Annotated in this window: 15 protein-coding genes and 1 CRISPR repeat array (2 of these 16 only partly in view); of the genes, 13 read left to right on the top strand and 2 right to left on the bottom strand. The window is 58.3% G+C overall.

Annotated features, from left to right (window positions below; translation table 11 throughout):
* Window positions 1-601, top strand: partial view of a CHAT domain-containing protein gene (locus H6F46_RS10150; RefSeq protein WP_190354661.1) — the 3' portion only. The gene continues 2,177 nt to the left of window position 1, outside the view; the window shows 601 of its 2,778 coding nt (coding positions 2,178-2,778); its start codon lies off the left edge, out of view; it ends in the stop codon at window positions 599-601.
* Between the two features lie 20 nt (window positions 602-621).
* Here the strand turns inward: H6F46_RS10150 and H6F46_RS10145 are convergent, their stop codons facing one another.
* Both H6F46_RS10145 and lepA read right to left on the bottom strand, forming a co-directional pair.
* Window positions 622-4,053: a response regulator gene (locus tag H6F46_RS10145; protein ID WP_190354660.1), complete on the bottom strand. Its 3,432-nt coding sequence runs from the start codon at window positions 4,051-4,053 to the stop codon at window positions 622-624.
* Between the two features lie 612 nt (window positions 4,054-4,665).
* Window positions 4,666-6,477, bottom strand: a complete 1,812-nt coding sequence (gene lepA / locus H6F46_RS10140; RefSeq protein WP_099532124.1) for a translation elongation factor 4 — start codon at window positions 6,475-6,477, stop codon at window positions 4,666-4,668.
* A gap of 420 nt (window positions 6,478-6,897) precedes the next feature.
* Window positions 6,898-8,021: a CRISPR direct-repeat array (repeat unit 36 nt; unit sequence GTGATCAAACCTCTGATGCCGTAAGGCGTTGAGCAC).
* A gap of 776 nt (window positions 8,022-8,797) precedes the next feature.
* Here lepA and H6F46_RS10135 point away from each other — a divergent pair.
* From H6F46_RS10135 to H6F46_RS10080, 12 genes are all read left to right on the top strand, one after another.
* Window positions 8,798-9,004, top strand: a complete 207-nt coding sequence (locus H6F46_RS10135) for a hypothetical protein (RefSeq protein WP_099532229.1) — start codon at window positions 8,798-8,800, stop codon at window positions 9,002-9,004.
* A 116-nt stretch (window positions 9,005-9,120) separates the two neighbouring features.
* Complete coding sequence (locus H6F46_RS10130; RefSeq protein WP_099532230.1) at window positions 9,121-10,845, top strand: AarF/ABC1/UbiB kinase family protein; 1,725 nt, start codon at window positions 9,121-9,123, stop codon at window positions 10,843-10,845.
* Between the two features lie 254 nt (window positions 10,846-11,099).
* Window positions 11,100-12,038 (top strand): LamG domain-containing protein, encoded by a 939-nt coding sequence (locus H6F46_RS10125; RefSeq protein ID WP_190354659.1) that lies wholly within the window; start codon window positions 11,100-11,102, stop codon window positions 12,036-12,038.
* 166 nt (window positions 12,039-12,204) lie between these two features.
* Entirely contained in the window at window positions 12,205-13,101 is an 897-nt protein-coding gene (locus H6F46_RS10120) for a patatin-like phospholipase family protein (protein ID WP_099532232.1), read from the top strand.
* A gap of 855 nt (window positions 13,102-13,956) precedes the next feature.
* The gene (locus H6F46_RS10115; RefSeq protein WP_099532233.1) at window positions 13,957-14,262 is read left to right on the top strand and encodes a hypothetical protein; all 306 of its coding nucleotides are present in this window, start codon (window positions 13,957-13,959) and stop codon (window positions 14,260-14,262) included.
* A 348-nt stretch (window positions 14,263-14,610) separates the two neighbouring features.
* A complete protein-coding gene (locus H6F46_RS10110; protein ID WP_190354658.1) occupies window positions 14,611-15,909 on the top strand; it encodes a condensation domain-containing protein in 1,299 nt (432 codons plus the stop codon).
* Window positions 15,910-16,180: 271 nt separating this feature from the next.
* Complete coding sequence (gene fabD, locus H6F46_RS10105) at window positions 16,181-17,050, top strand: ACP S-malonyltransferase (RefSeq protein ID WP_190354657.1); 870 nt, start codon at window positions 16,181-16,183, stop codon at window positions 17,048-17,050.
* A 54-nt stretch (window positions 17,051-17,104) separates the two neighbouring features.
* Complete coding sequence (locus H6F46_RS10100; RefSeq protein ID WP_190354656.1) at window positions 17,105-18,094, top strand: acyltransferase domain-containing protein; 990 nt, start codon at window positions 17,105-17,107, stop codon at window positions 18,092-18,094.
* A gap of 294 nt (window positions 18,095-18,388) precedes the next feature.
* Entirely contained in the window at window positions 18,389-19,147 is a 759-nt protein-coding gene (locus H6F46_RS10095; protein WP_190354655.1) for a 4'-phosphopantetheinyl transferase superfamily protein, read from the top strand.
* 93 nt (window positions 19,148-19,240) lie between these two features.
* Entirely contained in the window at window positions 19,241-27,838 is an 8,598-nt protein-coding gene (locus tag H6F46_RS10090; protein ID WP_190354654.1) for an SDR family NAD(P)-dependent oxidoreductase, read from the top strand.
* Window positions 27,839-29,337: 1,499 nt separating this feature from the next.
* Window positions 29,338-43,296: an SDR family NAD(P)-dependent oxidoreductase gene (locus tag H6F46_RS10085; protein WP_347278307.1), complete on the top strand. Its 13,959-nt coding sequence runs from the start codon at window positions 29,338-29,340 to the stop codon at window positions 43,294-43,296.
* 2 nt (window positions 43,297-43,298) lie between these two features.
* Window positions 43,299-57,671: the 5' end (the start) of an SAM-dependent methyltransferase gene (locus tag H6F46_RS10080; RefSeq protein WP_190354652.1), read on the top strand. 14,637 nt of this gene lie beyond the right edge of the window; 14,373 of the gene's 29,010 nt are visible here — the first part of the coding sequence; it begins with the start codon at window positions 43,299-43,301; its stop codon lies off the right edge, out of view.

Here is a 57,671-nt window from a genome sequence, read left to right as displayed (position 1 = left end):
CAATCCGGTGATGCCGGCCGTGCCTCCCGTTTGGGGAGCCGCCCCCAGTCCCCTGAGCAACTTACCCGGGGCCGAATCGGAAGCGCGCCAAGTGGCCCAACTGCTTCAGGTCAAGCCGCTATTGGGGGCCCAGGCCACCAAGGGCGAAATTCTGAATCGGATTACCCAAGCGCGCCGGATTCATCTGGCCACCCATGGTTTATTAGATGACTTGGGTAATTCGGGAATGCCGGGGGCGATTGCCCTTGCACCGGCTGCCGGTGATGACGGTCTTCTCAGTGCCGGTGAAATTATGGAATTGCGGTTGGCGGCGGAACTGGTGGTGCTCAGTGCCTGTGATACGGGGCGCGGCCGGATTACCGGCGATGGGGTGTTGGGGTTGTCTCGTTCTTTTTTGGCGGCGGGGGCCGATCGGGTGGTGGTGACCCTTTGGAAAATTCCCGATGAACCCACCGCGATCCTGATGGGCCATTTTTACGCAGCGCTTCAGCAGGGTAGTTCGCCTGTGGCGGCCCTGCGCCAAGCCATGATCCAAGCCCGCGATCGCTACCCCAACCCGTTCCAATGGGCTGCTTTCACGGCCGTGGGTCGGCCCGACTGAAGATTGAGAATGGGCCAGTCCTAGTCTTCTAGGTTGAGATTGACCGAGAAGGTCAACACCGTTTCATCAACGCCCTTCAGTTCCAAGGGCCCCACTTTTTCGATGTCGTTTTCATCCAAATAGTCCGCTACGGCCGCCGACACCAAAACCGTGCCCGGCCGGGCCGCCTGCTGAATCCGAGAGGCGATGTTCACGCAGGGGCCAATGGCCGTGTAGTCCGATCGCTCCGCACTGCCAAACATGCCCACCACAGCCGTACCCTGATGAATGCCGCAGCGGAACCGGACGGGGGGAATGGCCTGCTCGCCCCAGACCTGATTCAGTTGGTGCAGTCGTTCGGACATTTGACGCGCGGTGCGCACGGCCCGCTGCACCTGCTCGTTGGGGGTGGCTTCCTCGGGCGCACCGAACAGCACCAAAATCGCATCGCCCATGAACTTATCGATCGTGCCGCCGTTGGCAAAGGCAATGTGGGTCATTTCCGACAGGTATTCATTCAGTAGCTCGGCCACCTTGCGTGATCGCACCGTGTTCGAGAGCTGCGTGAAGCCCACAATATCGCTGAACAACACCGTAATCAGCCGAGGCTCCGGTTGTAAGTCCAACATCAACTCGCCTGCGGCCGCCTTGTTGACCAATGATCCCGGCAAAAAGCGCCGCAACACCGATTCGGTCAGGTAGGCGTTGAGTTCCGAAACCTTGCGTTCATTGGCCTTGAGGGCAATCAGGTTATGAACTTCCGCCAGCAATTCCCGATCGTCAAAGGGCTTGGCCAGATAAGCATCTGCGCCAATTTCTACCCCTTCAACCCGGGTGTCGGCATCGGCCTTGGCCGTCAGCAAGATAATTGGCGTGCCCTGGAGGGCTTTGTCTTGGCGCACCTGCCGAATCAGGTCTAACCCGGAAACCCCCGGCATCATCAAATCGGTCAAGATCAGATGGGGTTGGTATTGCTCGGCGGCGGCGATGCCTTCGGCCCCGTTGCGGGCCACAATCACCCCGTATTGATTCCGACGCAAAATGCTGCTGACATAGCTCCGCAGGTCGGGGTTGTCGTCCACCACCAGCACCAATGGTCGATCGCCCAAGTCCTGCGGTTCCGGATCCGGCAATGGATCGTTGGCGCGGGTGGCGGCATCATGCTCCAGCAATTCGGCGGCCAGGTCTGCCAGCTCGATCGCGGCGCGGCTGCCTTCGATCGCCACCGGTTGCTCGATCGTTCGATCGGGCGGCAGGTGGGTGGAACCCCGGTCTAACCAAACGGAGAAAGTTGCCCCCTGGCCATAGTCCGACTCCACCGTCACCCGCCCGCCATGGAGTTCCACCAACTCCTTCACCAGGGCCAGGCCCAGACCCGTGCCCTCGTAACCCCGACTCACGGAACCTTCGGCCTGGCGGAACCGTTCAAAGAGGTGGGGAATTTGGTCGGCCCGAATCCCGATCCCCGTATCGCTCACTTGCAACAGATAATGCTGCCCCGTGGCTTCCACCGTGACCGTGATTGTTCCGCCGCGCGGCGTGAACTTCATGGCATTGGAGAGCAGGTTATAGAGCACCTTATCGAAGCGCTCGCTGTCCAGATAGGTATCGGGGCAGGGGGTGAGGTTGGCCACCAGGGCGATCTCCTTGCGATCGCAGTAGGGGCGGAAGGATTCCAAAATATAGCGGGCAAACTCCGCCAAATCGCAGGGGCGGAAGGTGGGCTGCATTCGGCCCGCATCCACCCGCTGCAAGTCCAGCAGTTGATTCACCAACCGCAACAGCCGCCGCGAGTTCCGCAAGGCCACGTCGGCCTGCTCGTAGGGCAAGCCTTGCTTTTGATTCACCGCCGCTTCCAGGGGCCCAATCATCAGGGTCAGGGGCGTGCGGAACTCGTGGGAAATGTTTTGGAAAAATTCGGTCTTTTGCCGATCGAGCGCCAGCAGTTGTTCCGCCTGTTGGCGAGTGGTTTGGTAGAGGCGCGACTGTTGCACTGCGATCGCCGCTTGGACGGCCACCGCTTGCACCAGCTTGATTTCCGTGCGCTTCCAGGGGCGGGGGTTGGCCTGGCGCAGGGAAATGCTGCCGATGATTTTTCCCTCCGAAAGCAGGGGAACCACCAACAGGGCCCGGGCCTGCTGCTTCAGGGGCAAGCTGGCGGAGAGGCTGCTTTCGTGTAGGTCATCGAGGGCGATCGGCTGTTGGGTGTCGATCAGTTGTTGCAAAACGGGGTTGCTGACGATCGGGGCGATCGAGCGGGGCAGGGGTTCATGTTGCCGGGCCGCCGCCACCGGATCCACCTGCTGGGGACTCCAAGACCAATCGTGATGATCGCCGCCCAAGGGCGGAACCTCATCAAACCCCACACATTGCACATACTCATCGTCCTTGGTCCAAAGGGAGAGGGCGCAACCGTCGGACTTCAGGGCCTGGCGTAACTGCTGGGTGATCGTGGCAAAGATGGTTTTGGGTTCCAGGCTCGATCGAATGGCCGTGGCGATCGCGTTCACCAGGGCTTCTTGATCGGCCAGGGCCCGCACCCGATCGTAGGCCCGCGCTTGGGCCAGGGCCAAAGCCGCCTGATCGGCCACTGCCACGGCCAACTGTAGATCTTCCTCGCTCCAGGGCTGCACCGTCTCGCAGCGATGGAGCGCCATCACGGCCATGGCTTCCCCGCGATAGACCATCGGTACGATCGCGCTCGATCGAATGCCCAACCGCTCAAAGGCCGATTGCCGCCCTTGCCAAACCGGTTCCGAGGTTTGCAGCCGCTGATCCGTGGCCGCATCATCCACCGACGTGGCCGACTCCACCAGCCAAACCGTTTCCCGCAAACTTTCAAAGATCGTTTCGATCGACTGCTGAGTCACCGCCGTGGGATCGCTCGACCAATGGACAAACTGCTCATTGGTCAGGTGGCCATCTTCCACGGGCCGCAACAAACAGCAGTTTGACTGCAAGGCCTGGCCCACCGCCTCCACGATCGTTTGCAGCATCGTGCGCGAGTCCATGACACTGCGCACCGTGGTGGAAACCTCGTTGAGCAATGACTCTCGCCGCAGGGCTTGGCGCAACTCCCAAGTGCGCGATCGCAACACATTGTGGGTTTCCACCGCCTTGCGCACCGAGGCCTTCAGATCCTCGTCATCCCAAGGCTTCGTGACGTACTTAAATACCTTGCCGGAGTTGATGGCCTCCACCAGGTCATCCACATCCGTGTAGCCAGTGACAATAATCCGCATCACGTCCGGATATTGCTCGGCCGTCAAACTCAAAAATTCCGTCCCACTCATCAGCGGCATTCGCTGATCCGAGATGATGACGGCCACGTTGGGGTCTTTGGCCAAAATGTCCAAGGCTTCTGGGCCATTGTTGGCCCGCAAAACCTGGAACTCTCGATGCAGCGTTCGGTAGAGCAAATCGAGAATATCGGCTTCGTCGTCAATGACCAGGACTGTGGGCTTGGTCATCATGGGGCTTGCCCCCCAGCCCCGATCGGGTTGCAACCCAGGCTGTGGTGCTGGAGAAACTGCGGGCCAAGTTGCCGTTGGGAGTGAAGAAGCATCCATTGTGGGAGCAAAGAGCCGGCCATAGCGCCCTAGCGCGGGATGATGGGGAGTTGAAATGCCAAAGGGCAACGAACAACTGGTCGATCGCTTCAGCCAACGAATGGTAAGGGTTTAGGGCATTGGCGACTGCGAGTTTTCAGAACAGGTTACCCAGGGACTGATGCCGGATGGAGTAGGACTCAGACCACCGATCAGGCTCTTGGCGAATTTTGATGACCTATTGTAGTTCGGAGCGCCGCTGACTGGCTTCCTTCCCACTCGGCCTCGATCGGCTTTGTTCCGTGACCCAGTAAGGACTCAATGTTCCTTACGCCCTTTGCGGAACGAACTCCGGATGCGACTGTGGGAGGTTCACCGGGTGCATGGGGATGGTGAGTCCCGATCGCCCTGCAAAAGTCCCTGAAAACAGCCCTTGACCCCCACTGATCCGAAAGTTACGCCGGAATGCACCCTAAATTCTCAAGCTTTGAACCATCTTGCAAGGGGTTGGCTCCCATGGGCCCCAGGTCGATCGCCCTATTCCCGATCGATTTTTAACACGGCCATGAACGCAGATTGGGGCACATCCACCGTGCCGATCGCCTTCATCCGCTTTTTCCCTTCCGCTTGCTTCTTCAGCAATTTCTTCTTCCGGGAAATATCACCGCCATAGCACTTGGCCAACACATCCTTGCGCAGGGCGGGGATCGCTTCACTGGCCACGACTCGCGAGCCGATCGTGGCCTGGATTGGCACTTTGAACTGATGGCGCGGGATCAGCTCCTTCAGCTTTTCCACCAGGGCCCGGCCCACGTAGTAGGCCTTATCCCGGTGGACGATCGCGGAGAGGGAATCCACCCGATCGCCATTAATCAGCACATCCAGCCGCACCAGCGGATTTTCCCGGTAGCCAATCAGAGAATATTCCATGCTGGCATAACCGCGCGATCGCGACTTCATTTGATCAAAAAAGTCCGTTACCACCTCCGCCAGCGGAATTTCATAGATCAACGTTGTCCGGCCCTGGGTCAGGTAGCGCATATCCACAAACACCCCGCGCCGCGTTTGCGATAGCTCCATCAACGTCCCGACAAAGCTTTCGGGCGTGATCATTTCCACCTTCACGTAGGGTTCTTCGATTGTTTCGCGATATTGCGGCTCCGGCAGCTCGCTGGGATTGTCAATCATCACCACTTCACCATCAATCTTGGTGACGCGGTAAACCACCGAAGGCGCGGTGGCGATCAAATCCAGGTTATATTCCCGCTCCAGCCGCTCTTGCACAATTTCCATATGCAGCAGCCCTAGGAAGCCGCAACGGAAGCCAAACCCCATGGCGCTGGAGGTTTCTGGCTCGTAGCTGAGGGCCGCATCGTTCAAACGCAGGCGATCGAGTGCTTCCCGCAGCTCGCCAAACTGATCGGAATCCGTCGGAAACAGCCCACAAAACACCATCGGCTTGGCTTCCGTGTAACCGGGCCAAGGTTCCGTCGCCGGTTTGCTGACCAGGGTGATGGTGTCGCCCACCCGCGCATCGCCCACGGCCTTAATCGAAGCGGCTAAGTAGCCCACTTCTCCCGCGTGCAGCTCATCGATCGGGCATTGATTCGGGGCCAACACGCCCAATTCATCAATTTCGTATTCCTTGCCGGAGGCCATCAGGCGCACTTTGTCGCCCTTTTTCACCCGGCCATCCATGACGCGGAAATAAACAATCACACCCCGATAGCTGTCGTAATAGCTATCAAAAATCAGGGCCCGCAGGGGTTTGTCTACGGTGTCCGCTGGCGGGGGCACTTTTTGGACGATCGCTTCCAAAATCTCGCGGATCCCGATCCCTTCCTTGGCCGAGGCGTGAATGGCCTCGCTGCAATCCAGGCCGATCGTGTCTTCAATTTCGCCAGCCACCCGATCGGGTTCTGCGCCGGGCAGGTCGATCTTGTTCAAGACCGGCACAATTTCCAAATTATTTTCCAAGGCCAAATAAACGTTAGCCAGGGTTTGGGCTTCCACCCCTTGGGACGCATCCACCACCAGCAGGGCCCCTTCGCAAGCGGCCAAGCTGCGGGACACTTCGTAGGAAAAGTCCACGTGACCGGGCGTATCAATCAGGTTGATCACGTAGTCGTTGCCGTCTTTGGCCCGGTAGTCCATCCGCGCCGCTTGCAATTTAATGGTGATTCCCCGTTCCCGTTCCAGTTCCATGTTGTCGAGGAACTGTTCTTTCATGTCGCGCGCGGCCACTGTGCCTGTATCTTGCAGCAGGCGATCGGCCAGGGTCGATTTACCGTGGTCAATGTGCGCCACGATCGAGAAGTTACGGATGCGCGAAACGGGAACGTCGGTCATAGGAGCGGAACGGTAGGGCAAACGGGGAAAGGAAGCCAACCGCATTGTAACGAATTCCATAGCGTCTAATTCGCCTTGGCGCTCTGGATTGTTTGGGGCCAATGGAGCGATCGGGCTTTCGGCATGGATCGCGATCGGGCGGGGGCGATCGGGCGGGCTTGTTGCCCAAAAACAAGCACCTGGGGCGGTGGCGGCGGAGCGAGGGGCTGGAAGGGCGCAGAATGTTGATGGGGGTTGGGTTTGGCGATTTTTGGGATCTTTGGAGATGCTTGTAAATGGCTGAAAGGGAGATGGGGCAAGGGTTGGGCGATCGGCAAAAGGGCGATCGGGGGTGATGTTTTGGCAGATGCGGGGCGATCGGCTAAGATGCTTGTAAGGTTCCATTTCGGCGCTTGTCCCGTAAGGGTTTCAAGCGGCGGGGTGATCAAACCTCTGATGCCGTAAGGCGTTGAGCACTCCCATCCCGATTGCAACGCCCCGGTGGCCCCAACGTGATCAAACCTCTGATGCCGTAAGGCGTTGAGCACCCGTGCCGACAACTCCGTTGGTTGTGAGCGAAAACAGTGATCAAACCTCTGATGCCGTAAGGCGTTGAGCACATAACCCGATCGTCCAAATCCTGTTCACGCAACAACGTGATCAAACCTCTGATGCCGTAAGGCGTTGAGCACGATTTGGCTCTGCGGTTTGGGATTGAGGATGTGGATCGTGATCAAACCTCTGATGCCGTAAGGCGTTGAGCACTAAATTACGCCTTTCTACGCGGGCGTTTCGATGGTTGGTGATCAAACCTCTGATGCCGTAAGGCGTTGAGCACCCATAGCCAATTTCCCGGGCCAGCGCTTGCAACTCCGTGATCAAACCTCTGATGCCGTAAGGCGTTGAGCACGATCAGGACATCCAGCAACGGGTTGGGGCGATCGCGTGATCAAACCTCTGATGCCGTAAGGCGTTGAGCACCCATTTGCACTTGCGTCTGCTTCTCGAAGGATGGGCAGTGATCAAACCTCTGATGCCGTAAGGCGTTGAGCACTATGTCAAGGGCATGGAGTCGGGTGTTCTATCACCGGAGTGATCAAACCTCTGATGCCGTAAGGCGTTGAGCACGCCATGCCCTGACCATCACCGACGGCAGCAGCACGACCGTGATCAAACCTCTGATGCTGTAAGGCGTTGAGCACTCGGTGAACCGGGCGATTTTGATCGTGTCGAAACGTGATCAAACCTCTGATGCCGTAAGGCGTTGAGCACCAATCCAAGGTTCAGATCATCGAAGCTCGGATGTCGCGGTGATCAAACCTCTGATGCCGTAAGGCGTTGAGCACTACACACTGTCAAACCCTTTGGCGATCACAAAGTCCGTGATCAAACCTCTGATGCTGTAAGGCGTTGAGCACCAAACGACGGGGCCGTCAGAGTCACAGCCGGTAATCGTGATCAAACCTCTGATGCCGTAAGGCGTTGAGCACCCTTCTCGTAGCTCAGCGGGCGTAATGGGCGGGGATTTTGTGATCAAACCTCTGATGCCGTAAGGCGTTGAGCACAGCACCGCACAGCGCAGCACCGCAAAACACTCGTTTCAGCCCTGTTCTAAACTTTCCAATCCCGTGAGGTGGTGAGTCTGTCGTCAGATTCGCCACCTCACCTTTTTGATCGCCTCCACCTCCTTCAAATCCTTTCGCATCAGTAGAAACCCGTACTCCCCAAAATCAGAGCTTTAACCCGCTGATTCATACCTGGCTTACTCTCCGCCGCTCTTCGCCTCCGCTTCGTCACCCCCTGATCGCCTGTGATCTGTCACCACACCACCAATTGATTCAGAAAACGCCCATCTTTCGTGTTCATTAGAGAGCGAAAATCAGCCGAAAGATAATCTTTGCATTTTCGTCTACTCCTCAATTCTGAAGCCTATTCCGTAACCTTCGTCTGGAAAGTCTTGTCCCAATCGATCGACTGCGGTTGGCTGTCTCTTAGGTTTAATGAAACTAATCAGGAAAGCTTGCGGCGATCATAGGTTGCTGAAATATTTGATCGCTTTGCATTCATGCTGTTTTTATGTGCTTAACGATACCTAAAGGCAGCAAAATCGAGATTTTTCAAGTATAAAAACATTCATCAAACGCCAAGATCGATCAAAGGTGCAAAGACTGAAAAATTGTATATTTGAATACGGTTTAAGATAAAATTAAAGAATTTCAAAAACTTGTAAAAAAATAATTCACGGTGACTTTTCCAAAAAAATTGGAGTACACTACCTGGGGAGTGCAGGCGTGCAAATACAGAGCGTCGCCGACCGTTAGCAACGTAAACAGTGACAGTCATGGGAAATAGCACAAAGTCCTCGAAATTTCCGATTGTTATTGAAATGGAGCCACAGGCAAACTCTGACATCGAAGAATTGGTGAACTCCGGCAAAGGTCTCATTTGTGACAACGTGTCCGTTGCCCTAGAACAACTGAAAGCCCAAGGAATTTTGCCCGAAAGCGTCATCCCCGTATTTGTTGTTGTTGCATCCTCCGACGACTAGTGAAGAACTGATGTGCAATCATCCCCAAAGGCTGCTGAGCTGAAGCTTAAGCTGAAGTTTTGGGGACAGATTTCGCAAGTGTCCGATCGTCCCGTGTAAGCATCAGCGCAAATTTAATGATTCAGCCCGATCTGATCCCGATCCCACTGGAATTGCCGCCAGAGCAAAGGCTGCTCCCGGTCAACAACTTAAGCTTCCTGAAGAACCGAATCGTTTTGGTGCTGTACGAGGTTTCTCGGCTGACCCTCAAGTACTCCCTCAAGAATGCGATGGGTGCAGCCAACCTCAAAACAGAGCTGGCTCGGGATATTCGGTTCTCCATCGAAAAGCTGGGGGGATTGCTGATTAAGGTGGGTCAGCTCCTGTCGCTTCGCTTGGATCTCTTCCCCGCCGAAATTTGCCAAGAACTCTCCAAGCTTCAGGATCGATCCTATGGGTTTTCCCTGGACTATGTTCGGCAAATTATCCAAGAGGAATTAGGCCTCCCTCTGGAAAGGATCTTCATTGAGTTTGAAGAGCGGCCCTTTGCGGCTGCGTCAATCTCGCAAGTCCACAGGGCCCGAATCCCATCCTTTCCTGGTGTGGTTGCTGTAAAGGTTCAGCGCCCAGATGTTGAAGAAAAGTTTGGTCAAGATCTACAACTCATCCGCTTCTTGCTCTCCCTGATCAAGAAGCTGAAGCTACAGAGCTATGTGGATTGGGACAACATCAGCCTAGAGCTTGATCAAATGATTCAGGAGGAAATTGATTATCGCTACGAAGCATCCAACCTGGAACGGATGACGGTGACGCTCAGGGAACACAACATCTATGTTCCCGCTGTGATTGGTGATTACAGCACCAAGAAAGTCCTGACCATGGAATATATTCCCGGCATCTTGATGTCAGATTATATCCGTGCCGCCAGTACTGATCCCGAATATCTGGAAAAGATTCTTCGACTCAATAATATTGACCCGAAGTTGGTGGGAAAGCGCCTCTTTGAAAGTTTCTTCCGTCAAATGCTGGAAGATAACTTGTTCCATGGGGACTTGCATCCTGGCAACGTCATGCTGTTGCGAGATAGCCACATTTGCCTCATTGATTTGGGGGCGATCGGCAGTCTCGATTCCCACTTCCTGCGCTACTACCGACGCAGTATGCAGGCTCTCGGAGAACGGGACTACGATCGAGCACTGGATTACAGTTTGATGTTGTGCGATTCCCTGCCCACAGGAGACATTGAAAACGTCAAAGCGCAACTGATCCAGTGCTATCGCCAGTGGGATGCCAAAATGAACATCCGCAGCCTCTCATACCATGAGAAGTCGATCAGCTCGATCGGGGTTCAAATTGGGTCGGTCATGCGCAGGAACCGCGTTTCCTCCAGTTGGCAACTGCTGCGAGTCTTCCGCACCTGGGGATTGATGGATGCATCCTTGAATTACCTAGTTCCCAACGCAGATTATATGAGTCTCGTTGGTGGATATTTTCGAGGGGCCGTTAAGCGCAGTCAGCTTCAGCTTAAGCAACTGGGCATCACGGAAATTGTGATGCAACTCACGGAGAAAGTTGCCGAATTTTCCGATCTGACAACGATCGAGCTTCGTGGCAAGGCAGTTCGCAAAAGAATAGTCGCTGAGCAAAAAACCTCGTCAAAGCTCGCTGACAAAGCCAGGAAATTACTCTGGCTTGGGATCATCGTTCTGGCTTGGATTTTTCTGCATCAACACCTCGAAACAGCCGTGAGCTGGTTACCACCGAATCAATACTCAGCTTGGGCTAAAAGTGTTCCCAATCTTGCTATTGAAGTTTGGGCTGGGATCCTAATTATCTGGATCTACTTACTCAAAATTCTCTAGCTTTGATGACATTTTTTCTGGAGGTTAATTGGGTTCATGTAGAATATTAAGAAAGCCGAATATGCCTGTTCGGTTATCAAGAAATATTCTAGAATTTGCGAGAGATGGTTGTTTTGTGAATTAAATTCAGACGAATGTTGATACTTCAGTATTAGATACTTCAGTGTTAAATACTCCAGTGTTAATAAACATGTCTGTTTTTGTTCAATAGTTTGGTTTGGAAATGACACCAATCATCCAAGGTTCTAATCACCATGACTTCAGTACTTCATTTTGATGGTCAGTCGAATTACATCCGAATTCCCCATCAAGAGTCCCTCTCCCCTGCTAATAACTTCACCTTCGAAGCTTGGGTGAACGTTGCGCAAATTGGTGGCTACCTACGCTTATTTTCTAAATTTCCAGGCTTTGGCTTTGGCCTCATCAACGAAGCGCTACTTTTTACGGAATATTGGATTGTTGACTATGCAGCCTCTGTTTCGATCGAAGCGGGATCTTGGTATCACGTTGCCATCGTCTTCAATGCTGACAACGATGTGTTTTTCTACCTCGATGGAGAGCTAGTTCAAACCATCCTGGGCGACACCCCCGCCTCCATCACCCAAGGCCCCCTCGAAATTGGCCGCAAAGCAGAGGGCCATGGCGAATATTTCCAAGGCGATTTGACCGAAGTTCGGTTCTGGGGCACTGCACGCACTCAAGAGCAAATTCAAGCCTACAAGTCCTATCGACTGCTCGGATCCGAAGAGAATCTGTTGGGCTATTGGCCTTTGAACGAAGGCAGCGGAGATGTCATCAACGACAAGAGCGCCGCTGCCAACCATGGAACCTTGCAAGGCTCCCCCATTTGGAAGAGCGCTGCACTGGAACTCCCAGAAATTCTCCCCAACATCCCGCTGCCCGCTGAAGTTCAGGAAGCCGAAGCCGCTGCCGCCGAAGCCGCTGCCGCCAGCGAGACCATCCCCAGCCCTGGTTCCTTCCCCATCATTGTTGAACTGGAATCCGATGAAGCAACCCCCGATCGTTGCTTCGAAGAGTTATTGACCAGGGGAGATGGCGCGATTTACGACGGAGTCACCCAAACCCTTTTTGCTATGCGGGAACAGGGGCAAATCACCCAAGCAACAACCCCCGTTTTTGTCATTGTTCGGCGCACTCCTGAATCTAAGAGCTTGCTGCCATTTGCTCTGTAGCATCCCCGAGCGCCAAGGCTAGTGGTTTAAGCAAAGGGCTGAACCGTTCAAGCGCCCTGAGTCTACGTTTCTATGCCGCTCATTGCCTCGCCTCAGAGCTTTTCGGAACGAGTTTCACAGGTCAACCCATTCCAGTCACGAGTTTTACCTACAAGGAGTTTGATTCATGAGCAGCGGTAACTACAAAAACCTGGCACTGCAAGCAGGGGGCGTGTTAGGAACAGCCTACGTAGGGGTTGTGCAATCCCTGAACGAGCGCGGCCTCCTCTCCAAATTTGAGCGCGTTGCTGGGTCTTCTGCGGGAGCCATCATGGGAACCTTAATTGCCCTGAGGTTTTCAGCAGCAGAGATCGAAGACATCATGATGAACCTGAACATGGGGGAGTTCACCGATCCCACCAGCCCGATTAACCTCGTCCAGAATTATGGTTATTATGCCGGGGATGTTTTCTATCAGTGGATTCAAGACATCATTGCGCGCAAACTAACGAAGAAGGCCACCTTTGAAGATCTCGTAGATGCTGGATTTGCAGATCTTTATGTCTTCGGCACAGATTTGACCGCTCGAGGATTGCGGGAGTTCTCCTACCGTGCGACTCCTGACACGCCAATTGCAGGCGCAGTGCGCGCTTCCATGTCCATTCCCTTCTTCTTCCAAGCTTGGCGATTCCCCGGCGGCATTCCCGACAATCACTACTATGTTGATGGTGGCTTGATCTTGCCCTATCCCCTGTGGACTTTTGATTACGCGCCCTTCACTAGTGAAGAGGGCTACAACGAAGAAACCTTGGGAGTGAGCTTAAGAACCGGCTTCAGCCCCTCTGGTCTAGAGAAAGGCTTTGACCTGAAGGAGTATTTCGAAAGCCTATTTGAGGCTACGTCCTCTATTCGGATCAGCGCCCGAAACAAGGCACGGACGATCAGCATTGACACCTTGAAGCTCTCGCCCACTGATTTCAACATGAGCCACGAGGACAAGCTGCGGCTGGTGAAGAGTGGTTATGAGGCGACGGCGGAGTTCTTTAAACTCAAGGACGAATTGGCAACGATTGCTGCTGCCTAAGCGAATCATGAATTCATGGGAGCAACATCATTTCCCTCTCTGAGTTGGCCATGGCACGGTGTTGACTAATTTGCACATCCATTCCCAACGCAGATAAGCATAATCAGTGCTAACAAGAGCGCTCTATGCTGAACCTTTTTTTAATTGGTCAGTTGGCTCTTCTCTGGCTTGCGAAAAAGAAATGACTGCTCCCGTGAAGTTTGGAATTACCTGCCCTTTTGTCCCAAAATACCTCTACGGGATGACGAGCATTGGCAGGAGCTAGAAAGGCCTAGCCACTCCGTTTATCCCTTAGGAATCGGATACATTGAACCCTACGCTCAAACAGGAGGGAGTGGTCTAATTCAGATTGGAAAAGAGTAGTTTTCCACTAGACCTTGAGACCAATATCGCGACCTCATTCACAATGTGGCAGCGTTAATATACTCGAATCAGTCTTTAACCTCGCCCTAATTTCTGCTTTTCGTTAATCAGAGATAAACTGAAGCAATAAGCTCAATTAACTAGTAGAAAATAATTCAGTTGGGCTAAACCGACTGATAATTGCAGACCAATTTCTTCGCTATGGTTTTCTCGACATCACTATCTTTTAATTACTTCAAATTATTCATTAATCAGTTGTTTTCGAGAAAAATTTTCGAGAAAAATAACTCTATTTAAAGTCATTGTTCAAATAATTTCTGCCTTGAAAAGGCAATCTTTTGATGGCTAAATTTGGTCTTTGATTTTTCAAAAAATGACCTTTTAAAAGATTTTTAGAAAATCATTTAATGCTTCAATTTGACTTGACATTTAATAAGAGAATACATTAATCTGAATGAGGATTGAGTTTGATTTTGAGGAATACCAAAAGCCATGCGAACCCCTATCCAGGTTGGATCAGAAATCAAGCGAATCATCACATTTGAGGCTAACTCAATTGGTGAAGCCATGCCGGTTGTGATTTACAAGAAGAAGGTTGTTGACCCTGCTGCTCAACCAGGCGCGATCGAGGCTGCTCCAGTTTCTGCCAAGGGAATTTTGGAAAAGATTGTCGATTCGCAAATCCAGGCTGCCAGTGAATTCAAGACTCTCAATGAGCAATCAGGGGAGAAGTGGCTCAAAGACCTGGCCAAGAATATCTCACTTGCCCTTGTTAAAGGCGGAGATGCACTTACTTAAACAGCGATCTTCGGGGTTGGATTAAGCAAGGGTGCTGGCTTGTTTGGCATCCTTGTTTGACCATAACTTCAACCTGTAGAAAACTCAAATTGACAAAAAACTTAGACATCACGCCAAACTACTTCGGCCTTTTGTCTTAAGAGAGAGTCTTTTTGAAAAATTTTCCTGAGAGGTTTTGATTGAAAACCTAGCTCAGGAACTAAGAGTATTTTTGTCAAAAATTTGTCGAAGTTTGTCAAAAAAAGATTGTTGACAAAATTGTTGATTAGTCAATTCAAAAAATTCCTAAGGCTAGCAATAGCTGTGATTGACTCTTGAAGCGGCGAAGGACAAAGTAAGGATAAAGCTATGTTTTCATCTCCAGAATTTCCTGCCTCGGCCCAAGACAAAATCCAATACATTAGCCTCGCAACCTGTAATGGCGTTGTTCAATGCGTTTTTACGCTAGATAGTTGCCTGAATGAAGATCTATTTTTCAAGAGCTTCGATTTGGTTTTAGATTCAGAGGTGATCCTGCAATGCCAGTGGGTGAACAACAGTGTATCGCCCTACTGGCTGCGATCTGAAGAAAAACATAAAGACCGATTCAAGCTGCTTGAAGTCGTCGATGTGCAACAAGCTGTTGAAGAGTTTAGATCTCGATCGATCGATCCAACAACCGATAGCTTGGTGCAACTGAGAATTTTCCGGCACCAAGGCGAAAACACACTTCAAGATACGTTTTGCCTCAAGATGTCCCACGTTGTTTCTGATGGCAGTGGACTGCGGTGTTTGCTTCAGTCCCTTGCTGAAACCTATGGGGTGCTGCAAAACGGTCAGGAACATACCCCGAGTTCTGTAACCGTTCGGCGTGATGGATGGCAAGTTCTTGACAAGGTTCCTGCCAAAAAGAGATGGCAATTGCTGAAAAAGGGCAAGAAGAACTTCTTGAAGCCAGGTCAATTAAAAGTGCCATTTAGCAATTGCACCCATGAAAATCAAATATACATAACCTACAAATTGGATCGGGGGCAGATTGAGAATCTAATTCAGTATGCGAAAGATCGTGGAGCAACCCTAAATCAAGTGATGTTGACAGGGTTTGCGCGTGCTCTGCGTCGGTTCACCAATGCAGGGCCCGATGCATCACTTCCGATTATCAACACCCTCGATCTTCGCCATTATCTCCGGCATGGAGATATGCCTAAAATTTGTAATCTCGCGGTTCCATTGATTTCTAACATTCATGTCAACCAAGCAGACTCCTTTGCAGACACCTTGTCTTTCATAAAATCTGACTTAATCAGCCAAAAAAGAGCCATGCCTGGCGTTTTGCCAGCAATCGCCATGGAAATTCTTTTTCTCATTCCTTTTGCATGGGTAGACTGGCTACTGAACCAAGCTTTTGACCAAGCTACTGAATCAGGAATTGGCACACCCCTATTTTCGGATGTTGGCAACACTGACATCCCCATCCCAGGACATCAAGTGGTTTATTCCTACGGCTTGGGTCCCGTTGCCTATGCCCCAGCTTTTATGATGACGGCTTCTACCTTTAGAAACACTGTCACGCTTGGTGTGGGCTTCTGCGAGTCTTCAATTAGCCGTGGCGATATGGGCAAAATCTTTGATCTGATGGTTGAGGAATTTGCAAGCTGCACTGCCTGATTACAACCTCCGATTTTAAAAACTTGGCTTGAAGAATCAGTGCTTTCGACGCTTGGTCTAGGTTTCAATCCTATGGATTGGACAAGACGAAAACTGCCAGGTTCTTTAATTTTCAATCTTAGGGCCCTGTTGTTAAAGACCTGTTTCTCGAAGCTGATGACTACGAGCTTGCTTTGAAATTCGCTTTGAAGTTTGTGCTGTCTAGTTGGCTTCGCTGAACTTCCTCCATGTTACCTAAATGTCCTGATTGACGCACTGAAGGAGCGGCATGATGAATTTAAATGTTGTTCTCTTTCCGGGTCAAGGATCCCAATTTTGTGGAATGGGGAGTGAACTATTTCCTCATTATCCGCAGCTTTTGCAGCAAGCAGATAATATTCTTGGCTTTTCTGTAAAAGAGCTGTGTTTGCACGATCCCAATGGTGATTTGAGCCGGACAGAATTCACTCAAATTGCTTTATTTGTGGTGAATGCTTTGGCTTGGCAGTCCCATATTGATTCAGGCGGGTTTTGGCCTAATGCGGCTTGCGGGCACTCTTTGGGCGAATATAATGCGTTGTTTGCGGCGGGAGTGTTTGATTTTGAAACGGGATTGAATTTAATTCGATACCGAGGGCAATTGATGGGCCGTCAGCAGGGTGGTGGAATGGCGGCAGTGATTGGTAGCAATGTGGAGAAAATTCGCAAAATCTTAGATGATTTTGCGTTTGATACGGTTGATATTGCGAACTATAATTCGCCTCGGCAAGTGGTCATTTCAGGGCCCAAGCGCGATATTGATGATTTAGCGGCTGTGTTTGAGGAAATTCCAGACACGAGATATGTGGTGTTGAATGTTAGCGGGGCGTTTCACTCGCGCTACATGCAAGAAGCAGCGCGAGAGTTTGGGGAATTTATTCGGACAATGAATTTTCGTGCTCCGCGATTTTCAGTGATTGCTAACACTTCAGCGCAGCCTTATACGCTGGAGAATGTGGTTGAGAATTTAACGCAGCAAATTGCGAGTCCGGTGCGCTGGACAGAAACGATCGCCCATTTGTGCGATCGGGGAAAATGCACGTTTCAAGAATTGGGAGTGGGCAACACGCTAACCCGACTGCTATATCAAATCTCTCCAGATTTGGTTCCCGAAAAGGTTTAAGGGAAATTTGAAAGCGCAAGTTGCAAGCTCAGTTGAAGACTAGGAGTTGAAGCCATGGCTGCGAAAGTTGTCTTCATGTTTCCTGGTCAAGGATCGCAGTATATGGAAATGGGGCAGGAGCTATATCGCTGCCATCCTGTTTTTCGGAACTGCATGAATGAATTTTCTGAGGTGGCGTTGCCGCTTTTAGGTATTCATTTGGCCACTGAGCTGTTTGCTGACTCGCAAACGGCACTGGCAGAAGATTCAAAACTACTTTTGTATACGCGATACAGTAATCCGCTGTTATTTACGTTTAACTATGCGGTGGCGGCCACGATCGAGTCGATGGGTATTATTCCTGACTTGGTTTTGGGATATAGCCTCGGAGAGTTGACAGCGGCGGCCTACAGCGGTGTGGTGGATCGCTTTCAACTGCTGGTTGCTTTAATTCGCGCATCCTTTGCCTTTGAATCCTACACACCGGTTGGGGGAATGCTAGCCATTTTGGATGGCTTAAGCCTCTGGCATCAACATCCTGATTGGTTTCAAGACACTGCTTTGGCCAGTATTAATTGCAGCCAAAGTTTTGTGGTCAGTGGCCGATCGAGCAGTCTCGATCGGCTAGAGCAAATCTTACAGAGTCAATCGGTGTTGTTTCAGCGCTTACCGGTGATCCAAGCGTTTCATTCCCCTTGGATTGATTCAGCCCAAGAGATTATTGCTCGAGAGTTCGATCGCTTACCTCAGTTCCAAACCGGTCGTTTTTGGCGTTATGGATGTGGCGATCGCGCCGATGACCAGCAACCAACTCAGGCGGTGCGTACTTTCTGGGAAGCATTTCGCAATCCCATTAACTTTGAAAAGGCGTTGCGAGGCTTGGAATCAATGGGAACCAATCTTTATCTAGATGTGGGATCAAATGGCACTTTGTCTGGATTTGTGCGAGTAATTTTGGATGTATCTTCCTCATCAAAAGGTATGGCAGTGATGGATCGTTTTGGACAGAATGTGCAATCGCTGGAGCGAGCCGTAAATTTAGCAAAAAAATGGCGTTCAGAGTAATCGCTTAATTGGGTTTTAGGTAGGCGCTGAAATTCAGAATTCTAAATTCAACATCCAATTCAGCTCTTTGATTCAGTGGTTCAGTGAAATTCTCAAATTGATTGTTTAAGTTAAGCTCCTACGCTGAATTACTAAATTAGGTTTCTAGTTTTAGGTCAAGTTAATGAACAAATGGAACCTAAAAATTAGATTAGATCATCGAAATAATTTAATGAAAATTCTGAATAAGTAAAATGCTGAATCAAAGCCAGATTAAAGCCAAGTCAAAGCCAAATTAAAACAGGGGCTGGCATCATGCGATCGATTACTTGCCGATTTGAATGTGTGAACATTGCTAACTACGTTGACGTTGCACCCTATCGATCGCAACTGCTCTCACCTGCGGAGTTGGACTATTTTGAAAAGTTGCCCGTTTTGAGGCGGCGGATGTCGTACTTGATGGGGCGAATGGCGGCCAAAGGGGCTTTGGTTCAGTTAATTGGCGATTGTGACTATCGATCGATCTCCATTGAACCGGGTAGCTTTGGGCAGCCAGTGGTGCGGTATGGAGGGCAGGAGCCGTTTGAGGTGAGCATCGCCCATGATTCGGGTCAGGCAGTTGCAGTTGCTTTTGAGGCGGGCTACCCCGTGGGTATTGATGTGGAAACCTTTAATCCCACGCTTTATCAAACCTTGATTGATGCGGTTCCAGATTCCGAAAAAAGCTGGTGTGACGGAACCTTTGATTACTATTTTCAATATTCTCAATACCCTCAGCGGCTATTGGCTCTTTGGACATTAAAAGAAGCCCTGTCAAAAGTGTTGCGCTGCGGCATGACTGTGCCGATGGAGCTGTTGTCGATCGCGGATTTGCAATGCGTTTTTCCAAATTACTATCGAGCCAGCTTTCGGCACTTTTCTCAATATCAAGCGCGTCTTTGGATTGCCGATCAAACTGTGCTTTCAGTGGTCTTCCCGCGACAAACGGAAATCAACTTTGATCCTTTTCAAAAATCATGGTTTAGCCAAAATGCTCTCCATCCAATGGTTGACTCATTCGACTTGGCGGGATGAGTTGAAAGCCTCATCCTAATCGCTCTAGTCGCTTCCATCGCCTCAGTAATGACTGCCCCACGAAAAATTAAAGCCGGTTTGAGATACCCCACCATGACTCAAGATATCGCTGTAATTGGTTTGGCTGGTCGCTTTCCTGGGGCGGCGGATATTGATGAATTTTGGGGCAATTTGGCGGCGGGCGTGAACGCGATCGGGGAAATTCCTCCCGATCGCTGGGATCACCAAGCCTACCGCGAACAAACGGGGAATAAATGGGGCGGTTTCCTAAAGGATTGGCGATCGTTTGATGCGGGATTTTTTGCCATTTCTCCCCGAGAAGCCAAGTATATGGATCCTCAGCAGCGGTTGCTATTGGAAGTGGCTTGGCATTGCGTGGAAGAAGCTGGCCTGTCCTTAGCCTCGCTCCGTCAGCAGCCAACGGGGGTCTACTTGGGCGCAATGACCATGGACTATTGGCAAGTCACGACGGATCCCCAGGTGGAAATTGATGGATTTTCGGGGTTAGGCAGCTACAGTTGCATTCTGTCGAATCGGTTGTCCCATGTGTTGGGTCTCAGCGGCCCGAGCTTGACCCTGGACACGGCCTGCTCTTCGTCTTTGGTGGCCATCCATTTGGCTCGACAGGCGTTGCTATCGGGCGAGTGTGAATTAGCCTTTGCGGGTGGCGTAACCCTCAACCATCGCCCTTGGAAGCATCTGTCATTTTCCCGAGCAAGGATGCTGAGTCCAACGGGTCAATGCCGCACGTTTGATGCTCAGGCCGATGGCTATGTGCCCGGCGAGGGCTGTGGGGTGCTGTTGCTCCAGCCCCTGGAACGGGCGATCGCCCAGAATCGGCGGATTTTTGGGGTGATTCGGGGCAGCGCGGTGAACCATTCGGCGGTGGGCGAGTCCATCACAGCCCCCAGCGTGGGACGACAGGCCCAACTGTTGAAGGCGGCCTACGCCGATGCCCAAGTGGATCCGGCCACGGTGACCTATGTGGAGGCCCATGGCACGGGGACTTCCCTGGGCGACCCGATCGAGATGGAGGCCCTTTCCCAGGCTTTCCGCACCACGGCCCAGGCGATCGGCTATTGCCAGGTGGGTTCCGTGAAAACCAACATCGGCCACTTGGAAGCGGCGGCGGGAATTGCCGGGGTGATCAAGGTCTTGATGATGTTGCAGCATCGTCAGATTCCCGCCAGCTTGAACTTAACGACTCCCAACCCGCTCATTGACTTCACCACTTCTCCCTTTGTGCCAGCGGTGGCCCTTGGTTCCTGGGAACCGGCGGCGGCGGATTTGCCGTTGCGAGCGGGGGTGAGTTCCTTTGGCTTTGGGGGCAGCAATGCCCATTTGGTGTTGGAAGAGCCGCCCCGGTTGCCTGCTGTGGCTGAGGAAGCCGGATCGCCGTTGGCGTTGGCGACAGGGAACGCGATCGCGGGTCAAGGGGCCTCGGAGACGGGCGATCGGGCAACTGCCGTGATTCCCTTCCTGTTGTCTGCCAAATCAGCACGTAGCTTGGCCGCCTTGGTTGCCCAGTGGGGCCAGGAAGGGGCGCAACGGGTGGCTGCAGCCGACTTGGGGACGATCGCGGCGAACCTGGCCCTGGGGCGCGAAAGCTTTCCTTGGCGATTTGGTTGTTTGGCCAGCAGTTGGGCCGATGTGCAGCGGGCGTTGGCGCAATTTGAGCTGCCGTCTCAGCCCGTGGCGGCAACGGTGGAAACGCCTTCGGAGGCGCGATCGACATTGGGCCGGTTGGTGCAGGATGCCGAAGCGCTCAAGACCCTTTGGGCATCGGTGGCGTTGCCGGAGGCAGATTGGGAATCGGTTTTGCAGGTGGCCTGCACCCTGTGGCGACGGCAAATGACCTTTACGCGCTTTGTGGAAACCTGGCGGCAACCGTTGGAGCAGGTGGGCATTGACCTTGATTCAGTGTTGCAAGCTCCATTGCAGTCCCCATTGCGATCGAACGCACCTCGCCCAGAGCATCGAATTTTGATGTTTGTGGCCATTCGCAGCAGCCTGGCTCGCTTGTGCCAAAAGTGGGACTTGACCGATCGCTATCCCACGGGTTCGGCGGCCTTGGCGGAACTGGTGCGGGCCTTCACCATGGGCGTGCTGGATCCGGGCATGGATTGGCCGGTTCTGCTGTCGGGATTGCTGCCCGATCGCCCGCGCTCGCTGGCCGAACTGCCCGAGGTGCTGGCTTCCGAGGATGTGGGAAATTCGGTGCAGTCGGCCTTGGCGGCCTGGCTGGCGGGCAGTCCGGTGGATTGGTCAGCCCATTTCCCGGCCACCTATCCCAAATTGTCCTTGCCGCGCTATCCCTTCGATCGCCAGTTGTATTGGCTCTTTTCCAAGGCATCCGAGGGCGATCGGCTGGCTCCGTTGCCCGCTGTCCCGGTGGCCCGGGAGGTGCTGCCCCCCTCCGGGGCCCTGCCGGAGCGCTGGGAACAGGTGTTTCCCGAAACCGATTTGGTGCTCCGATCGCACTTTTTAAATGGGCGCTGGATTGTGCCCGCCGCCAGCTTCATTGGCTTGGCCTGGGATGCGGTGACCCAATCGCTGGGTCGATCGCCCGGATTGCTGACAGAGATTACCTTGCACCAGGCCGTGGCCTTGGGGGTGGGGGATGCGGAGGCCGTGACCCTGGGGGCCCAGGTGGAGTTGCCAAATCGGGTTCAGGTTTGGCAGCGCGATCGACTGATTTTGAGTGCCACCTTTGCGGAGTCATCCTCAGGGCCGCCCCTCGATCCAGTGGCCGGGCGAGCATCAGGTGATCGCCCGGTTGGCCATGATCGGGTGGGCGAGATTCCGGGAACGGCCATTTATGCCGCCTTGCGATCGCGCGGCTATCAGTACGGCAGGGCCTTGCAGGTGATCCATCAGGCCCAAATCACCGACGAAGCAGCCCTCTTCCAATTGCAAGCCCCCAATCGTACCGCCTTTTTGGATGGGATTTTGCAAGCGGCCGTGTATTTACACCGGCAATGGTCTGCGGAACGGAGCGGCGATGCTCGAGATTTTGGAGATTTCGTTGTGCCGGGGCAAGTGGCGGGCTGTTGGTGGGGATCCCAGTTGCAAGCCCAGTGGGAATCGTCATCCGCTGCCGCAATTGCCCCCACAGCATCGCCCGATCGATCCGACGATCTGGCGGCTGGTGAGCCTGCATCCTGGGTCACTGTCCGGTTTGAGCGCCAACAATGCCGAGTCCAGGCTACCGAAAGCCAGTTTTCAGCGATCGCGATCGGGACGGATGGCCGCCCCCTGGCCGTGATTCGGGAGTTAACCCTGGCGGCGGCTCCCTTGCTTGCGCCGGAGGTGTCCTACTTTGAAACCGACTGGACTGTTTTGCCCGCCGCCACTGCATCCCCAACTCAGGCCACCGCCGCGCCGACGATCATTTTTGCCCAGGGGGCTGCTTGGGGTTTGGCCTTGCGCCAGCGGCTGCGATCGCAGGGGATTGAGGCTCAGTTGTGCCTAGCCGGTTCAACCTTTGAGGTTTTGGGCGATCGGGTTTGCCAGTGGGATTGGACTGACCCAGACCAAGTGCGCCAGGGTCTGACGCATCTGTTGGCTCCCGAGCAATTCCGGGCGATCGCAGGGGCCGACGCGATCGACTCGCCCCTTTCCCCAGCCCTGGTCTATTGGGTCACGGCTCCCCCGGCAGCGGGGTCAGGTCATGGGCCCCAGGGCGATCGGGATTGGGTCACCCAAGCCGAGGCCGATTTGAACCAGGGCGTGCGCGGTTGTTTTCTGTTCCTGCAACAGTGGGCGAAAGTGCGCCCCGCCGATCCGCTCCAGCTTTTGGCCGTGACCTTTGATGCCCAAGCCGTGACCCCGAGCGATCGGGTTTTGGGGTTTGCCACGGCGGGGATTGATGCCCTGGGGCGCACGGTGGCCCTGGAGTTGCCCCAAATCCGCCTGAAATCCCTGGACTTGGAGTTGGGACTAACCGTTGGAGAAGCCAGCGCCACGATCGCGGCGGAAGCGGCAACCCCTTGGGAGCACGATCGCGTGGCCTATCGTGGGGGCGATCGCTATGGGGCCGAGTTGCGGGAAGTGGCCCCCGGATCTGCGCCTCCCTTGCCGGTTTCCGTCCTGGAACCGGGATCTTGCATTTTAATTACGGGTGGGAGCGGGGCCTTGGCCGCAGAAGTGGCCGAGGCGATCGCGCTGCAAACGGCCGTTCACTTTCTGTTGGTGGGTCGATCGCCCCGCCGGGCCCAAACCGACCAACTGATCGCCCTGCTGGAATCCTTGGGATCCACGGCGGATTATCTACAAGCAGACCTTTGCCAAGAAGCCGACCTCGATCGCCTCACAGGGCTTCTGAAAACCACCCACCGCACCATTCACGGCGTGATTCATACGGCCGGGCAGTTAGACGATCGGCTGTTCCATGCCCAAACCCTCGCCTCCCTCGATCGGCTGATTGCTCCCAAATTTCTTGGGGCCTTGCGTTTGGAACAACGGTTGCAGGATCAACCCGTGGCCTTTTGGTTGGGATTTTCCTCAATCACCGTGGCGGCCGGCAACCCTGGGCAGGCGAACTACGTGGTGGCGAATCGACTGCTGGAAGCCTTTTGTGCTTACCGCAATCGCCATTGGCCCGGACGCGCTGGGGCGATTCAGTGGGGTCTGTGGCGATCGCGCGGCATGGGAGCCACCGACATGCTGGCCGAGCGGTTCCAGCGATCGGGCATGGAACCCTTTAGCGCGGCGGCCGGTCGGTTTGCCTTCCTTGATCTGTTGACCAGCGATCGCCCTCAGCCCGTTCTGGTCACCGGTAAAGGTACGGATGCAACCATCTTTGAGCGCTTCTCCCGATCGCGCCCCGCCCCGAATGTACCCCCAGCATTGCCTGCCCCCTTGACCCCGGCGGCGATCGCCCCAGCCGCCCCGCCGTCCCTGCCCACCCCCTCGATCGCCACCATCGAGCAAGAATTGGCCGCTCTGGTTGCCCGCACCCTGAACACCGATCCCCAATCCGTACCCCGTCAGGAAGGGTTTTTCAGCCTGGGTCTGGAGTCATTGATGATTGAGGAAATTGTGGCAACCCTCGAAAAGCAATATTCCGGCCTGCGACCCACCGTCCTGTTTGACTATCCAAACATCAAAGTGCTAGCCAACCACTTGGCCCAGCTAACCGCGCCTGCTGGAGCGACCACTGCGCCGGCCACGCCATCTCCGGCGGCTCCAGTTCCTAGCTCGATCGCGCCAGCCCCAACCCAGGTCACCCGATCGCCCAATTCTGCATCCTCCCTGGAGCCGCAAGCTTTGGCCCCCAAAGCTCCTGAAGTGAAGGCTCCTGAGGTAAAGGCTCCTGAAGTGAAGGCTCCCAACACCGGAGCCGCCAATCCTCAGGCCCCCATCCCCCAAACCCAGCCCCTAGAGTTGCCCGATCGGCAGCGGCCCCCCGGTGGCTATGACATCGCGATTATTGGCCTGGATGGTTGCTATCCCCAGTCTCCTGACCTGGAAACCTTTTGGCAAAACCTGTATCAAGGGCGATCGTGCATCACGGAAGTGCCCGCCAACCGTTGGGATTACCAGCAGTACTTTGCGGAAACCAAACAACCCAATCGCACCTATGGCAAGTGGGGTGGTTTTATCCCGGGGGTTGAAGAATTTGACCCGCTGTTTTTTAACATTGCGCCCAAGGAAGCCAAGCAAATTGACCCCCAAGCGCGGCTGTTTCTCCAGTCGGTTTGGCACACGATGGAAAACGCGGGCTATGGCAGCCGTCAATCGCGACAGGGGGAACGGGTTGGCCTCTTTGTTGGGGCCATGTGGCACGACTATTCCCACGTGGCGCGGGATTTAAGTTGGAGTGCCGATCAGCCCAGTGGTGCCGGGGCCTTGTTTTGGATCATTGCCAATCGGGTTTCCCATTTCCTGGATTTGACCGGGCCCAGTTTGGCGATCGATACCGCTTGTTCTTCGTCCCTGACGGCGATTCACCTGGCTTGCCAAAGCCTGCTGGCCGGTGACTGCACCATGGCGGTGGCCGGGGGCGTGAGCCTTACCTTGCACCCATTCCGCTATCTCTACCTCAGTCAATGGGGCTTTTTATCTCGCGATGGCCGTTGCCGCAGTTTTGGTGAAGGGGGCGATGGCTATGTGCCGGGTGAGGGCGTGGGGGCTGTGTTGCTCAAGCCCTTGGCCCGGGCCCGGGCGGATGGTGACTTCATTTGGGGCGTAATCCGGGGCAGTGGCATTAACCACGGAGGCCGGGTGAATGGCTTTACGGTTCCCAGCGGGCCAGCCCAAACGGAGTCGATCGAGCGATCGCTGGCGGCGGCAGGGATCCAGTTTGGGGACTTGCAGTATGTGGAATGTCACGGCACGGGCACGGCCCTGGGCGATCCGATCGAAGTGGGCGGGCTGGCCACTGTGGCCCAACGGCAGGGATATCAGGGCGATCGAATTCCCTTGGGTTCCGTCAAGTCCAACATTGGGCATTTGGAAGCCGCGTCGGGCATCGCTGGCCTGACCAAGGTTTTGCTGGCCATGCGCCATGACACGATTCCCGGCACACTGCACTGCAACCCGCCGAATCCCAATATTGCCTTTTCGGAACTGCCTTTTCAGGTTCTAGCCCAAGCGCAACCTTGGCCTAAGGGCGATCGCCCCCGGTTGGCCTGTGTGAACAACTTTGGAGCCGGTGGATCCAATGCCCATTTAATTTTGGAAGATTGGCCAACCCAGCAGCCAAAACCCAGCAGCGCCGGCCCTTGGTTAATTGTCCTGAGTGCCCGCACGGCCAATCAACTCACGCAACAGGCCAGCCAATTGCATCGCCATCTGCGAACCGAGCGGCCGAGTCTCGATGATCTGGCTTGGACGCTGCAAGGGGGGCGCGAACCCCTCGCGGAACGCCTGGCTCTGGTGACCGATCGGCTAGACACCCTGTTGGAGCAGCTTGCAACGTTTCGCCAAGGCCAGCTCCCCACTGGCGGATGGCGAGGCCAGGTACTGGCGGGGGCTGACCCGATGCCCGCGCCCGCCCTACCCGAATCTGGGATGCCCACGGCTGCCACGCTGGCATTGCTCGCCCAGGCCTGGACTCAGGGGGCCGAAATTGACTGGAAACGGTTGCGATCGCCCGGGAGTCAACGGATTCCCCTGCCGGGTTACCCCTTTGCGAAGGATGCCTATTGGCTCACCAGCGCCGCGCCGCCGCCGTTCCCCCCGCAAGGGTCATCCCCAGTTCAGGCTCAAACTCAAGCTCCAGCTCAGGCCCAAACTGCGTCCCCAACCAGCTCGCCGCCCACACCCCCATCGGCAGCGCCTTTGCCGACCGGGCGATCGACCGTTTCCGGTGAGGGCGAGGCGATCGCAATCGTTGGTATGGGCTGCCACTTGCCCAACGCCCAAAACCCCGCCGAATTTTGGGCCAACCTGCTAGCGGGCCGCAGCAGCATTGAGGAATTGCCGCCCGATTTTTGGCATCGGCCTGCATCGCCGGGAATGTCACCGTTTTCTGACTTGCAAGGCGCGATCGATCCCAACGTCCCCAGCACCCCCCCGAGTTGGGCCGGTCGAATTACCCCCCGTTCCTCTTCTCAGTTTTCGGATCTCTGGCCCGATGGTATGACCCAGACCTTGGATCCGGGCAGCGTGGAACTGCTCAGTATTTTTGCGGAGACGCTCCAGGATGCTGGCTATGGCGTGGGAGATTGGCGGGGCGAGTCCGTGGGCTTATTTGTGAGCACAGGGGTCACATTTGCCCCCGGATTGGCCGCCCAATTGTTTGGTTGGCGCGGCCCCAGTTTGGTATTGAATGCTACGGATTCCGCCTCCCTCGGCGCTTTGCATCTCGCCTGTCAAAGCCTGCGCAGTGGAGAATGCCGCGCTGCTCTGGTGGCCGGTTTGCATTTGCTGGAGGCGGGCCAGCTCCCTGCCAGTTGGGCGGCGGCCAAGCTCCTGTCCCCCGATGGCCAGCACCGGGCCTTTGATGCAGCGGCCAAGGGTGCAGTACTCGGAGAAGGATGTGGGGCCCTGTTGCTCCGGCCCCTGAGCCAGGCGATCGCGCAGGGCGATCGAATCTATGCCGTCATTGAAAGTTCCGCGATCGCCCAAGATAGCTCTCCCTTTGGGCTACCCCTGCCCACCGTCACCGGCCAGCAACGAGTGATTGAACAGGCCTGGGCCCGATCAGGGCTGGATCCGGCCGCCTTGGGCTACCTCGAAGCGCACGGCTTGGCCACCCCCCTGAGCGACCCTGTGGAACTGAAGGCCCTTTCCCAGGCCATTCGCCAACACACCACTGCCAGGCAGTTCTGTGCGATCGGCTGCGTGAAAAGCAACATTGGCCATCTGTTCAGTGCGGCGGGCATTGCCAGCCTGATCAAAACCGCCCTGATTTTGCATCACGGCCAAATTCCACCCACCTTGCACTGTGACCACCCCCACCCGCGCCTGAACCTGGAACAATCGCCGTTCTTTTTGGCGCGTCAGGCCCAGCCCTGGCCATCCCAGCACCCCATCCGCCGAGCCGCCGTCAGCTCCTTTGGCCTGGATGGCAGCAATAGCCATGCGATCCTGCGGGACTTTTCTCCCATGGCCGCCGTGGCTCCCGAATTGCAGATTCCCCAGGAACCCCAGTCCCGATCGGCCCCAGTGGCCGCCGGGCGATCGATCGCCTCGTCCTATCCCGCCCTGCTGAGTTTTCGGGAGTTGACGTTCAGCAAGATTTGAGCGATCGGGACAGCAGCTAGCGGCCTTGGTTCGATCATGGGGCGATGTTTAACCGCAAATCGCTAGGCAGTCAGAATTCGCCAGCAACGGGCCCGCATCTCCAGCAATGCCGATCTGATCGGGCCCGACAGGCCACAGTTATGCGAGTTGGGGCTTGGAGGATGGCTATTCAGACCCTCCAACCGTCTCAATTCAAACAGGATCACAAATAGCCCTCTAATTTTTCCTCCTTTAAAAGTCCTTGGCGATCGCAAAATTAGGCCCAAAGAAATCCGGTGAGCCTCCCTTGAACCTCCTTGCAATCTTGGAGTCATCCAGATTCTGAAGGAGATTGTATTGAAATTAACAAATCAAGGAACCCCAATGCCCAACGAAAATATTTGAGACTCATCCTGTGTAACTTTCAATACTTGCTATTTCATGAGAGTTGCTCTTGAAAAATTCAAGTTAAGAACCGTAAACAAAACTAAGTTTTAGAGATGCCGGAATCCTGTAAAGCGAGCAATGCTTAGGTTTTGTCCTTTACTTCCGCATGATCAGCCAAGGAGTATCATCTCCATAAACCGATCCATAAACATAATTTTATTATTGGATATTTTGTTGCCAGGATTTCCTTGGCAACCCTATCATCGGAATTAGGGGCTGATGATATACTCGACAAAGGGGGTAACCACAGGTTAACGTTTGAAGTGCCACCAAGCTTTCATCGAAATTTCGTCCGATAGGTTCCTCATCGAAAACTTCGGTTATAGAACGTCTTAACGTCTTGTGGAAAATGCCTTTTGGTTCTCAGGTGAACTAATTTGGTATTCACTACTAATGACTAATCAAGGACAATCAACCTTGATCCAGAAAAGTTTGCTGCCGAAAAACTGTATAACACTGAACCAAATTCAGAAATTTTACCCAAAGAATCAAAATTGCTTTTGCTTATCTATCAAAAGCTAACGTCAATCAAGTCTTGACTAGTTTGTTCTTTTTCTCAAAAACTCATAGTTTTTTATCTTTTTCAGGCATTTTCTGTGCTTTCAAGCTCTGCTTTCGGAAGAATGAACTTGTTTTAACCTAACTTTGACTAGCGAATTGATCTCGAATTGGCACAATTTTCGCTATTTACACAATTGCCGATCAATTGTGACCCGGTTGTTAAAACCAGTCGATGTCAGAGCTTCTATAAAGATCTTGAGCCTGGTCAATATTCCTGAAAGATTGAGATTCAAAATCCTTCATGACCAATGAATGACCTTAATCAAAGTGCTGAACAAAGTTATCAAGTTGATGTTCAGCTCCAAGACCCTGTTATTCGTGACTATTGTGTTTTTGAGCAGCCAACGCTGCCGTTTAGTTGCTTACTAGATCTGATCCTGCGGATTGCACTGAGTCGCGATGCAAAACTAAACGAGGATCAAACAGAATTAGTCATTAATCATTTGCACTATATTCGTCCAATCGTTTTCAGGGGGTCTCAGAAGCATCATTTACGAGTGGTATTTCAGCCCATGGAATCGGAGGCACGAATTACCAAAACTCGAATTACGGTGGCCAGCGCTGAGGCGGCTCAAGGTTCGGAAGACCAAGGCCACTGGCAAATTTATTTGCATTGCCAGCTTGAAACAAAAAAGCTAGCAATGGAGGGGTCTGCTCGATCGCCTCTGCCCCAATCTTTGCTGCGTGATTTAGACAGTCATAAGCCTAGTGATGTTTGGCCACGTCGGATCGCAGAATTGCAAGAATTGGGCTTGCAGTTAGGCGAGTTTTATCAAGGCCAAGGTGCTTTGTGGCGAACTGAAGAATGGCTTGTGACCCGGTGGCAACTTAGCTCACTGGCTGCGGGATATGGTCACAGTTTTCTGCTGCATCCGGCTTGGCTCACGGCGGCGCTGCTGATGCCGCTGGGCGAGGCGGCGATGGTGCGGCGGGGGATTCCGCTGGTGTCGGAGGTGGCTTCCTGTCGAGTTTGGCGGCCGGGGGTGGCGATCGACTACGCGGCAATACCGTTGCCCTGGTCGCAAGACCGCTTCGATCTGCTGTTGTTGTCGGCTGATGGTCAATTGGTGGCATCGCTGGGGGGGTGTGCTGTGTCTTGGGTGCAGAATGGGGCTGATTTCCTGGGCCGATCGGGGCCGGCGGCGGTGGGGCCTGGCCTCGATCGCCCATCTGACTCGCTGGGGGCTGGCTGGTCTCGGCCGGTCACCTTCACCTCGGCAGATCCGATGCTGCGAGATCATCGGGTGCGATCGCTCGGGGTGGTTCCGGGGGGCTATTTCTTAACGATGTTGTTGGCGGCTGGGGCCGCCGGAGCGCCTGCTGCATCCCGATCGCAGTGGCGCGATGTGCGGTTTTTGGCCCCAGCGGTGGTCGATCGCGACCCGTTGACCGTGGTGTTGCAAACCGGCGGCCAAGGGGCCGAAGGAGAAATTTTCCAGATTGTGGACTCGGCGGGCCAGGTGTTTTGTCGGGCCACCCATGGCGGGCCGGCCAAGTCAGCCCCAGCCCTGTGGGAGCAAGCACCGGAGTTAACCGCCCAGACCATGGCGGCGGCAACGGTTTACGACGCGATCGCCCTGCGGCAATTTTTCTTGGGTCGAGGGTTGGACTATGGCTTCAGTTGCCAATGCCTAACCCAAGTGACGGTTTTGCAGGACTGGGCTTGGGGAGAGGTTCGGGAAACGGGGGGCGAAGATTGGGCGATCGTGGATGCGGCGTTTCAGGTGGCGGCCACGTTGCTGGCGAATGGGGCTAACCCAGTGGGTGCATTACCCCAGCCGACCGGTTTCTTGAATTCCCATGCTCCGCAACGGGAACCGAAACCAGAGCCGCCCTTGGAGCCGTTATTAGTGCCCTACGGCATCGATGCCTGCTGGCTAGATGGCTCGCTGGTGGATGTGCGGCGGATTGGGGTGCGCTGTACCCATCGCCGATCGCGCGGTGGGCAATTTGATTTGATGGGCTTGGATCGCCACGGCAATCAAGTGTTTCTAATTCAAGGGGGGCGGTTGCAAATGGCCCAATGGCAACCCGCGCAAGGGCAGCAACCGGCTGCACCCCATTCCGCCCCGCCCGATCGGGAACCCCCCTCAGAGCCGATCGACCCAGAGCCGTTGCGATGGTTCCAGCCCCAATGGCGACCTTGCCCCGTCCCGAACCTTGCCAGCGGAACGGTGTTGGAGGAAACGGGCTGGGGGTTGCTTTGCTCCGCTCAGGGGCCGGTTCCGGCGGTGATTCGCGAGGCGGTGAGCCTGGCCCACCGGGGACAGGTGCTGGAGCAATGGCCCGATCGCTCCGATTCCGCCCCGACCATCACCACGGTTTGGTATTGGCCCGCGATCGGGGAGGAAGGGCCAATCTTGCTATGGCGGTTCCTGAAAACGCTGCAGGAGCGATTCCCCTCCCCAACGCCCTTAGCGCTACGGGTGATTACAACGGGGGCGGCGGCGGTGGAACCCACCGCAACCCCGCAGCCGGATGCGGCGGCGATCGTGGGCTTGCTGCACAGTTTGGCGGCGGAGTCTCCCCATTGGCAGGTGGGCCGTGTGGATGTGGATGAGACGTGGCTGGCTAACGGCCAAGCGTCCTCCCTGCTGGCAGCTTTGGCGATTAATCTGTCGGCGGCTTCCCAGCGTTGTGAGCTGGCGCTGCGATCGAGCGGTCTCTATCGACGCGACCTGGTTGCTATCCCAGCCCCTCCCACGTCTGCAACCCCATCGCCCTTGCCCCTCAGACCCGGCGGGGTTTACGTGATTGCGGGTGGCGCAGGGGGGATTGGAGCGGCCCTGGCCCAGCGATGGGCCGCCAAGATCCCAGGGCTGCGGCTGGTGTTGTTGGGGCGGCGGCCGTTGGATGCAGCGATTCAAGAACTCCTGCAAGCCTTGACCACCGCTGGAGCCACGGTCACCTATGAGGCGGTGGATATTACGGATGCGGCCGCGATCGAGTTCCTGTTTGCCACCTTGCGATCACGCTATGGCGCAATCCATGGCGTGATTCATTCCGCCCTGGTGTTGCGGGATGGCCTGTTGGCACAAATGAGCGAGACCGACTTTCAGGTGGCTTTTGGGGTCAAATCCGCAGGCATCCGGGCCTTGGCCCAGGCCACGGTTCTCGATCGGCTGGACTTTTTCGCCTGTTTTTCGTCCTTGAATTCCTTCCTTGGCAATGCGGGCCAGGGGAATTACGTGGCTGGCTGTGCCTACCAAGATGCCTACATGACCCAGATGCAGCGGCAACGCCCGGCGGTTCACTGGGTGGTCTGTAACTGGGGCTATTGGGGCGAAAGCGGCCGAGTCACTGCGCCCATGTATCGCAAGCGGCTTCAGCGGCTAGGGATTGGGGCCATTGGCACGGAGGAAGGCCTGGCCGCCTTTGAACAACTTCTGGCCAGCGATGCGACCCAAGTGGCCATCTTTCGGGGCACTGATGCCCTTTGCGATCGGCTCGGTTGTGTTGCCCGATCGCCTGAGGCCAGCGAGTCAGACCCGATCGTCACCATGGGAGCACCCCCAGCTCCCGATCGCCCGCAGATTGCTAGCGCCTTGAGTTCCCCGATCGCACCATCCACCGCCAATCCCATCACCCAACCCACGGTCAACATCAGCGCTTTGGAAGTCCAAATTCGCGGCTTGGTGGCGGATTGTTTGGAAGTTGCCCCTGAGGAAATTGAGGCGGAGGGGCGGTTTGCGGACTATGGCTTGGACTCGATCAGCGCTGTGGATCTGATTCGATCGGTCAATCAAGCCTTTGGGTTAGAGCTGCGCACCACCGTGCTGTTTGACTATCCCACGGCCCGCAGCTTGGCCCAGCACTTGCAAACCCTGCCCAACTTGCAGGCTCCGTTGGAGTCGGTTCCCGCCGCCGTTGCGCCACCGAATTGGGCAACCCCCAATCCCCTCGCTGCCCCCGTTGCCTCGGTTTCCCCTGCGGCCCCTGCTCTCCCCAGCTTGGATGGGTTGGAAACCCAGGTACGGGGCTTGGTGGCGGATTGTTTGGAAATTGCCCCCGAGGAAATTGAAGCGGAGGGGCGATTTGCAGACTATGGACTGGACTCGATCAGTGCTGTGGATCTGATTCGATCGGTCAATCAAGCCTTTGGGTTAGAGTTGCGCACCACCGTGCTGTTTGACTATCCCACGGTGCGCAGCTTGGCCCAGCACTTGCAAACGTTGCTGCCGGCGTTACTGCCAATGGCTGTCGCGCCAATGGCTGTTGCGCCAACGGCTGATCCGGTTGCCAGTCAGCCTAATTTCACTCAGCCCAATTTCACTCAGCCCAATTTTACGCGGCCCAACCCAGAGACCCGCCCGGCCGCTGGTTCCCCGATCGCCCCGCCCATCCCCGACAACAGCCCGCCGGTCAGCGTTCCCAGTCCGACCCCCGATCGGCCCCGAGCCGCCCGATCGACCGCAGCAGCCATCCCCGAAGTGGACTTCTCATCCCTGACCTTCCCCAGAGCCGTTTGGTTAACGCAACCCGGCTCCGTGGCCCAAGTGCAGTGGCGATCGCAGCCCATCACTCCTCCGGCGGCGGATCAGGTGCAAATTGCCGTGCGCGCCGCTGCCCTCAACTTTGGCGACCTGCTTTGCATCAAAGGTCTCTATCCCACCATGCCGTCCTATCCCATGACTCCGGGGTTTGAGGTGTCGGGGGAAATCATTGCCCTGGGGGCCAATGTCCAAAACTTCCAAGTGGGCGACCAGGTGATGGCGCTGCTGGGGGAATCCTTGGGCGGGCTGGCGGAAATTGTGAACGCTGATGCGGTGCTGGCGGTGCGCAAACCCGCCACCGTCAGCCACGAAACCGCTGCGGCCTTCCCCGTCACTTGGCTGACGGCCCACCAAGCCATTGAGCGGGCCCGGCTGCAACCGGGAGAGCGCATTTTGATCCAAACGGCGGCGGGAGCCACGGGGCTTCATGCGGTGCGTATGGCCTTGGCGATCGGGGCGGAAGTATTTGCCACCGCTGGTAGTGCTCATAAGCTGGACTATTTGCGCCAAATCGGGGTGCATCACGTCATTGCCTATCGAGACCTAGACTTTCAGACGGAAGTGATGCGCCTGAGCGAGGGGCGCGGGGTGGATGTGGTGATTAACACCCTGGCAGGGGATGCAATTCCCAAGGGCTTGCGGTGTTTGGCTCCCGGTGGGCGCTATGTGGAACTGGCCATGACGGCCTGGAAAACGTCGGCCGCCCTGGATCTGTCCACGTTGGTGGATAACCAATCGGTTTTGAGCTTGGATTTGCGGCGGTGGTTCCTGCGCCGATCGCCCGAAGTGCCCCTGGCGCTGGAGGAAATGGCCCAGGCCTTGGCCCAAGGGGCCGGCGAAGGCATGGTCGATCGCACCTTTTCGCTGGCGGAGGTGCGATCGGCCCTCGCTTACCTGGAAAGTCGGCAAAGCATCGGCAAAGTGGTGATTACGATGCCAACGCCCCCTGCCCCCAGCGCTCGCAACCTGCGCCGAGGTTCCGACAGTACTCCCCTGGAAGGGGTGATGGAGGGGGCCGATCACGCGGCTGATCGCGCCATGCCCGAGCCGATCGCGATCGTGGGCATGAGCGGCCGTTTTCCCGATGCGCCGACCCTCAACGACTTTTGGCAAAACCTGCAACGGGGGTTTGGATCCTGTGGCCCGGTTCCCCCCGATCGCTGGGATCCCGAAGCCTTGGCCACCCAAACGGGCGATCCGGACTACCGCCACTATTGCCGGGTCGGAGCTTTCTTAGATCGGGTTCACGATTGGGATCCGCTCTTTTTCCGGATCACCGGGGCAGAAGCGCAACTCATGAGTCCCGAGCAGCGGTTGTTCTTGACCGAAGCTTGGCAAGCCTTGGAGGATGCGGGCATTCCCGATCGACAGCTCAACGGCAGTGATTGCGGCATCTTTGTGGCCGCCGGAACCGGGGATTATGACCGCTGGTTGGAACAGGGGGGCGTGAACCCCGATGGCCATGTGTTGATTGGCAACAATGTGGCCATTTTGGGCGCTCGACTCGCCTACTTCCTGAACTTACAGGGGCCCTGCTTAACGGTGAATACGGCCTGCTCCTCATCCTTGGTGGCGATCGACCTAGCCTGTCAGTCCCTGCGATCGGGCCGCTGCCAAACCGCGATCGCCGGGGGAACCTTCCTCATGCACACCCCCCAAATCCATTTGCTGTGCGGCAAGGCGGGAATGGTGTCGCCCTCGGGGCAGTTGCGGGCCTTCGCGGCCGGAGCCGATGGCTTTGTGCCCGGCGAAGGAATTGCCGTGGTGGTGCTGAAACGTTTGCGAGATGCCTTGGCCGAGGGCGATCGAATTCATGGGGTGATTCGGAGCATTAGTGTCAACCAAGATGGCTTAAGCAATGGCATCACCGCCCCCAACAGCCAAAGCCAAAGCGCTTTGCTACGTCGGGTCTATGCGGAAGCCGACATTGACCCGGCCACCATTACCTATGTGGAAGCCCATGGCACGGGCACAGCGCTGGGGGATTCCATTGAGTTTGAAGCGATCACGCGCGTTTTTCGAGACAAGACGGCAGCCAACGAGTTTTGCGCCCTTGGCTTCGGCAAAACCAACATCGGTCACACCATCTATACCGCTGGTCTCGCGAGCTTGCTGAAAGTGCTGTTGGCCTTTAAACACCAGCAAATTCCCCCATCCGCGAACTTCGAGACCCCCAACCCGGACATTCGCTGGGCGGACAGTCCGTTCTATGTGAACCGGGAACTGCGGCCCTGGCAACCGCCGGCCGGAATTCCGCGCCGAGCCGCAGTGAGTTCCTTTGGCTTCAGTGGCACGAATTGCCATCTGGTGTTGGATGAGCCACCGGCCGTGGCTCCGGCCCGCCTCAATCCGGCCGGTCATGCCCCGATCGCGGAGTTGTTTGTGGTTTCGGCCAAGTCAGAAGCCGCCCTGCAACGGCGGTGTCAGGATTTGGCAGATTTCCTGACAGCTAATCCGCAATTGTCGCTGCGGCGGTTGGCGGCCAACTTGGCCACCCGTCGCAGTCACTTCCGTTACCGTGTGGCTTGGGTGGCCGATCAACCGGCCACGCTCCAGGCTTATCTTCTGGCCCAGGCAACGGCCCCTTGCCCGGGAGTGGAACCGTCGGCGGCCCCGATCGCGGCGGCGGGTCTGTTGGCGGGAGCCGCGATCGCCACGGGAGCCGGCCGCTGGCAAGTGTTGGAGTCCTTGGGCGAACTCTATCGAGCGGGCCATGACCTGGATTGGGAACGGCTCTATTCCAAGGCGGTGGCCTATCCCCTGGATTTGCCGGCCTATCCCTGGTTGCCGGTGCGCTGTTCGCCGCAATTTGCCCAGGCCAGTTCCTTGCCGGTGGTCTCTGGGGCTGAGGATGGAGCAAGCGATCGAGCGCTCGATCGCCCCGTTGATCCGCCAGTCGCTCCGCCAATTGATCCACCAGTCGCTCCAGTCGCTCATCAGTCAGCCGATCTGCCAATTGATCCGCCAGCCGCCCATCAGTCAGTCGATCGCTCATCCCCAGAACAAGACACCGCCTACATTGCAGCCCTGGCCCAAGTGCGGCAACTGCTCGCCACAACCTTGGCCATTCCCCCCGATCTTCTCACCCGCTTTGAGCCTTGGAATCGCTTTGGTCTGGACTCGCTGCTGATCAAAAAACTGAATACCCGGTTGAGTCAAACCTTTGGCCCAGTGCCCCCGAGTCTGTTCTTTGAGCGGCGAAATCTGCATGAACTCACCCTGTTTTTGCAACAGACCTATCCGGAACACTTTGCCGAATCCTTGGCCGGGTCTGAGTTACCCGATCTAGCTGAATCGTCAGAGCTGCCCAAGAATCAGGAACCCCCGAACCCGCCCCAGGCGACCCAAGACATAGGAATGCAGACCAATGGGGCCCATGAGGTTAACGGGATTCAAGCCAACGGCATCCATGAAACCAATGGGACTCACGCCAATGGAACCCACGCCCAGGCGATCGCACCCACCGGAACAAACCCCCAGGCGGAACCCCGATCGCTAGAGATTGCCGTGATTGGCATGGCGGGGCGCTATCCCGGTGCGCCAACGCTCCAGGATTTTTGGCAACAGTTGGCGGCGGGCCAGGAAGCGATCCAGGAAGTGCCGCCCGATCGCTGGAACCATGACCTAATCTACGACCCGGATCCCCACAACCCCACCACCAGCTACACCCGTTGGGGCAGTTTTTTGGATCAGGTCGATCGCTTCGATGCCCTGTTCTTCGGCATTTCCCCCAAGGAAGCCGAGGCCATGGATCCCCAAGAGCGGCTGTTCCTGGAAGTCTGTTGGCACGCCTTGGAGGATGCGGCCTACGCGCCCTCTCGGTTAATGGACAGCCAAGGCCAAGGGCCCAAGGGCGGGGTCTTTGCGGGCGTAATTTGGGGCAGCTATCAACTGCTGGCCGCCGAAGCTTGGGCCCAAGGGCGGGTAGTTTCCGTTGGCCCTTCCCATTGGGGCGTGGCCAATCGTGTTTCCCATGTGCTGAATTGGCACGGCCCGAGCTTGACCGTGGACACGGCTTGTTCGTCGTCCTTGGTGGCGGTGCATTTGGCCTGTGAAGCCATCCGGCGCGGGGAATGCGACTTGGCCTTGGCGGGGGGCGTGAATCTTTATTTGCACCCTTCCAAGTTTGTGACCATGAGCCAGCTACAGTTTGCCTCCCGGGATGGCCGTTGCCGCAGCTTTGGAGCCGGGGGGGATGGCTATGGGGCCGGCGAAGGAGTCGGGGCGGTGGTTTTGAAGCCGCTGGCCCAGGCGCGAGCGGATGGCGATCGAATCTACGGCATTATTCAGGGTTCCAGCGTCACCCACGGGGGGCGCACCCATGGCTACACCGTGCCCAACCCGCTGGCCCAGTCAGCGGCGATCGCCCAAGCGCTGGATCAATCGGGGTTTGCTCCCGAAACCGTCAGCTACATCGAGGCCCACGGCACGGGCACAGAGTTAGGCGATCCGGTGGAAATGGCGGCCCTCAGCCGTGTGTTGGGGGGCAACCGACCCACCCCCTGCGCGATCGGCTCCGTGAAATCCAACATCGGCCATTCGGAATCCGCTGCGGGCGTTGCGGGCCTGATCAAAGTGCTGTTGCAGATGCAGCATGGGCAGTTGGTTCCGTCCCTCCATGCGGATCCTCCCAATCCCGCGATCGCCTTTGCGGAAATGGGTTTTCGGGTGCAGCGACAGCTTGCGCCCTGGGTTCCCGTGGCCGGCTTGCGGCGGGCGGGCGTGAGTTCCTTTGGCGCAGGTGGCGTGAATGCCCATCTGCTCTTGGAATCGGTGACGGATGCCCAAGGCCAGCCCTCGGGCCCAGCCCCGACGGATCAGACTGCCCAAGTGCTGATTCCCCTGTCGGCGGCTAATCCCGATCGATTGCGAGTTTTGGTGGCGGATCTGGAAGCGGACTTGGCGGCCCATCCCGATCGACCCTTGGGGGCGATCGCGGCCACCCTGCAACGGGGTCGTGAACCCTTGGGAACGCGCTTGGCCGTTGTCACTCAGTCCGTGGAACAGTTGCGGCAATCCCTACGATCGTGGTTAGCCGGCCAACCCGATCGATGGACATTTAGCGGACAACTGCCCAGTCAACGGATTCAGGCCCCTCCCGCTTTGATGCACGACTGCTGTTCCGTGACGCAAACGTTACTGGAACAAGGGGATTGGTTGGCCGTTGCGCCCCGGTGGGTGGCCGGAAACGAGGTGTCCTGGCCGGCCGTGGGTGAAATCATTTCCTTGCCTGGTTACCCATTCGCGCCGGAGCGGCACTGGTTGTCTGCCGGGGAGCCAATGCGCCGCCCCCAACACCCGGAATTGTCCGTTGTGGAAGGGGTTGTCCTGGCCCAACGGGTTTGGCGGAATGATGTTGATGCTCTAGGGATTGCTGGCCGAGGGGCGATCGTCACTCCCGAGCCGATGACCTTGGTGCTGAGTTGCCCCGAGGGACAGGCGGCGGCTTGGGCCGAAACCTTACGGCATCGCTATCCCGCCGCCACCGTCATCCAAAATCCAGCGCCCAGCCAGCCCTTGCCCCCGGGCCCCCTCCAGGGCTGGTATGTGGGGAGTGGTGATGAAATCGAGAGCCTGTTGGGCCTCCTGCGATTCAGCCAGATCTTCAGCCAAGGACTTGTAGACGATCGCCCCTTGACCCTGGTGGCGATCGCCCCTAACCCCACCGCCGCCATGCAGGCCGCCTTCTTGCGCACCCTGGTGGCGGAATATCCCCACTGGGCCGCGGTCTCCCTGGCGATCGGGGAACTGCCCACCGAACCGACCTTGGCTTGGCCCCCGGAAGTTCCCCTACCCCATCCCGGCCAGGCCCGAGAACTGGCTTTGCACAACGGTCACTGGCAAGAATGCCGGCTGGTGGAAATTGCCCTTGACCCTTCGGCCCCATCAGACGGCCGATCGCCCGGGCCCGGTTGGCGCAAAGGGGGTGTTTATCTGATCACCGGGGGCTTTGGTGGCCTGGGTCAGCTCCTGGCGCGGTATTTGGCCCGGGAGTTTCAAGCCCGCTTGATCCTGCTGGGTCGTCATCGGCTCGATCGGGAACGGGTGCGCTTCATCCAAGAGATCCAATCCTTGGGGGGCGAGGCCATTTATCTGAGTGCTGACCTCACCTGCTCTGAGTCTCTGGATGAGGCCCTGCGCCGGGCCCGCCAACGCTTTGGCCCCCTCCAAGGAGTGATTCATGGAGCCGGAGTCTTGGCCGATCAGGCCGTTGCCCTGAAGGATGAAGCCTCGTTCCGGCAGGTGTTGGCTCCGAAGGTGACGGGAACGCGCCGGTTGGCGGCGGCCACGGCCACGGATCCCCTGGACTTTTTCTTGCTGTTCTCATCGTTGGTCAGCGTCTTGGGCAACCCCGGCCAGGGAGACTACGCGGCGGCGAATGCATTTTTGAATGAGTTTGCGGCTCAGGATCCTCGGCGCTGGGTGATTGGGTTGCCCCTGTGGCAGGACGGCGGAATGCAGATTCCTGCCGAACACTTGCACCACCTGCGGCAAACCATAGGGCTGGCTCCGATGCCGACGGAGGCGGGGTTGGCGCTGTTGACGGCCTGGCTGGCTGCGGGCCCAGCGGCGTTGGTTGCGGCCTGGGGCGATCGGGCGTTGTTGCGCCGGTTTTTGGGCCTGGAATCGCAACCGAAATTGCAACCGGAATTGCAACCGAAATTGCCATCAGCACTGCAATCCACTGCTCGATCGGGTCTGGTATCCAACCCTCAGCCAGCCCAAACCCCAAACCATGCCCCAAATCATGACTGGGGATCCCACCCGGCGGCGGCGGCCCAGGAGTCATTGCAAACGGAGCTACGAACCCTGTTTGGGCGGGAGCTGAAAATTGCCCCCGAACGGCTGGATCCGGAAGCGGGGTTTGATATCTACGGGCTGGATTCCGTGGCGGTGCGGCGATTAACGGCGCAGCTTGAAACGCGGTTTGGCCCCTTGCCCAAAACCTTACTCTTTCATCACAGAACTCTCCGATCGCTGGCGGAACACCTCCAAGCGCGATCGCCCCAACTCGCGATCGCCCCAGTGGCCGCCAATGTCAACCCCGACCCGCTGCCCTTGGCGGCCGCTCCCGTCGATCGGGAAGCCACCCCGGAGCCGATCGCCATCATTGGCTGCCATGGCCGTTTTCCCGGCGCAGAAACCCTCGATCACCTTTGGACGTTGTTGGCCCAAGGGGGCGAGGCCATCACGGATGTGCCGCCCGATCGTTGGGATCATTCCCTGTTTTATGACCCCCAACCGGGGCAACTGGGCAAAACCTACGCCCGTTGGGGGGGCTTTTTGGATCAGGTGGATCAGTTCGACCCGCTCTTTTTTGGCATCACCCCGAAGGATGCTGAGTTGATGGATCCCCAGGAGCGACTGTTCCTCGAATCCGCCTGGTTAGCTCTGGAAAATGCGGGTTATCGCCCGGATACCCTCGATTCGGACGATCCCGATCGCCCCCATGCCACCGGAGTTTTTGCGGGAGTGACCTGGGGCAGCTATCACCTGCTGGCCTTGGATGCTTGGCGGGCGGGGTTGCCCAGTTTCCCCAACTCGTCCTTTTGGTCGGTGGCGAATCGGGTGTCCTATACCCTGAACCTGCAAGGGCCCAGTATGCCCGTGGATACCGCCTGCTCTGCCTCCCTCAGCGCGATTCATTTGGCCTGCGAAAGCCTGCGCCGGGGGGAATGTCAACTGGCGATCGCTGGGGGCGTGAATCTCTATCTGCACCCTGTGAAATATGTGCAAATGGCCCATCTGCGGTTTGCCTCAACCGATGGGAAATGCCGCAGTTTTGGGGCCGGTGGCGATGGCTATGTGCCCGGCGAAGGGGTGGGCACGGTGATTCTGAAGCCCTTGGCGGCGGCCCTGCGCGATCGAGACCCGATCCAAGCCGTGATCCGGGGCAGTGCTATGAATCACGGGGGCAAAACCAATGGCTACACCGTGCCCAATCCCCAAGCCCAAGCCCAAGTGGTGCGCCTGGCGTTGGAACGGGCCCAGCTTGATGCCCATCACCTGTCCTATCTGGAAGCCCATGGCACCGGAACCGCCCTCGGCGACCCGATTGAAATGGACGGCCTGCAACTGACCTTTGCGCGGGATGCCCAAGTGCAGCCCGGCCATTGCGCGATCGGGTCGATCAAATCCAACATTGGTCACCTGGAATCGGCGGCGGGCATTGCGGGGCTGTGCAAAATCCTGCTGCAACTGAAGCATCGCCAATTGGTGTCCAGTTTGCATTCCGATCGGCCCAATCCGGCGATCGACTTTGCGCACAGTCCTTTCCGGTTGCAACGAACCCGATCGCCTTGGGCAGGGCCCAGCCCGCTCCGGGCGGGCCTCAGCAGCTTTGGGGCAGGTGGGAGCAATGCCCATCTGATTGTGGAGGAAGCCCCCGCCACTGTTCGATCGGGATCAGAGTCACCGCGATCGGCATCGGCGGAACTGATCATTCTGTCGGCCCGCACGCCGCAACTGCTGCGGATCACGGTCCAGAACCTCGCAAACTTCCTCCAAAACCATCCCACGGTCAACCTGGCCGATGTGGCCTTCACTTTGCAAGTGGGCCGGCGACCCGCGGCCCAGCGGTTGGCAATTGTAGTTGATTCGATCGCTCAATTGCAGCGGGCTTTAACTGCCTATGGCCAAGGTCAAACCCAGGACGATGGCACAACCAACCGGTGGCTGGGGGAAGTACAGCCCGGTCAACCCGTTCCGCCCCCGCTAACCGCCGTTGATCTCGCTGATCAATCCGCCCTATCCGCCCTTGCCCAGCATTGGATCCAAGGCGGCTCCGTGGATTGGACTGCCCTGCCGCGGCCCGTTCCGCCCGTGCGCCTGGCCCTGCCTGGATCGCCGTTCGATCGACGACGCTGCTGGATTCCTCTCCCCGAGACGGTTTCGCCGCCATTAGCTCCCGAGGAATTGGCCCCTGAGGGATTGGCCCCCGAGTCGCCCCCGGTGTTACCGGACATGACGAATGGGGAACAGGCCCCCGCGCCTGATCGCCCCTGGAGCGTGAGCCAAACCATTGACTCCCATAACCCGATCGCCCAAGAACACCAGGTGAGCGGCCGCCCCACCTTGCCGGGATCTGCCCTGTTGGATCTGGTGGCCGAGACCATTCGCCAAGGGGACGGGGCCGCCGCTTGGGGAACCGTCGGCGGGTTTGCTGAGGTGACCTGGATGCGCCGGGCCGAAGTGCCAGACCAGGGCCTGACGCTGCGAGTTGCCTTGACCGCCAGCGCCGATCGGATTCGCTTCACCGTGGAGAATGCCCAAGGAATCGCCTATGCCTCGGGTCAGGCCCTCCGGGCGATCGAGCGGCCTCCTGCCCTCCCCGCCGAGTTTGCTGATTTGTTGGGAGCCAAGGGGCAACCGCTATCGATTCAGGAGTTTTACGAAATCTTTGACCAAACGGGCGTGGCCTATGGGCCCAACTTCCGGGGCGTTCAGCAGGTTGAATGGCTCCCGGGCGGCACGCGGGCCCAACTGGCCATTCCGCCTCTCACCGCGCCGGTTTTCAGCCCCATGGGCCAACGGCTGGACATGGTTTGGCAAACGGTACAGGCGGAATTGCAACGCCAGAGCGATCACCATCAGCTCTGGCTGCCGTTCATGGTCGAGTCGGTGCAGTGGTTTGGCCCTTGGCCCGCGGCCGGAACGGTGCTGGTGCGATCGAGTCCCCTCGGTTCAGCTTCGGCCACGGCGGCCGATGAACAGGCCCTGCGGCGGTTCCACTTGGCCCTGCTGGATCCCCAAGGGCGGTTAGTGGCGATCATCCGCAACTTCTGTGTCAAGGCCGTGAAGGCCAGCAGTGCCGTTCCGCCGGTGCAAGCGGTGGTTCCGTCGGCCCTGCCACCCCCCAGCCTGGAGCGGGAATTGCTCACGGTGCTCGCGGAACTGGCCCAAGGAGAGCAATCCCTAGAAGAAACCGATCGCCAACTGGCAACCCTTTTGAGTCGTGCAGTCAAGGTAGAGCCGTAACCATGAACCGGGTTGAGATTTTAAAACAAGTCCAAATGGGACAACTGTCCCCCCAGGAGGCAGCTCGTCGCTTGGCCGTGGGGGAGACGCAGGCTGAGGTTCAACCCCAGGGTGCTCCGCAATTACCCTTGACGGATTTGGATCTAACCGGTGTGCTCTATCGTCCGGCTTGGCATTTGCTGTCGGCTCCGGCTGTGCCGCCGGCCACCGCAACGGCTACCCCGGTTTGGATTTATGGGGCAGCGGTTGAGGCGGCTCCGGAAATTCCGGGCGATCGCCCCTCGATCAACGGGGCCAAGCCGGATGTCCATTGCGCCGACCCCCATTCCCGCGACCTACAGCACCAATGGATTCAGCAGCTCGCGACGGCGTTGGGCCCCTCGGCTCAGTTGCGATCGTGGGCCACTGATTCAGCCTCCGAAGCGGCCTTGAGGGCGGATTTGCAAGGGGCGATCGAGCCGCTCACCATTCTTTGGGTCGATCGCGAGCCGAGCACCGATTGGCAGTCACCCGCTTCAGCTTTGGCCACCCTCGAAGCGGAAACCATTCCCGCTCTGCTGCGCCTGATTCGGGCCATCCATCACCAGGGCAAAGCCGCCAACCTCACCCTAAAGCTGATCACCTTCAATACCCACCGGGTGCTGGATTCGGAACAAACCTCGCCCCCCAACTTGCCCATGGGAGCCGTCTTGGCGGGGATGGTCAAAGTTCTGCGGCGGGAATATCCCAGCTTGCGGGTCACCGGTTTTGACCTCGATCTTTACGATCCCCATTGGCAGAACGCCACCACGGCCGCTGCTGGTTTCCAACAACTGCTGGCGGATCCGGGGGATCCCTGGGGCCGCGCGATCGCCTGGCGACGGGGCCGGCGGTTTGTGCAAACCCTCGCCCAACTCTCCGGCCCCAGCCCCACCACGGGCGACTCCCAGCCCAGCCCCATGCTGACTCCCCAGGGGGTGGTGGTGATTGCGGGCGGCACGGGCGGCATTGGGCACACCATTGGCCAATGGCTGGCGGAGCAGTGCCAATCACGGGTGGTGTTGCTGGGCCGGCGGGCCCTGAACGAGACCATTCAACAGCAACTTACCCAAATTCAACAGGCGGGCGGCGAGGCGATCTATCTACAGGCGGATATGACCGATCCGCAGCAACTGCATCAGGCGTTTCAAACCGCGCTCGATCGCTTTGGCCAAATCGATGCGGTCATCCACTCGGCCCTGATTCTGGAAGATAGCGCTCTCCATCGGCTGACGGAGGCGGCGGCGGCCCGTGTGTTGGCTCCCAAGGTGGCGGGATCCCTGTACCTATCCCAGGCGGCGATCGCCTCCGGGGCCAAGCTGTTGGTTTTCTTCTCCTCGGCCAATGTGTTTTATGGCACGCCGGGCCAAGCCAACTATGTGGCCGGTGGCACGTTCAAGGATGCTTGGGCGGGTCAGTTGGCCGGCTCCGGTTTGATTCAAGTGCAGTGCCTGAATTGGGGGTTTTGGGGAGAGGTGGGCATTGTGGCCTCCCCCGACTACCGGGCCCGCATGGCGCAACTGGAGGTGGCGGCCATTGACTGCGCCCTCGGGTTGGCGGGGTTTGCTTGGATGCTGAGCAGTGGTCTGCGTCAGTCCCTGGTTTTGCGCTGTGGGGAGGCGATGCGCCGGGAGTTGGGGTTAACGGGCGATCGCCCTGTGCAAAGTCAACTGCCCGATGCCGGAGCCTACCTATCGGCGGCCCTGGCCCGGATGGGCGATCGGACGGATCCGGTGGCAGATCAGGCCCTGGCCGAGTCCTTGGCGGTCTTGGAGGAAGTGAGTCAGTTGGCGCTGTTGGCGGCTTTTCCGCAGCGCTCTGACCTGGCCACCACCCACGAAGGGGCCCGGGCCCTCAGTTTGTCCCTGTTTCCCCTGTGGGAAGCGGCGGCGGCCCGACCCGGCTGGCGCGACCAGGCCGCCCAGTGGGAATCGGTGCGCGATCGGGTGGCCCAGCAGTTCCCCGAACTGACTCCCCATCTCCAGTTGCTATCCGCCTGTGTGGCGCAATATCCCCGGCTGTGGCGGGGGGAAGTGGCGGGCCATGAAATTTTGTTTCCCCAGGGTTCCAGTGAGCTGGTGGCTCCGGTCTATGCCAGTGGGTCTTTGGCCCAGCGCATGAATGCCACGGTGGTGGCGGTGTTGGCGGCCTGGCAAGCGGAACGGGGCCCCGATCGCCCCCTGCGGATTCTGGAAATTGGAGCAGGCACGGGAGCCACGGCCGCCGTCGTTTTGGCAGCCCTGCAAGATCACCCGCAACTCAGCTATGTTTTCACCGATATTTCTCCCGCCTTGGTGCGCCGAGCCACCGATCGCCTGGGTCACTATCGCGGCTGCCAGTTCCAAACCTTGAACATTGAACAAGACCCGATCGCCCAGGGATTTACCCCGGGGAGCTTCGATGTGGTCTTGGCGGCCAATGTGCTTCATGCCACGGCGAATATGGATGCCACCCTGAGCCGGGCGAAGTTGCTGCTGGGCAACCATGGCCTGCTGATTTTGGCGGAAGCCACCTCCAGCCAGCTTTTCTCGACCATGACCTTTGGGGTTACCAAGGGCTGGTGGGCCCACGACCCTGACCAACAACGCCTGCCCGGGGGCCCCCTGCTGGATCCCCAAGGTTGGGAAGCCCATTTGGTCAGCACAGGGTTTCAAGGGGTTCGGGCGATCGCCCTCGGATCCCCAGCGGCCAGCGCGATCGGCCCGGTTAGTGCGCCCTATCACGTGATTGTGGCGGAAAGTGACGGTTGGCTCCCCGAAACGGCCCTGCTCCCGATCGCCCCCCGGTTGGCCACTGATCCCGGTGCGAACCCGCGCACCCAGGCCAGTACCGAGAGCACCAATGGTGCAAATAACGTAAATAACGATCCCAACACAAAGGCCCCTGCGGGCCCAGAATCTGGGCGATCGCCCCAATCGGCCGCCAGTCATCGGGCAACCCTGAAGGGAATTTTTGCCCAAGTTTTGAAAATGGATCCCGCCGAACTGGCCACCGAGGCCACCTTTGAGGCGATGGGGGTGGATTCGCTGACGGTGTTGCAGTTAACCGAAGCCCTGGAGCGTCACTACGGGTCTCTGTCCAAAACCTTGCTCTATGAATACCCCACCCTGAGCCGCTTAGGGGCTTATTTCGATCAAAACCATGCCAGTTCCTTGCCCCCGGCCCCCAGTCCCGCGTTAACCAGTCCAACGCTCCCTCACTCACCGTCTAGCCATTCGGTGTCAACCCCTTCGATCGCGATCGACTCCCCGGTGACTAGCTCCCCGGTGTCTGAAACGCCCGCGATCGACCCGATGGCTCCCGATGTTCCCAATGCGGCCCCCTTCACCGCCGAGGAACCCGATCGCCCCCCGGTGGCCCCCGAAGCAGCGGCCATGGCGGCCATGGACTCACTGCCCACCAACGGTGACCAACCCTTGGCGATCGTGGGCCTGGCGGGTCGCTATCCCCAGGGCGAAACCTTGGAAGCCTTTTGGCAAACCCTGGCCGCAGGTCGCAGCGCCATTCAAGAAGTGCCCGCCGATCGCTTCGATTGGCAGCAGATTTTTGACCCTCAAGGGGGCGATCGCCAGAGCTACAGTCGCTGGGGTGGGTTCATTCAGGACGCGGATAAATTTGACGCGGCCTTCTTTGGCATTTCCCCCCGGGAAGCGCGGGACATGGATCCCCAAGAACGGGTGTTTTTAGAAACCGTTTGGGCCTGTTTGGAAGATGCGGGCTATCCGCCCCAGCGCCTGAAAGCGGCCGTTCGCCGGGCCAAGGCCGAGGGTGATCGGGCGGGGCGGCGGTTGCCGGGGAATCGCAATGATGTGGGGGTCTTTGCGGGAATTACCTACAGCAACTACCAGCTCTACGCGATCGAGCAGTGGCAACGGGGGCAACGGGCCGGGGCCCATGCGGCCTTTTGGTCCGTGGCCAATCGCACCTCCTGGCTGTTTGACTTCCAAGGGCCCAGCGTGAGTGTGGATACGGCCTGCTCCTCCTCGTTGGCGGCGATTCACTTGGCCTGTGAAAGCATTCGGCGGGGTGAATGTCGAGCCGCGATCGCTGGCGGGGTGAATCTGATTTTGCATCCCTTGCACCTCGTGAACCTCAGCCAATTGCGGATGCTCGCGCCCGGTGACCAATGCCGGGCCTTTGGGGCGGGGGCCAACGGGTTTGTGGATGGTGAAGGAGTGGGGGCGATTCTGATTCGTCCCTTGGCCGATGCCTTGGCGGCGGGTGATCGAATCCGGGGCGTAATTTTAGGATCGGCCATGAACTCCGCCGGCCGCACCCAGGGCTATACCGTGCCCAATCCCCTGGCCCAAGCGGATTTGATTTTGGATGCTTTGGAACAGGCGGAGGTTGATCCCGCCACGATTCAATATGTGGAAGCCCATGGCACAGGAACCGCCCTCGGGGATCCGATCGAGATTCGGGGCCTGACGGAGGCTTGGCGCAAACACACCGCCGCCAACCAAATTTGTGCGATCGGCTCCGTCAAGTCCAACATTGGCCACCTGGAATCGGCTGCGGGCATTGCCGGTTTAACCAAAATTCTGTTGCAGTTCCAGCATCGCGAACTGGTGCCTTCTCGCCACAGCGAAACGCCAAACCCACTGATTCCGTTTGCGGAAACTCCGTTTTATCTGCAAACCGATCGCACCCCTTGGCCAACCGAAACTCACCGCCCAAGGCGGGCGGCCCTCAGCAGCTTTGGAGCCGGGGGAGCCAATGTGCATCTGATTGTGCAAGAGGGGCCGGAGTCTGTCCGGCGGGAGCTGTCGCCGGTTTCCGGTTCCGCAACGCCCCTCCCTGTAGGCGATCGAGCCGTTGACGGGGCCATTAACGGGGCCGTTAGCGGGGCAACCGATGCCGGAACGGTCGCAACCGCAGCAACCACCGAAAGCCCCGGAGAAATCCCCGAAGAAATCATCGTTGTTTCAGCCAAATCCGCCGCCGCCTTGCGGGCCCAAGTGGAGCAATTGCTGCAACATCTGCGGGATTTATCCCCCGATGGTGATGCTTGGCGCGATTTTGCTTGGACGTTGCAGGTGGGCCGGGCCGCCATGCCCCATCGTTTGGCCCTGGTGGCGGCCTCGGCGGCGGACTGCTGTGAACAGTGGCAGGCCTTTTTGACCGCAGCGACCCTGCCTCAGGGGTGGGTGGGCCGCGTTACGCCCCAAAGCCAAGAGGCCGCCGAGGCCGAGGCTCCCACCTTGCCCGACCTTTGGGCCGCGCGGCGCTACGCCAAAATTGCCCGGTGGTGGGTTCAAGGGGGCGATCCCGATTGGGAAGCCTTGCCCCGATCGCAGCCCCGCCGTCTGTTGACCCTGCCCACCTATCCCTTTGAACGAGTGCGCTACTGGCCCGTGGAGGCGGATGAAGAGTTGATGTTTGCTCCCTCTGGATCGTCTGCTGGATCGTCCGCTGCCCCTCAGCCGATCGATCAGTTCATTGAACAGCCCACTGATCAAGAAGACTTTCGCCTGTTGGTGCCGCGTTGGTTTGCGGCTCCTCTGCCGGTGGCCCCGTCCCAACGGCCAGGGCTGCATTTGATTGTTCAGCGATCGCCCTCCCCTTGGGCCGAAGCCCTAGCCCAGCACTATCGCAGCTTGGGGGAAACCAGCCAGGTGCTGACCCTCAATCCCTTGGCGGGAGAAACCCTGTGGCGCAATTGGCTGGCCCAGACGACCCCGATCGCCAGCATTGACTTTTTGGGAATGATGGATGCCTGCGACTGGCAGGATGCGGTGGATGATTCCTGGGCATTTTTGCAAGGCATTCAAGTCTTGGCCCACCGTCACGATCCGCTGCCCCTGTTGCGAATTGTGACCCAAAGGGCCCAATCGGTGGTTCCGGGCGATCGCCTCATGCAGCCTTGGGCCGCACCGGCAATCGGCTTGGGCCGGGCCTGCCGCGCTGAATGCCCCAGCTTGCCCGTGGTTTGCGTTGATTTAGAGGCAACGGATCCCGCCCCAGCGGCGGCCCAAATTGTCGGGGAACTGGGGAGCGATGGGGCCCTGGAGGTGGCCTGGCGATCGGGTGAGCGTTGGGTGCGGGGCATGGCTGAGGCGGAACCGACCCCGGCCACTGCGAATCCCGATCGATCCCAAGGTTCCGCGATCTCGACCCTGCGGGATCGGGGTGTTTACCTAATTGTGGGCGGTGCGTCTGGGGTGGGGCTGGAGGTGGCCCAATGGCTGGCGGATCAGGTGCGGGCCCGGTTGGTATTGCTCGGGCGATCGCCCCAAGGAGAGTGCCAAACCCAGGCGATCGCCCAAATTCGCCAACGGGGCGGCGATGCCCTGTATCTACAGGCGGATGTGAGCGATCGGGCGGCGTTGCGGGCGGCCCTGACCCAGGCCCGACAACAGTTTGGCCCCATCACCGGGGCGATCCATTCCGCCATGGTTTTGGATAATCATCCCCTGACCGCCATGCCGGCCAAGGCCTATCGCACCGTGCTCGCCCCCAAGGTGGCCGGCAGCGTGGCCCTGGTCGAGGCCCTGCGCGAAGATCCCCTAGACTTCGTTTTATTTTTCTCCTCCCTGGCTTCCTTTGCGCCCACGCCGGGCAGCGCCAACTATGTGGCCGCCTGTGCCTTTGAAGATGCCTTTGCAACCTATCTCCAGGATGTGCAAGGCCTGTCTGCCTCGGTGATCAATTGGGGATTTTGGGGAGATGTGGGCCAACTGTCCACGGAAGCCGGCCGCACCCGCCTCGCCCAATGGGGGGTGCAGGCCATGGGGCGTGCCCTGGGCCTGCGATCGTTCGCCATGGTTTGGCAACGGGGCCTGCGCCAGTCCCTTCCCCTGCGGGCTTCCGCCAAGGTGCTGGATCTGCTGGGATTCCGTCCGTCAGACCCTTTGACGAATCACGGGGCTGACTCGGGGCCGACGGTGGCCGATCCGAGCCAATCAGCCCGGTTGGCAGCCCAAGACTACGTGACCCGATCGACCCTGGATGTGCCTCGCTATATCCAAGCCCTGGAGGAACTCGACGACCTCAGCCGCTGGTATCTGATCCGCGTTTGGGTGGAGTTTGATCTGTTTCCGGCCCCGGGAGAGTGGCGAACTCTGGAGCAGTTGCAACAACGGCTCTATCGATCGCCCAAATACGAGCGCCTTTTGAAGGCCCACTGCAACCTGCTGGCGGCCCAGCAAGTGTTGGAACTGCGGGGGGATGGGGAAGCGGTTCGATCGGGCCCAGCCCTGCCGGCGATCCGGGCCGCCCTCGGCCCCACGACCCTGGCGGAGCGCCACCGGGATTTTGTGCAGCGCTACCCGGACATGGTGGGTTTCACTCGAGTCCTGGAGGCCTGTTTGACCGTGGCGGACTACGGGGCCGTTTTGCAAGGGCAGAAACTGGCCACGGAAATCTTGTTCCCTGGCTCATCCCTGGATTTGGTGACGGGGATGTATCGCGACAATCCCTGGGTGGATCACTTTAACCAGGTGCTGGCGGCGGCCTTGGGCGGCGGGATGGCGGCCCAACCGGGGCGGCCCCTGCGGGTTTTGGAAGTGGGTGCGGGAACCGGTTCCACCACGCAATTTACGCTACCGGCCGTGGCGGCCCTGGCCGATCGGCTGGTGTATGACTTCACCGACGTGTCCCAAAGCTTTTTGCAGGCGGGTAAGGCGGCCTTTGGCCAGACCTATCCTTTCATGCAGTTTCGGCTGTTTGATCTCGATCGATCCGCCGAAGCCCAAGGCTTTGAATTGGGGGTCTACGACGCGATCGTGGCGACCAATGTGGTTCACGCCACGCGCCAAATTCAGCAATCGCTCAGTCACCTTGCCCAATTGCTCAAACCCGGTGGCCTGTTGCTGCTGAATGAGCTAACCCGCAAATCGGACTGCCAAACCATCACCGTCGCCCTGCTGGATGGGTGGTGGGCCTTCGAGGATCCGGCGGTGCGCCTGGAACATTCCCCCCTGCTGCCTCCCCAAAACTGGGTGCAACTGCTGGCGGAGGCCGGGTTAACGGTCAGCTCCCCCCCCGGCTCAACGGCCAAGTCGGGCCTGGGCAATGCCTATCAACAGCTCTTCATTGCGGCCCGGACTGCGGCCGCCAGCCCCCCGGCGGTGGCTCCTGTCTTGGCTGGGCCCGCCGCCAATTCTCCTGCCCCGATCGCCCCTGTCCCGATCGCTCCTGTCCCGATCGTTCCTGACGATCGCCCCTCTCCCGCGCGCATTTTGGCCATTAGTCAAGAGTTGGGGCAAATGATCGCGGCGGTGCTGGAGATGGATCACCACCCGGATCCTGAGCAAACGTTTTCGGATTTGGGGGTGGACTCGATCCTGTCTTCCCAGATTGCCCGGCGCATCAATGCCCGGTTTGGCAGCGAGATCGCCCCCACGGATTTTTATCGCTATGCCACGCCCCTGGAGATGGCCACCTATTTGGAATCCCAGGTGGTGGCAACCCCGGCTCCGACAGCACCGGCCCCGCCGCCAGTGGTGGATCCGGTGATCAGTCCAGCCCGGAGCAATCCATCGCTGGGTTCAGGGGTGGCGGCGGAGCTGACGGCAGCCGCTCCTGTGGGTGTGACCGCTCCTGCGGGTATGACTGCCGGGAATTCCCAGGTCGCCAGGCCGCAAACCCCGGTCGGAACCGCTCCCGATCGCGCCGGAACAGAGGCGATCGCGGTGATTGGTCTCTCCTGCCGGTTCCCCGGGGCCCGCAATGCGGATGAATTTTGGGACGTGCTGCGATCGGGACAAACGCCCTTCTCAGACCTGACTGAACGATGGGGCACTGTGAGCGATCGGCCCCTGCGAGGGGGGTTGTTGCCCGATGCCCTGGCCTTTGATCCACTCTTTTTCCGGCTGTCTCCTCGGGAAGCGGCCCAAATGGATCCCCAGCAGCGGGTTTTCCTAGAAGAGGCTTGGAAGGCGATCGAGGATGCTGGGTATGCTCCCGAATCCCTTGCAGACACACGCTGTGGCGTTTACGTGGGAGCCGCCCACAACTTCTATGGCCTCGATAGCCAGGACGGCCAGAACGGATCGGCCAACCGTGAACCCAACGCCATGGCTTCCTTGGGATCCTCCATGGCCATCTTGCCTGCGCGGATTGCCTATCACCTCAACCTCAAGGGCCCGGCGATCCCCGTGGATACCGCCTGTTCTTCCTCCCTGGTGGCCTTGCATTTGGCCTGTCAGGGATTGCTGCAAGGGGATTGTGATTTGGCCCTGGCGGGCGGGGTGGCCCTGCTGTTGCTCTCGCCCAGGGTGCATCAATTTTTGGACTACAGCGGAATGCTGTCGGCCACGAATCAATGCCGTCCCTTTGACCAAGCGGCCAATGGGTTTGTGCCGGCCGAAGGTTGCGGGGTGGTGATGTTGAAGCGCCTCAGCGAGGCCCAACGGGACGGCGACGCAATCTATGGGGTGATTCGGGCTTCGGGCATGAACCAGGATGGGCGCTCCAATGGGATTACGGCTCCCAATGTCCAAGCCCAAACGGAATTGGAACAGGCCCTCTACACCAAGGGGCAAATTGACCCCAGTACCCTGAGCTATGTGGAAGCCCATGGCACGGGCACAAAACTGGGCGACCCGATCGAGCTGCAAGCCCTCACGAAGGCGTTTCGGCATTGGACCGATGCTAAGCAGTTCTGTGCGATCGGCTCGGTGAAGGGCAACATTGGCCATGCCATGGCAGCGGCAGGGATGGCGGGCTTCATCAAAGTGCTCCTGAGCTTGAAGCATGAGGCCTTGCCCGCTTCATTACATCTGCAAACGCCCAATCCGGCCTTTGATTGGCAGCAATCTCCGTTTTATGTGCCCACACAGCCGCAGCCCTGGCCGCGCCAGGGCGATCGTCCCCGGCGGGCGGCCTTGAGTGCCTTTGGCTTCAGCGGCACGAATGCCCATGTGGTGATTGAAGAGGGCCCGGCCCGGGAACCCTTGCCCACCAGTTCGTTTAGCTTGCCTTGGCGGGTGATTCCGGTGTCGGCCCAATCGCGCCCGGCCCTGGAGCGTAATTTGGCCCAATTGGCCGCCTGGGCCGATCGTAATTCGGCCGCTTCCTTGGCGGATGTGGCCTGGACGCTGACCTTTGGCCGGCAGCATTTCGACTGTCGGGCGGTGTTGGTGGTGCAGTGGACGGCGGATTTGGTGACGGCCTCGCCCCTGCGGGATCCGGCGGCCGTGCCCGCCTCCTTGCCCCATGCGGCCCAGATCCGGGAGTTTCTGTCGGGGGCGGCGATCGCCTGGTCTGAGGTTTGGGAAGGGCCGCCCGGCCGGCGGATTTCCTTGCCCGCCTACGCCTTTGAGCGAGACATTTGCGCCCTCACGCCCCCGGTGGCTCCGACCCTGGCCACTCCGGTGATCCCAGCGGCCCCGATCGAACCCACGAAACCAACTCCCCTCGCGCCGGAGCCACCGATTGAGGATTGGCTTGATCGCACCTTGCACCGGGTGGAGGCCCAAGCCAGCCAGCAGGGAGACCCGCTCGTCGGTTGGGAAATGGTGTTTGAGCGTCTGGATAATTTGGGTGCGCTGGGCCTGTTGGCCACCTTCCAACAAGCGGGGGCCTTGCGAGCAGCCCACCGCCCGATCGCCCCCGCCGCTTTGCAGTCCTTGATTCAGCTTTCCCCAGACCATCAATTGCTGTTTGCGGGCCTGTTGGCGATTCTCCAAAACACCGGATGGCTGGTGGAGGTGGCGGGGGAACTGGCGCTGAATCCCGATCGCCCCGAAGGTTGCGCTTCCCAAGTAGCCGCCACCCGATCGCGCTTGGAGGCAGAACTGCGCAGCCAATGCCCAGCCTGCCGCCCCTATCTCGATCTGCTGCAACTGTGCCTGAATCATTACCCGGATTTGTTGGCCGGGCGCTTGGCCGTCACGGATTTGCTCTACACCCCCGAGGTTTTGCCCTGGGTGGAAGCGATCAACCGTGAAACTCCCCTTGCGGATCACTTCAACGGGTTGGTGGCCACGGCGGTGGCCACGGCCGTGCGCGATCGGGTGGCCCAGTCCGGCTCAGCACCGATTCAAATTCTGGAAATTGGTGCGGGAACCGGCGCGACCACCGCTGGGGTATTGCAAGCCTTGGCTCCCCTCGGCTCCCAGGTGACCTATCACTTTACGGATTTGTCGCCGGCCTTTGTCCACCGGGGGCGCAATCGCTGGGGCGAGCAGTATCCCTTCACCCGCTATGCTCCGCTGGACATCGAAGCGGATTTGGCCAGCCAAGGGTTTGCCCCCGGTCAATTTGCCATTATTTGCGCGGCCAACGTGCTCCATGCCACGCGCCGCATTGATCACACCCTGGCCCAAGTGCATCAGCTCCTGGCTCCTGGAGGGTTGGTGATTCTCAGCGAAGTTTGTCACTTCGAGGTTTTTGCAACCCTCACCTTTGGCTTAACCCGGGGCTGGTGGCTGTTTGAGGATGCCCCCAACCGCATTCCCCACTCACCGTTGCTGACCCCGTTGAATTGGCGGCGTTGCCTGGCGGCCCAAGGCTTTCCCCGGGTGCGCACCTTGGGGGTGCGCCATCCCCAATCGCCCGAGACTTACCTGCAAAGTTTGATTGTGGCTCAACGTAGTCCGCAGTCTGCAGCCCAGGCGGTTTCCCCTGCGCCCGATCGAGTGACTGATCAGGTGTCGGATCCATTACCCAGCCCAGCCTCTGGCCCATGCGCCAATCAATTCGCCAATCAAGCGCCTCAGCCATCCTTCCAGCCCGTGCCCGCCGTGCCTGTTTCGGCCCAGGGGGGCCCCGATCGCTGTGAGCAACGGGTTGTGGAATTGTTGGCGAATTATCTGAATGTGCCGGCCGATCGCCTAGATCCCAAGCGTCCCTTTGCCGATTTGGGGGTTGATTCGATCGTGGCGATCGAGCTAGCCAAGTTACTTAATGCTGAATTAGCCATTGAGTTGCGATCGACGGATCTGTTTAACTACCCCACCGGGCAGCAATTGGCCCGCCACATTGAGCAAGCCTTTCCCGATTGGCGACGGCCCACCGCACCGCCGATCGGGACGGCTCCCGCTCCCGAGGCCGCGCCCTTACCCCAAGCGGCCACGCCCCCGGTGTCCTCGCCTGGAACCAAGCCCCCCGGTCGGCAAATTGCGATCATTGGCATGGCCGGCCAGTTTCCTGGGGCCCGGAATTTGGCGGAATTTTGGCAGGTGATCCAACGGGGCCAGCCGGTGGTGGGTGAAGTGCCGCCCGATCGCTGGGATTGGCGGGCCATCTATGACCCCGATCGACTGGCTCCCCACAAAACCCCCAGCCGCCACGGGGGCTTCCTTGATGACGTGGGGGCGTTTGATCCGGCCCTGTTCCAAATTTCGCCCCGGGAAGCGGAGTTTATGGATCCGCAGCAGCGCCTGTTGCTGATGGAAACCTGGGCCGCCCTGGAGGATGCGGGCTATCCGCAGCAGCGCTTGGATGGCAGCCGCACGGGCGTGTTTGTGGGCGCGTCGAGTGGCGACTATTGGGAACTGTTGCTGGCATCGGGGCTACCGGTGGATGGCTACACCTTCACGGGTAACGCGGGGGCCATGTTGCCAGCACGCATTGCCTACTGGTTGAACCTGAAGGGGCCGACCCTGGCGATCGACTCGGCCTGTTCTTCGTCCCTAATTGCGGTGCATACCGCCTGCGAAAGTATCGAGCAGGGCCATTGCGACTTGGCGATTGCGGGTGGGGTGAGCGTGTTGGCCACGCCTCGGCTGCACCTGCTGCTGGGCAAGGTGGGAATGCTGTCGCCCACGGGAACCTGCAAACCCTTTGACCACAGCGCCGATGGCATTGTGATCAGCGAAGGGGTGGGGGTTGTGATTTTGAAACCCCTGGATCGGGCCTTGGCCGATGGCGATCGGATCCATGCGGTGATTCAAGGGTCAGGCACCAATCAGGATGGCAAAACCAGCAGCCTCACGGCCCCCAGCGGCCCGGCCCAAACCACCCTCATTCAGGAGGTCTATCAGCGGTTTGGCCTGGATCCCCGATCGATCAGCTATGTGGAAACCCATGGCACGGGCACGCCCTTGGGCGATCCGATCGAACTCCATGCCCTGAGCGATGCCCTCCGCGCCGCTGATCTGCCCCCCGCTTCCATCCCGATCGGCTCCGTGAAAGGGGTGATTGGTCATTCCTTGACCGCCGCCGGGATTGCGTCCCTGTTGAAGGTGGTGTTGGCCCTGAAGCATCGATCATTGCCCCCTTGCCCCCTCTCCACCGGTCTGAATGGCCATATCCAACTGGATGCCAGCCCCCTGCGGTTGGATCCCTACGGCAGCCCTTGGACTCAGACCCCGCGCCTAGCCGCCATCAGCTCCTTTGGGGCCAATGGGGCGAACTGCCACATGGTTTTGGCGGCGGCTCCCGAGGTGGCCGCGCCGGCCCTGCCCGCCCGCCCGGAATATCTGTTGGTGCTGTCGGCGCGCGATCGGGCCCAATTGCGACAACGGGTGGCGGATTTGCTCCAGCACCTGACCAGCCAAGAGCCGCTGCCCCTGGCGGATTTGGCCGTGACCCTGGCCACCAAGCGCAGCCATTTGGCGGTGCGGGCGGCTTGGGTGGCCAGCAGTTGGGATGAACAACTGGCCAACCTGCGACAGATTCACCAGGCCCTGTTGGTAATTACGCCTCGGGCGATCGCCCCGGAAGCCACACCAGCTCAGTCCTGGTTGATTACCCCGTCGGACGATCCGATCCTCACGCCCGATGGCGCACTGAGCGACAACCAGCGGGATCAGGTGGCTCAACTGCTCCAAAGCGGCCGGAGCGATCGCCCCTTCCTGTTGTCTTTGGCGGCGGAGTTTGTGGCGGGAACCCTGTCGGATCTGACGGCGCTTTACCCGCAGCCGGGCCGGTTGGTGGATTTGCCGCGCTATCCGTTCGATCGCACCCGCTACTGGGTGCAACGGTCGCCCCAGCCCACCCCCTCAGCCCTATCCCCAACCCCCACCCGCGATCTCACCTTTTGGATGAGTCAGCATCATGTGCAGGGCACCGCCGTCTTACCCGGTGCGGCGATTTTGCAACAGATGCTGGAAGCCGGCCAGGCGGCGGGCCATCCGATCGGGGAGCTGCGGGATATCGGTTGGTTGCACCCGGTGCAGGCGGGCATGGCGTTGGTTCCCCAATGGCAAACCCAGGACTCGCGGTTGCTGCTGCAATTGCAAGCCAGCATGGAGCCGGATCCCAGCGGGGTCACGGCATCGCCCGATCGCCCCTGTGCCACCGCCGTTTGGATCTCTACCCCCAGCGCTCCATCGCCCTCGGAAACCCCCAGACTCGATCCCGATGCCGTGCAACGACGTTGTGGCAGCGCTTGGACGCAAAAGGCGTTCTACGACCTGGTGGATGGCCGCGATGTGGTTCATGGCCCGCTGTATCGCACCGTTGAGCAA

It is taken from the genome of Limnothrix sp. FACHB-1083 (assembly GCF_014696485.1).
In the GTDB taxonomy this organism is placed as follows: Bacteria; Cyanobacteriota; Cyanobacteriia; order CACIAM-69d; family CACIAM-69d; genus CACIAM-69d.
This window is presented reverse-complemented; position numbering and strand designations above follow the sequence as displayed.

Bases quoted from the DNA above. Each gene is read 5' to 3' on its own strand.
- H6F46_RS10135 (WP_099532229.1), top strand. From the start codon at position 8,798: ATGGGAAATAGCACAAAGTCCTCGAAATTTCCGATTGTTATTGAAATG.
- H6F46_RS10095 (WP_190354655.1), top strand. From the start codon at position 18,389: ATGCGATCGATTACTTGCCGATTTGAATGTGTGAACATTGCTAACTAC.
- H6F46_RS10110 (WP_190354658.1), top strand. From the start codon at position 14,611: ATGTTTTCATCTCCAGAATTTCCTGCCTCGGCCCAAGACAAAATCCAA.
- H6F46_RS10130 (WP_099532230.1), top strand. From the start codon at position 9,121: ATGATTCAGCCCGATCTGATCCCGATCCCACTGGAATTGCCGCCAGAG.
- H6F46_RS10115 (WP_099532233.1), top strand. From the start codon at position 13,957: ATGCGAACCCCTATCCAGGTTGGATCAGAAATCAAGCGAATCATCACA.
- H6F46_RS10100 (WP_190354656.1), top strand. From the start codon at position 17,105: ATGGCTGCGAAAGTTGTCTTCATGTTTCCTGGTCAAGGATCGCAGTAT.
- H6F46_RS10085 (WP_347278307.1), top strand. From the start codon at position 29,338: ATGGAATCGGAGGCACGAATTACCAAAACTCGAATTACGGTGGCCAGC.
- H6F46_RS10090 (WP_190354654.1), top strand. From the start codon at position 19,241: ATGACTCAAGATATCGCTGTAATTGGTTTGGCTGGTCGCTTTCCTGGG.
- H6F46_RS10145 (WP_190354660.1), bottom strand. From the start codon at position 4,053: ATGATGACCAAGCCCACAGTCCTGGTCATTGACGACGAAGCCGATATT.
- fabD (WP_190354657.1), top strand. From the start codon at position 16,181: ATGAATTTAAATGTTGTTCTCTTTCCGGGTCAAGGATCCCAATTTTGT.
- H6F46_RS10125 (WP_190354659.1), top strand. From the start codon at position 11,100: ATGACTTCAGTACTTCATTTTGATGGTCAGTCGAATTACATCCGAATT.
- lepA (WP_099532124.1), bottom strand. From the start codon at position 6,477: ATGACCGACGTTCCCGTTTCGCGCATCCGTAACTTCTCGATCGTGGCG.
- H6F46_RS10120 (WP_099532232.1), top strand. From the start codon at position 12,205: ATGAGCAGCGGTAACTACAAAAACCTGGCACTGCAAGCAGGGGGCGTG.